Here is a 56,294-nt window from a genome sequence, read left to right as displayed (position 1 = left end):
TCGTCGGTCAGGTCCGGGCTGTCGCTGTCCTGGGAGGTGACCTTGTCGTTCGCGTCGGAAAGCTTTTCGACGGCCTCCCGGATGTGATCGACCCCGCCGTTCGCACCCGGCATGGCCATGTCGATCAGGGCGAGATCTGGAAGGGGATGCCGTTCGAGCTGCGCGCGAAGCTGGGCAACCGTCTCGGCCTCGACGAACTCGACGTTGTCACCCAGCTCACTCAGCTTGAGCTTGACGCCCTCGATGATGAGCCGATGATCGTCCGCGATCAGAACACGCATGCCACTCCTCCGCCCGCATGGTCGCGAGCATCCTTGTTCTTCGAAACATAGCCCCCCGGGCGCCTCGCGGCAAGCCAGCCATCCGGATCAGACGGGAGCATGATGGCCGGCCCAGGCGGAAACCATGACATCGTGCAGGCGTTCCGGCGAAACTGGCTTGTAGAGGACCTGCGTGGTGGTCTGATCGACGTTTCGCAGGTAGTCCCCACGGGTCTCGCCGGTAATCAGGACGCGGGCGAACGGCGGCGGGTCGCCGGGGCGCCGGCGGTAGTAGCGATCGAGCAGGTCGATCACGTCCAGGCCCGTGCCCTCGCGCAGCCGCAGGTCGGAAATCACGATGTCCGGCGGCTGCATCCACTGGTGGACTGCCTCCATGGCCTGCTGCGCATCTTCGGCCGTCATGACCTCGCAGCCCCAGCTGCCCAGCAGGAAGCTGATGCCCGCCAGGATGCTGGGCTCGTCGTCGATCACCAGGACGCGCATGCCGACGACGTCCCGTGGTGTGCCTCCGCCCGGCGCGGCCGTAACCGGGGGTTCGATCTTGCCTGGCTGCACTTCCGGCAGGGTGATAGAGAACACGCTGCCCTTGCCTGGTTGCGATCGGACCATGGCCCTCGTCCCGAGCAGGCCCGCCAGTCGCTGTACGGTGGACAGGCCCAGGCCCAGCCCGCGTCGCGTGCTCTCCGGCCGGCCGGCTTCCGGGCCGCTCTCGACGCGGTAGAACTCGTCGAAAATATGTAGGAGATGCTCAGGTCCGATGCCCAGGCCGGTGTCCCAGACGTCGACGCGGACACTGCCGTCGAGGCGTCGGCGGGCTCCCACGAGCACCCCGCCGCAGCGGGTATAACGCAGCGCATTGCTGACCAAGTTGTTGAGGATGCGCGCGACCATGGTGCGGTCGCAGCGTACCCACAGTCCGGTGGTCCGCACGACGAGGCGAAGGTCGTGCTGTTCGGCCACCATGCGGAAATTCACGCTCACCTCTTCGAAGACCTCATCCAGCGGCACATCGCGCAGCACGGCCGGCATGGCGCCGGTCTCGAGGCGGGACAGGTCGAGCAGCTCGCTGAACAGGTGGTCGAGTGCTTCGACGCACTCCTGGATGTGCGCGATGCGGTTGAGGCGCACCGGGTCGTACTCGTCCACGGCAAGGCCGGAGGAAAACAGGGTGAGGGCGTACAGTGGCTGGCGCAGGTCGTGCGACGCGGCGGCGAGGAAACGTGCCTTCGCCACGCTTGCCGCTTCGAGCGCGGCGTTCTTCCGGGCGAGCTCCTCGGTGGCCATGGCGATCTCGCGTTCCATGCCGATCTGCGCATGCAGGAGTTGGGAGGCGGCGCCGTTGAAACCCCGCTGTAGATCGCCGATCTCGGTATCGTCGGTGACGGGAACCACGACGGTCCGGTCGCCGAGGCCGAGCTGGCGAACAGCGATGGCCAGGTTACGCAACGGGGCGCTCAGCCAGCGCGCGGTGGACCAGCCGATCATCACGGCGATGAACAGGCTCAGGGCCAGCCACAGCAGGGCGTTTTGCACACTCGTTCGTTGTGCGGCGATCGCGTCCTCGACGCTGACGTCGACCGTGACCGAGCCGACGACACGATGACTGACCGGGTCCAGGACCTCGCGCGACACGGTGAGGCTGTCGTCATCGTCGATGCTTCCGTTTACACGGTCCGCGATGATCTCGCCGTCGCGGTCACTGATGCGAACCCGCGCCACCTGCGGCAGCTGGACGATCGATTGGGAAATGTGGGAAATCTCGCGCCGCTCGCCGTTACGCAGCGCCTCACCGGAAACACTGGCGGCCTGCTGCGCGATGGCATCGGCCGTCGAGCGCCCCATCTCATGCAGGGTGTCCATCTGGTGACGGGTGAGCAGGGTTACCAGCAGGACCGCGCTGATGGCCGTGGGCACGAGGGCAACACAAGTCAGGCGCTGCACCAGCGACGTGCGGCGCCACACCCGTTCCAGCCACGTCACCGATACGTCGCGCATGTGCCTCCCCTAGCGTGCCCCTCCCGGGCGACGCGAGGCTACAGCCTAGCGCAGTTCCATGAGGTCGGCGTCAGTCGCGGCGACGGCGACGGTCGCGCAGTTTCTTGACCGCCAGCGGGAGCACGCTGAGTGCGGCGAAGGCGGCCAGGGGGAGCAGGATCCTGCCGTCCAGAAGCCTCGCGAGGGTGAAGGGCGCACTGCCGCCAAACGTGTCGCCGAGGCCGGCGCCCACGGCCGTTTCCGCGACGAGGGACACCGTGCCGCCCAGCCACGTGGCACCCAGGAAGAGCCACAGCGGACAGCGTAGCCAGGCCAGGGCTACGGTCATTGCCCCGAGGGGCACGATGGGGATGAAGCGCAGGGCGAGGGTGTAACTGACGGGATGGGCAGCAAAGCCCGTGCGCATGCGTGTCGCCAGTTCCGGTGGCTGGCGCCCACCCGTGCCGAAGGCGTAGCGGCTGGCCAGGAAAAGCAGGAGCGAGCCAAGCACCAGGGCGACCGACGACAGGGCCGTGCCCTGGGCGATGCCGAACAGCAAGCCACCTGCGAGGATGATGACGATCGTTCCCGGCACGCCGGTGGCGATGGCCAGGGTGAGCAAGCCCGCGTAGGCGAGCCGCGACATCACGGGATGTTCGGCAATGGCACTACGCAGGGCGCCTTCGTCGGCGAGCAGCCGGGTCGGGTGGAAGCGATCGAGCGCGCCGCTGCCGAGCATCACCGCGCCGGCGATCAGCAGCAGGAGCAGAGGCAAGGCGGCCCGCCAGCGACTCATCCGGGCAAGACCGGTTTCAATAGCTGGCGCCCGACTCGCCATAACGGCGAAGCACGTCGCGAGCCTCGTCACGACAGATGTCGCGGCGCACGGCGATGCCGCGACGCTCGAGTTCGCCGATCCAGTCGGCCGGCAGGGGACCTTCGTCGAACGGCGTGAGCTCTTCGACGTCTTCCGAGCGTGCGCCGATAAGCAGTTCGTCCACGCCGGCCCACACCGTGGCGCCGTAGCACTGGCAGCAGGGTTGCGAGCTGGTGGCGAGAACGAATCGGCTGCCGTCTTCGTTGAGGCGGAAGCGTTGCAGGCGCTGCTGTGCCGTCATGTACGCCATCATCTCGGCATGCGCCACGGAGCAGGCATGCGGCACCACGCGATTGACCCCGACGGCGACGATGCGATCGTTGCCGTCGAACACCACGGCACCGAAGGGACCGCCCGTGGCGAGATCGATGTTTTGTCCTGACAGATCGACGGCCAGCCTGACCTTGGCCTCGTCACCGGCATAGGTGAGCGAGGTGTCCACGGCTTCGTGGACCCAAGCGGGCAGGGTGAGATGGACTTGTCCGTAAAGCATCAGGCTTGCTTCGCCCACGAGTCGCGCAACGTCACCACGCGGTTGAACACGGGGGTGCCCGGCGTGTGGTCATGCATGTCCGCGACGAAATAGCCCAGACGCTCGAACTGCAGGCGGTCTTCACGTGCGGCAGCGGCGGCGGCCGGTTCCACGTAAGCGTGGACGACGCGACGCGAATGCGGATTGATGTGGTCCTTGTAGGTCTTGCCGTCGCTGTCGTCGTCGGGGTCGGCGGCGTCGAACAGGCGATCGTACAGGCGCACCACGGCCGGCACGGCATCGGGCGCGCTCACCCAGTGGATCGTGCCCTTGACCTTGCGGTCGGCACCGGGCATGCCCGTGCGGCTTTCCAGGTCCAGCGTGCAGCGCAGTTCGCTGACCTCGCCGTTCGCGTCCTTGATGACCTCGTCGCACTTGACGATACCGACACCACGCAGGCGAACCTCACCCTCGGGTTTGAGGCGATGGAATCCCTTCGGCGGAATTTCGGCGAAGTCCTCGCGTTCGATCCACAGCTCGGGCGAGAACGGAACGCTGCGCGTGCCGAAGCTTTCGTCCTTCGGATGGTTCGGGAAGGTGAGCGACTCGTGGTGCGCGGCGTCGAGGTTGGTGATGACCAGCTTCACCGGATCGATCACCGCGAGGCGTCGCGGCGCCACACCATCGAGATCTTCGCGCACGGCACCTTCGAGCACGCTCATGTCGATCGTGCTGTTCTGCTTGCTGACGCCGACACGTTCCCAGAACAGACGAATACCCGCGGCGGTGAAGCCGCGACGGCGCACGCCGGCAATCGTCGGCATGCGCGGATCGTCCCAGCCGTCGACCAGGTTCTCGGAGACCAGGGTGATCAGCTTGCGCTTGCTCATCACGGTGTAATTGAGGTTGCCACGCGAAAACTCGATCTGTCGCGGCTTGCTCGGCGTCGTCGGCAGCCCGGCGTCGACCAGGGACTGCCAGAGCTCCGGATCGTGTGCGAGGTCGACCTTGTCCACGCACCAGTCGTACAGCGGACGATGGTCTTCGAACTCCAGCGTGCACAGCGAATGCGTGATGCCTTCCAGTGCGTCGGAAAGGGAGTGCGCGAAGTCGTACATCGGATAGATCGGCCAGGCGTCGCCGGTGTTCTGGTGATGCACTTTTCGCACGCGATAGAGCGCCGGATCGCGCAGGTTGATGTTGCCTGCCGTCATGTCGATCTTCGCGCGCAGCGTCTTGCTACCGTCAGCGAACTCGCCCGCGCGCATGCGCTGGAACAGGTCGAGGTTCTCGTCGATGGTGCGGTCGCGATAGGGGGAATTGCGGCCCGGCTCGGTCAGCGTGCCGCGGTACTCGCGCACTTCCTCGGCCGAGAGGTCGTCCACGTAGGCGACGCCCAGGCGGATCAGCTTGAGCGCCGAGCGGTAGAACACGTCGAAGTAATCGGAGGCGTGACGCAGTTCGGCCCACTCGAAGCCCAGCCACTTCACGTCGCGCTGGATGGCGTCGACGTACTCGACGTCTTCCTTCGACGGGTTGGTGTCGTCGAAACGCAGGTTGCAGGTGCCGGCGAACTCGGTGGCGAGACCGTAATTGAGGCAGATGGACTTGGCGTGGCCCAGGTGCAGATAGCCGTTGGGCTCCGGCGGGAAGCGGGTGTGGATCACCTTGTGCTTGCCGGAAGCCAGGTCCTCGCGGACGATCTGGCCGATGAAGTGCTGCTGCAGGACGGGCGTTTCGGTCGACATCGCAAAGGACTCAGAGGGTGGGGCGCGGCAAACATCCGAGTTTACCTTAGGCGCGAAACCCTTGCCGCCGGGCGGCGGCGCAGGTAGCTTCCTCTCATGCGTATCGCCTATCACGCCGAATCCCTGATCGACGCCCATCTGGTGAAGAATGCGCTCGAGCAGGCGGAAATTCCCGCCTTCATCGCCGGAGAGTTCCTGACCGGTGCGGTCGGGCAGCTTCCGGCGCGGGACTTCCTCGCCGTGATGGTTCCCGAGGCGGCCGCGGACGCGGCCGAATCGATCGTTCGCGTCATCGACAGGCAACTGGCCGAGGCGCGCGCCGCCGCGGCCTCCGACGACGATTTCGGCGCCGCCACCCTTCCGGCCTGAGCGTCGCGACACTTTTCAGGATCCATACCATGCAGGCCCATGATTTGAAGGCCCTTACCGACCTTGTCCGCGATGTTGTCGACTTTCCGCGTCCGGGCATCATGTTCAAGGACATCACCCCCCTGCTTGCCGACGCCGACGCGTTCGGCGCCTGCATCGATGCGCTGTGCGCGCCGTGGCAGGGCCTGGGTATCGGCGCGGTTTGCGGGATCGAGTCGCGCGGATTCATTTTCGGCGCCGCCATGGCCCGGGCGCTCGGCGCCGGCTTCGTCCCCTTGCGCAAGGCCGGCAAGTTGCCGCCGCCGATCGTCGGCGTCGATTACGGCCTGGAGTACGGTCACGACCGTTTGGAGATCGGTACCCAGGCGCTGTCGCCGGGCGAGCGGGTGATCCTGGTCGACGACGTCCTGGCGACCGGCGGCACCCTCGAAGCGGGGCGCCGACTGGTCGAGCGGCTGGGCGCGGAGGTCCTCGGCGCCAGCGTGGTCATCGAACTGGCCGGCCTGCAGGGACGCGCAAAGTGGTCCGGCGCCGCGCCCCTGCATGCCCTGATCGGCGGCTGAGGCTTTCCTGGCGGGTGCTGTCGCCCGGTGTGGCTAGTGGCTCGCCTCGTGGATGTCTTCGACCAGGACGATCTCGCAACCACCCGCGCCGGTGTCCTCGCGGGTAAGCGACGTATTCCAGTGCCAGCCGTCGTCGCGCTTGACGTCGACCAGGAAGCCTTCGAGGTGGATCACTTCCCCGGGGCGCACCTCGCTCAGTTCGCGCGCCACGGTGTCGTTGGCCGGGATCATGTGCATGTTGGCGCTGGAATCCTCGATCTCGTGGCGCGGGATCGGGAAGTGGTCGGTGTACCAGAAGTAGAAGCGGTTGGACTGGGAAATCCGGATCTTGTCCAGCACCGAACTATCCGACATCCGGCCCCAGCCCAGGGCAAGGTCGGTGGGCGCGATCGGTGCGAGGTCGTCCAGCTGATAGTCCTCGCGGGAGAGCACCCGGCCGGTCATGGCGAACTTCGCGCGGGGCTCCAGCGAGAAGTGGCCACGTGCGAGTTGTGGTCCCCGGCCCAGGTCCCTCTGGCTGGGCACGTCGCCCGCGAGCACGCCGGCCGCCGCGTGCACGGGTCGCTTGTGCCACCACGAGTACGCGCCCAGGCCGCAGAGCAGGAGCAGGACGACTAGCCAGACGCGCATCTATCGGAGAACCGTCAGGAGGATGGAAAGGCAACGGCTGGCGGACTTTCCGGTTGACGCGTGACGCATTCCCGGGCGTTGAACAGCTCGGCCGGCACGTCGCGAATCACCTCGGCAAGGGCCGTGAAGAACGGCGTCATCGCCGAGCTCTTGCGCCAGACCATCGCGATGCGGCGACTGGGCGCCGGGCTTTCGAATTCGATCAACCGGACGTTGCCGGACTGGGCCACGGGCGGCTTCACCGCCAGGATCGGCATCAGCGTGATGCCGACGTTGGCCGAGACCATCTGGCGCAGGGTCTCCAGGCTGGTGGCCCGGAAACCGGTCTTCTCACCGGCACCGGCCAGATGACAGACCTCGAGCGCCTGGTCGCGCAGGCAGTGTCCATCCTCCAGGAGCAGGAGGTTCTGGTCGGAGAGGTCTTCCATCTTCAGGCACTGCCGCCCGGCGAGCGGATGGTTGTCCGGAACGGCCAGGACGAAGGGCTCTTCGAACAGGAATTCGACGTGCAGCGAATCGTCGTGCATGGGTAGGGCGAGGATGCCGGCGTCGAGCGCGCCCTCACGCAACATGCCGAGGATCTGCTCGGTTTTTTCCTCGCGCAGCAGCAGCTCCAGCCGCGGAAAGCGCTGGCGCAGGTGAGGGATGACATGCGGTAGCAGGTACGGGCCGAGGGTCGGGAAAATGCCCAGGCGAATCGTTCCGGACTCCGGGTCCCGCGTGCGCTGGGCGATCGACTTGATCTCGTCGACCTGCGAAAGCACGCCACGTGCCCGCCGGGCGATTTCGCGGCCGGTCTCGGTGAGCAGGACCTTTCGTGGCGTGCGCTCGACCAGGGCCACACCCAGTTCGTCCTCGAGTTTGCGGATCTGCGTGGAGAGGGTGGGCTGGCTGACGAAGCTGGCTTCGGCGGCGCGACCGAAATGGCGGTGCTCGGCCAGGGCAACGAGGTAGGACAAGTCACGCAGGTTCATGGCGACGGGCTCGACTCGGTTTCGATAGGGCCAGCCTATCACATTGATGTCTACAATCGATTTGAGATATATGTCCCGGCCCGCTAACCTTACGTTTCAGTCGCGGCAACCTGAGCGCGCGCAGAGTTCAAACCACCCTCAACGGAGAGTCAAACGTGCTGAGCATTGGCGATAAGTTCCCCCAGTTCAACCTCAAGGCTGTCGACGGCGGCCCGCTCGCGAACAAGATCGAAGACGCCTTCACGGTAGTCTCCGACAAGTCGTACGAAGGCAAGTGGAAGCTGGTGTTCTTCTACCCGAAGGACTTCACCTTCGTCTGCCCGACCGAGATCAAGGGTTTCAGCGACCTCAACGAGAAGTTCGCCGACCGTGACTGCCAGGTCCTGGCTGTCTCGACCGACTCCGAGTTCGTCCACCGCGCCTGGCGCATGGACCACGCCGACCTGAAGGACCTCACCTTCCCGATGGTTGCCGACATCAAGAAGGAGCTGACCACGGCTCTCGGCATCCTGACCGACGAAGGTGTTGCCCAGCGCGCGACCTTCCTGGTCGATCCGAACGGCGAGATCCAGTTCGCCTACGTGACCGCCGGTTCCGTCGGCCGCAACCCGGACGAAGTGCTCCGCGTCCTCGACGCGCTGCAGACCGACGAGCTGTGCGCCTGCAACTGGAAGTCCGGCGACGAGACCCTCAAGGTCGCCTAAGGCTTCACTGGTCGTAAGTCCCGCGCCGCAAAGCTCCCTCCCCCGCGTGGCGCGGGCTACCCGAGAGGCGGTGAAGTTCGCTTCACCGCCTCTTTTCTAAGACCACCCGCCTCACCGACACGTCCCCCGTGTCCCGCGTGAACCGGCGCCGTGCGCGCCGAGCCATTCCGCGCCTCATTCCTCATCCAAGACAAGGTGCATCCCATGAGCGTCGCCGATCTTCGCAGCAAGCTTCCCGAATACGCCAAGGACCTCAAGCTCAACCTCGACTCCGTGTTGAGCGAAGCGGGCGCCCCGGGCCTGAACCTCGCCCAGATCTCGATGGTCGCCCTCGGCGCTGCCTTCTCCGCGCGCTACAAGCCGCTGACCGAAGCCATCGCCGCGTTCGCCGCCGAGCACGCCACGCCGGAGCAGCTGACCGCCGCCAAGGGTTCGGCCGCGATCATGGGCATGAACAACATCTACTACCGCTTCCAGCACCTGGTCAGCCACCCGGAATACGCCACCATCCCGGCCAAGCTGCGCATGAACGTGATCGGCGCCTACAAGGGTGATGCGAAGAACGACTTCGAGCTGGTCTCGCTGGCGGTCTCGGCCGTCAACGGCTGCGGCATGTGCATCGACTCGCACGACAAGGTACTGCGCGACGGTGGCATTTCGGTCCAGGCCATCCAGAGCGCCGTCCGCATCGCGTCGGTGATTCACGGCATCGCCGTGGTCCTCGAGCAGGCCGATGCCGCCGGTTGATTCAAGGGAATGTGGGAGCCACTTCAGCGGCGAAAAGCCAACGGAGCGGTGAAACGGGATGCCCCATCGCCGGCATAGCCGGCTCCCACGGAAAACCACACCCTGAAAGGCCGCGTTTAACGCGGCCTTTCTTCGTTATGGGAGACGCTCCCCGAACATCCACCCCGGGAGGGTTCCACCATGAGCTACGTCGACGGTTTCGTTCTACCCGTGCCACTGGATCGCATGAACGAGTACAAGAAGATGGCCCGCAAAGCCGGCAAGATCTGGATGGAATACGGGGCCCTTTCCTATAACGAATGCGTGGCCGACGACGTCAAGCCGGGCAAATCCACCTCGTTTCCGCAGTCGGTGAAACTGAAAGCGGGGGAGACCGTGGTGTTCTCCTGGGTGGTCTACGAGAACAAGCGCTCACGCGACCAGATCATGAAGAAAATCATGGAAGATCCGCGATTTGCCATCTATATGGATCCCAAGAACATGCCTTTCGACGGCAAGCGGATGTTCTTTGGCGGGTTCAAGCCGATCGTCGAACTCTAGGGCGCCGGCGGCCGGAATGACGCAACGCAGCGAGGACAGGGGTGCCTTCTGGCACTGTGTCGAAGGTCATCCCTGTTCTCAGGATGCGCGATTACCCACAGGGGAGTCCCACCCACCATGCGTCGTTTCGTCCGCCCTCTCGTTCTCACCGCGCTTGCCGCCTGCTGTGGCGCTGCGTTCGCCGCCGGCACGGACGCCGCCGCGCCCCTCGGCCACCTGCCCACCTGGGCCCAGCCCGAAAACTACAAGCTGGCCTTCAAGGTCGATCCGAAGCAGGAAAACTATTCGGGTTCGACGATCATCAAGATCAAGCTGAGCCAGGCTTCTGACTTCATCTGGCTGCACGGCAAGGACCTCACGGTTTCCAAGGTCACCGTCACCGACGCTGCCGGCAAGAAGCACGTCGGCAAGTACACCGTGGCTGCCGAGAAGGAAGGCGTCGCTCGCATCGACCTCGGTGCCAAGCTCGAGCCGCAGGAGATCATCCTCGCGATCGACTTCACTGCGCCGCTGAACAAGCAGCTGCAGGGCCTGTACAAGGTCTCGCACGAAGGCGTGCCGTACGCGATGACGCAGATGGAGCCGGTATCCGCGCGCTACGCGTTCCCAGGCTTCGACGAGCCGTCGTTCAAGGTGCCGTTCGACCTGAGCCTGACCATTCCGGCCGACGACCAGGGCGTAGCGAACACCGCCCAGGTGAAGGAAGAAAAAGCGGGCACCGGCTGGAAGACGCTCACCTTTTCCACGACCAAGCCGCTGCCGACCTACCTGGTCGCGTTTGCCGTCGGTCCCTGGGACGTCGTGAAGGGTCCGGACATCTCGCCGACCGAATTCCGTTCGACCGCGACGCCACTGCGCGGCATCGCCGCCAAGGGCGAGGGCCATCGCATGCAGCACGTGCTGGGCGAGACCAACGCGATCATCCACACGCTCGAGGACTACTACGGGTTCGGTTATCCGTACGACAAGCTCGACCTGCTCGCCGCGCCTGATTTCAGCGCCGGCGCCATGGAGAACGCGGGTCTGGTCACCTTCCGCGACTGGCTCCTCCTGATCGATCCGGACTCCGCGGCGCAGTACGTTCGCGGCTCGTTCAACGTCAACGCGCACGAGCTGGCCCACCAGTGGACCGGCGACACCGTGACCATGGCCTGGTGGGACGACCTCTGGCTCAACGAGGCCTTCGCCACCTGGATGCAGCAGAAGGTCACCACCAAGGTTCACCCGGAATATCGCGCCGACCTCGATCGCGTACGCGGCGCCCAGGGTGCGATGAACAACGATAGCCTCGTCAGTGCGCGCAAGATCCGCCAGCCGATCACCGGGAACGGCGACATCGAAACCGCGTTCGACGGTATCACCTACCAGAAGGGCGCCGCCGTCCTCGGCATGTTCGAGGGCTACGTTACCGATCCGGTGTTCCAGAAGGGCATGCGTGCCTATATCCAGAAGCACAAGTTCGCCAACGCGACGGCTGACGACCTGATCGATTCGATCGCGGAGGCTGCTGGCCAGGGCGACGCGTTCAAGAAGGCGTTCCGTAGCTTCCTCGACCAGTCGGGCGTGCCCTACGTCACCACCGAGGTCAAGGTGGAAGGCGGCAAGACCGTCCTGCACCTGACCCAGAGCCGCTACCTGCCTTTGGGCAGCACGGGCGACGCCAGCCGCGTGTGGGGCGTGCCGATGTGCGTGCGCTACGGCACGGCCGGTGGCGCGAACAAGGTCAAGTGCGAACTGCTCGACCAGGCCACGGGCACGATGGTGCTGGACGACGCCGCCAAGGGCACCTGGGTACTGCCGAATGCGAACGGCCGCGGTTACTACCGCTTTGCGCAAAGCAAGACCGACCTCGCCGCGTTGAGCAAGGTGGTCGGCACGCTGAGCGACGCCGAGCAACTGGCCTATGCGGATGCCGTGCGTGCGGCCTTCCTGCATGGTGACCTGGATGCCGGCAACGTGCTGGCGGCGCTCAAGCCGATCACGGCCTCGAAGACCCGCGAAGTCTTCACCGCCCCGATCACCACCTTCAACTGGATCCTCCACAACGAAGCCACCACCGATGCCCAGCGCGATCACCTGCGCAAGTGGGCCGTCGACGCCTACCTGCCGAAGCTCAAGGCACTGGGCTACCGCAAGAAGGCCGGTGAAGCCGACAACGACACGATCACCCGCACGACGCTCGCCGGCTTCCTCGGTGACGACGACATCGCCGCGCCGGAAGTTCGTGCTGAGCTGCTGAAGCAGGGCGACGCCGCGTTGCAGGTGAAGGACGGTCGTCTCAGCCTCGATGCCGCCGATCCGGATCTGCTCGGTGACGCCCTCGGCGTGGCCGTGCAGGAGCGCGGTGCACCGGCCGTCGACGCACTGATCGCCGAGATCCCGAAGACCTCCGATCCGGCCAAGCGCAATGCAATGCTGTCGGCTCTCGCGAGCGCGAAGGACGTGGCGCAGGCGAACAAGGTCCGTGACTTCTCGCTGAGCAAGGACGTGAAGGTTGGCGAGATGGCCTCGTTGCTGCGTGGCAGCCGCGATTCCGAAGCCTCGCGTAACGAACTGTGGAAGTGGTACGTCACCAACTACGACAAGATCATCGCGCGCACCGGCAGCTTTGCCGGCGGCAAGGTGGTCACCATGGCGGCAGCCGGTAGCTGCTCGAAGGCGGAAGCCGATCGCATGAGCGAGTTCTTCAAGCCGAAGCTCGCGCAGGTGAGCGGTGCCGAACGCGATCTCGCCCAGACCAGCGAGTCGACCCTGCTCTGTGCGGCCCTCAAGGCCAAGCAGGATCCGAAGGCAATCACGCGCTGAGTTTCTTCGTCAGGTAGAAAAACGAAGAGGCCGGGCGAGTGATCGCCCGGCCTCTTCATTTGATCAGCGAATCTGCAGCGTGGCGCGCTTCGCACCACCGGACCCGTTCGGCAAGACCACGACCTTGAAATTACCGCCGTCACGGCCGCTGGCATCCCACGTGCTGCGATGACCGATGATCGTCGCGCCTCGAAATGATCTGCGCTAGCCCTCTGCATAATCGATGGGCGGAGGACGAGTTCGGCAATGGCCTTCACCGCGACCACGTGTGATCGCCACCCATATCGCCGTAGGCGTAGGCGATCGCCACTACCTCGCGAGAGCTACTCGCTTGATCTCACGCTCGAGCCTTTCGCACCGAACCGTTCTCTGCTCTCTTGATTGCTATCAATCAGGAAGGGTCGACATGCAAGTCACTTTGCCCGCTAGCATCACCAATCCGCGCAACGCTTCCGTGGTAACGAGAAAAGAGGCCGCCGCGCCTGTCTCCGTGGTTCAGCCCACCGTCGGACCGACAAAAGGCCTCGATCTTTCTCACATCACGCCCCGGTCACTTCACGCGTACATCGACGAGCGAGTCATGAGCGGAGAGATAGACGATACCGAAATGCTCTATTGCTCGTCGCTCTTTTGTTCCATCCCAGACGAGTGGTACAGCGAATGCCCTGATATGCCCGTGGATGTCACCTCGCGTGTGAAGAGCTTTGCGGACTTTACCCGCGCTCACGGCTTGACGTCAGACACGACGTTCTACGAGGGCATGTTGGCATGGATGAAGATGTCGGAGGAAAAGTCGGTCCACATCTCGGTCGTTGCTTGATGCGCCAGCTCTGTCGCGCCGTCGTAGGTCGACGACGAAGGAACGCGTAGCTGCCCACCGCTTTCATGCTCAACTGACTTTCGTCGCTCCGTTTTCTCTGGCCTCTTGAAGCACACTCATCAAGAGGTGCCTCGCATGAATATCATCAGTCCGGTCTTGGGGCCGGGTGCATACGCAGTAAAAGCGACGACCATGCAGGCGCCGGTCGATGCTCGAACCGGTGCCCGCGCAGCGAAAGCAGTTGTGTCGAGTACCATCGATTTCTCCCGCGTTACGCCGAGGCAGCTTCAGGCCTATGTCAGCGGCATGGTCCGGAGTAACAGGATGACGGCGACGGATGGCTCTGCCATCAGTAGCTCGATTCCGCATGAGTGGTACGCAAAGCGACCCGATGTCCCCGTGGATTTCACGGCGAACATGAAAAGTAAGCTGGACGCCGCTCGCGGCCAGAGCTCGAAGCCACTGGCGGCGTTCTATGCAGGCTTGATGGAGCGCATGAAAATGATGGAGGCCCAGAGTGTCCCCATCTCGGTCGTCGCCTGATGCGCTAACCTTGGTGCATGCCGCCACGTTCCCCTCTGCCAACCCGCGCCTCTCCCGCCACCGCCCGCGATGTGGCGGAGGCGGCGGGCGTTTCGATTTCGGCGGTCTCGCGTACCTTTACGCCCGGCGCCAGCGTGTCGGCAAAGACGCGTGAGCGGGTGACCTCGACGGCCGAGCGGCTCGGTTACAAACCGAACCGCCTTGCGCGCAGCCTCATGACGGGGCGTACCGAGCTGATCGGCCTCGTCTCGAATCACTTTGCCAATCCGACCTTCATGGAGGTCTTCGACCTCTTCACCCGCGAGCTGCAGGCGCGTGGGTTGCGGCCTCTGCTGGCCAACCTGGGAGAGGACGAGGACGGCAGGGCGGCTCTCGACATGCTGCAGCAGTACAACGTCGACGCCGTACTCATCGCCACCTCGGCACCGCCGGCCGGCTTTGCCGCCTCGTGTCGGGCGGCAGGCCTGCCCGTGCTGCACGTGTTCGGCCGGGCGGGGCGCTCGTCGCCCGTGCCCGTGGCGACGGTGGATAACGTCGAGGGCGGCCGTCTGGTGGCCGATGCGATGCGATCGCGGGGGCTGCGTCGCCTCGCCTTTCTCGGTGGCTCGGCGCAGGACGCGTCGACGATCGATCGCTGCAAGGGGTTCGCTGAGGCAGCGGGCTCGTCGTTGAAGCAGACGCTGCACGCAGGCAACTACACGCACGAGCACGGACGAGCAGCGATGCATGCCTTGCTCGACCGCGAGGACCGCCTCGACGGGGTTTTCTGCGGTGATGACGTGTTGGCGCTAGGGGCGATCGATGCGTGTCGGGAGCGAGGCGTCGATGTGCCGGGGCAGATCAGCATCGTTGGCTTTGACGATATGCCACTTGCCGCATGGGCCTCTTATTCGCTGACGACGGTCAGGCAGCCGATCCGCGACATGGTCCTGCACGCGATCGAGCGGATCGTGGCGTGGATGGAAGATCCGGCGGCGGTGCCGCGGAGCAAGTTGTTTCCCTGCGAGCTGGTGATTCGGGCGAGCATCCGCGACGCGTAAGGTTCCGTCCCGGCTAGTCGATCGTCACCCAACGGCGCTCGCGATTCGACAGCAGGGCGGCTTCGATGATGCGATCGACCTCGTAGCCGTCGCGGAAGGTTGGCCATACCGATTCACCCGTCGATATGGCCTGCAGGAAGTCACGCGCTTCGATGATGATCTGGTCGTTGTAGCCGGTGCCGTGGCCGACGCCCTGGTTGAACGCGAGGTAGTCCGGGTGCGCGGGGCCCATCAGCAGCTTCTGAAAGCCCCTGCGTGACGGTTCGCGGGCCGCGTCGTAGAGCCAGAGGGCGTTCTGGTCTTCCTGGTCGAAAGCGATGGCGCCGCGCGTGCCGGTGATCCGGTAGGTGTAGCCCATCTTCCGCCCGGCGGCCATGCGGCTGAAACTGATGCTGCCGGTAGCGCCATTGGCGAAGCGCAGCAGCATCTGGCCCTGGTCGTCGTTCTCGACGGCTTCCTGGCCATCCGGACCATCGCGCCGCGCGTGCACGATCTGGGTGTCGGCGACCAGGCTGGCGATGGGCCCGACCAGACGCAGACAGGCATTGACGATATGCGGCGCGACGTCGCCCAGGGCTCCGGCTTCCGTGCCGGTGGCGATGCGTGTGCGCCAGGAGGCGGGCAGGGCGGGATCGTGAAGGTAGTCTTCCACGTGCTCTGCGGTGACCTGGATCACGTCGCCGATCTCGCCCGAGGCGATGATCTGCCGGGCCAACTGGCTCGCTGGCGTGCGGATGTAGTTGAAGCCGATCATGTTGGGCAACCGCGCACGTTCGACCGCTTCGGTCATGCGCAACGATTCGTCGGCGCTCGCGCCAAGCGGCTTCTCGCAGAAGACGGGTTTCCCGGCGGCGATACAGGCCATGACCATGTCGAGGTGGGTGCGTGGTGGTGTGGCGATGACGATGGCATCGACATGGGGATCGGCGACCAGCTCACGCCAGTCACCGGTCGAGCGATGCCAGCCCCAACGCCGCGCGTGCTCCGCCGCGCCTTCGGCCGTCGATGTGGCGATCATCTCGCAGACCGGGCGCAGGACGGTCTCGAAGATGGCGGCGACGCCCTGGAAACCCACGGTGTGCGCCTTGCCCATGTAGCCGGCGCCGATCAGGCCGATCCTTAGTTCGCTCATCGCTTGGCTCTTGCTGGCGGGTGTTACGTCGACTCTAGGGATGTTGCAGTGCGGTTTGCAAGCGCTTGCAAAACGGCATAGCGTAGTCCTCGAACCGGCCTTCGCCCGCCCTCACCACGCCGCTATCGCGGCAGGAGCCAGCCATGCATGCCTCCGCGCACTCGTTTCCCCGCTCGCCCACCCGCATTCGTGTCTTTACCGAAGAGACGCTGGATACCGAAACCATCGTGAGCGAGCTACTCGATGGGGTCGGTGCGGTCACGCTACGCGGCTTGTTCACGCCTGCGGAGATTGCCGAGGCGCGCGACATCGTGATGCGTGAATCCGACGCGGATGAGCGCGGCCGCAAGGTCACGCACTTCCAGGGCAATGCGGAGAAGGCGGGCCGTATCAATCTCCAGCGCCGGGTCTGGAATCTGCTCGGTAAGGGCGAGATCTTCTCGCGGATGGCGGCTCATCCCGCGATCATGAAAGTGATGCGTGCCTTCATCGGCAGCGAATTCATCATGGGCTCGATCGCGGCGAACCGGATTCTTCCGGGCGGGCCCGGGCAGGAGCCGCATATCGACTATCCGTATTGGGACTTCCACTCGCCCGAGACGCATCCGGCACGCATCAACGCCACCTTCCCGCTGAACGCGCAGGCCACGATCATGCTGGATCCCTTCACCGAGGAAACGGGTGCGACCGCCTTCGTACCTGGTACCCAACGCGAGTTGCACTACCCGGACGAGAGCGACCGGTTCTTCGAACGCTGCGAGCGCATGCTCGGCGAGCCAGGCGATACCGTGATCTTCTTCGGTGCCGTCTGGCATTGCGCCATGCCCAATCGCAGCAGCATCGATCGCTCGGCGATCATCACCCAATACCTGCCGAAGTTCGTCAAGCCGATGGAAGACATGCCGGCGGCGCTGCCTGCGGAGTTCGTCAAGAACGCGAGCCCGGATATTCGCCAGCTGCTGGGGTTGAACTACCCGTACCCGGAAGTGCTGGATGCGGCGCGTGGTGGTAATGCGGAAGGGCGCGATGCGATGAAGGCGCGGTAGCCAACCCGTCCGCTGCAACCGGCCGATCAGTTGCTGTTTGTGGGAGCCGATTCATCGGCGATGGGTGCTAGCCGCAATTTGGCCCGCTGCCGCGGGATCGCCGATGAATCGGCTCCTACAACGAGCGGTGTGGCCTGAGGTGGCGTGGACTGCTGCTGGATGAAGGTCACGACGTCGTCCAGCACGGAGGCCTTGTGTTTGCCGGTGCCAAGACCGAACAGCACGCCCATGTGACCGGTGTCGGGATAGAGCTTTACCTCGACGTACTCGCCCTGCGCTTTATAGCGTCGCTGCAGTGAAAGCGCATTGGATGGTTTCACGGTGCCGTCGGACTCGCCTTGTAACAACAGGGCGGGCGGTTCATCGCCATCGACGAAGTTGACCGGTTGCGACTGCGCCTGTTGCTTTGCGGTGTGGCCGAACATGTCGATGAAGTCGTCGTTGGTCAGCGGAAGAAAGTCGTACGGGCCCGCCAGCCCGATGAAGCCGGAGAGGTCGTGAGGCTTCATGCCGACGGCGCCGAGCCAGCGGCCGTCGGTAGCAAGCAACGCCGCGATGTGTCCGCCTGCCGAATGGCCCATCACGAACAGGTGCGCGGCATCGCCGCCGAACTCGCCGGCGTGATCGTGTGCCCAGCGGACCGCGTTCGCGCTGTCCTGCATGAAGCCATCGAGTCGCACCTTCGGCCATTGCCGATAGTCGGAGACGACGGTAACGATGCCTCGGGCGGCCAGGGCCTCGCCCACCCAGCGGTACCACTGCCGCTTCCCGCTTTTCCAGCTTCCGCCATAGAGGAACACCACGACGGGTGCCTTGTGCGCCTGGGGTGGCGAGTAGACATCCAGCGAAAGGCTGTGGGACGCGTCGAACACGATGTCCTGATGCGCGAAGACGCCGGCCGCAGGCTGACGTGCGTTGACGACAGTGAAGAGGGCGGACTGGCAGCCGCTGAGAAGGAGGCTGCCGAGGGCAGCGAGAAAGAGGCGTGTCATGCCGGTAACTTACGGATCCGACGTGAAGGCGGATGCACCGACGGCTGCGCTCAGTGTGAAGGGCTGCCCGAATAGCGGTGGATGAAGGCCATGGTGTCGGCGAGGACAGGCGCCCTGGCTTTCAACGGCCCAAAGGCCAGCAGAAGCTTTTCGTGCCCGAGGTTCGGATAGAGCTTCAGTTCGACAGGCTCCCCCTGCTGGCGATAACGGCCTTCCAGGGCGATGGCCTCCGACGGGTAGACGATCGTGTCTTTCTCTCCCTGCAGCAACAGGGCGGGCGGCTCGTCGCCATCGACGAAGTTGACCGGCTGGGAGCGCGCCTCGTCCTCCGGCGTGCGCCCGAACATGTCGTAGAACTCAGGCTCGTCGAAGGGGATGAAATCATAGGTGCCGGCCACACCGATGAAGCCGGCCAGATCCCGTGGCGTCATGCCCACGGTGGCGAGCCATTGCTTGTCCATGGCCAGCATGGCGGCGATCTGGCCTCCCGACGAATGGCCCATCACGAAAAGCTGCGAGGGATCGCCACCGAACTCGCTGGCGTGGTCGCGCGCCCAGCGGACGGCCTCGGCGCCATCGTGCAGGAAGCCGTCGAGTCGGGTTCGCGGCCAAAGGCGGACATCCGCGATGACGGTCACGACGCCTTGGGCGGCCAGCGCTTCGCCCATCCATCGGAACCATTGCCGTTTGCCGCTCATCCAGCTGCCGCCGTAGAAGTAAACGACGACGGGAGCGTGCTCCGCGTGCGGCGGCGCATAGACGTCCAGCGCCAGTGCGTACGTGGTGTTGTAGGTGATGTCCCTATGGTCGACCACGTCGCCGGCTGGCTGGCGCAGGTTCACGCTGCCGAAGAACGCGGCCTGGCAACCAGCGAGCAACAGCAGGGAGAGAAGGAGGGTGGTGCGACCGATCATTCGCCTAGTCTAAGACGAGGGCTCGATGCCATCGACGATAGAATGCGCGCATGACCGACATTCGCACGATCCTGCGCCAGGCGACGGAAGCCCTCGGCGACCGCCTCGAGGCCGAGTTGTTGCTGGCCCACGCGCTCGGGGTGAATCGCGCCTGGTTCTTTGCCCACGCCGACGACCCGGCGCAAGCCTCCGGGATGGACCGCTTCGAGGCACTCGTGCGCCGTCGGGCCCTGGGTGAGCCGATCGCTTACATCACGGGCACGCGGGACTTCTGGTCGCTCACCTTGGAAGTGACGCCTGCGACTCTGATTCCGAGACCGGAAACCGAGTTGTTGGTGGAGTTGGCACTGGAGCGACTGCCGCCCGGTGGCCGGGTCGTCGACCTCGGCACGGGTAGCGGCGCGATCGCACTGGCTATCGCCAGGGAGCGTCCGGATGCCGTGGTCGTCGCCGTGGACGCGAGCGCGGAGGCGTTGGCGGTCGCGCGTCGTAACGCACAGCGCCTCGACCTGGAGCGCGTTACGTTCGCGCATGGCGACTGGCTCGCTCCGTTGGTTGGCGAGTCGTTCGACCTCATCGTCAGCAATCCGCCGTATATCGAAGCGGACGATCGTCACTTACACGAAGGAGACCTGCGCTTCGAACCGATGACGGCGCTCGCCTCGGGCGCGGACGGCCTCGTCGACATCCGGCGCATCGCGGCCACGTCGCTAAGTCAACTCGTGCCAGGTGGCTGGCTGTTGATGGAGCACGGGTGGAACCAGGGCGACGCGGCGCGCGGCGTGCTGGAGCACGCCGGTTTCATGAAGACGTTTACCGCCCAGGATCTGGAACAGCGCGATCGCGTCAGCGGCGGCTGCAGGGCGACCTGAGCGTCGCGCGAGCGCGGGGACTTACCCCGCGCTGGCTACCGCACTGGCGATGAACTGCGGGAACCGCGTCACGATCGCGCTGCGGATCTGCGGCAGGTCGAGGCCGGCCATCGTCAGCACTTCCTCGCGACTGCCGTGCTCCAGATAGGCGTCCGGCAGGCCGAGATGGAAGATCGGGATCGTCACGCCGTTGGCAGCGAGCAATTCAGCCACGCCCGCACCGGCACCGCCGGCGATGGCGTTGTCCTCGATGGTGACGAAGGCCTTGTGCGTGCGCGCCATCTCGAGGATCAGTTCCTCGTCCAGCGGTTTCACGAAGCGCATGTTGACCAGGGTGGCGTCCACTTCGGCGGCGATCACCGCGGCAGGCGCGAGCATGGTGCCGAAGGAAAGGATGGCCAGGCCGTGATGGCCGCGACGACGCACTTCGGCCTTGCCGATCGGGAACGTTTCCAATGCCTCGACCATTTTCGCGCCCGGGCCGGTACCTCGGGGGTAACGAATGGCGGCGGGACCGTGGTACTGGTAACCCGTGCTCAGCATGGTCCGGCATTCGTGCTCGTCGGCCGGTGCCATGATCACCATGTTCGGCAGGCAACGCATGAAGGACAAGTCGAAGCTGCCCGAATGCGTGGCGCCATCCGGCCCGACGACGCCAGCGCGGTCGATGGCAAACGTCACGTCGAGATTCTGCAGGGCGACGTCGTGGATCGCCTGGTCGTAGGCGCGCTGGAGGAAGGTCGAGTAGATCGCCACCACCGGCTTCGCGCCTTCTACCGCCATGCCGGCGGCCAGCGTCACCGCGTGCTGCTCGGCGATGGCGACGTCGAAATAACGCTGCGGGTATTCCTTCGAGAAGCGGACCAGGCCCGAGCCTTCGCGCATCGCCGGCGTAATGCCGAGCAGGCGCTCGTCGGTTGCCGCCATGTCGCAAAGCCAGTCGCTGAAAATGTCGGTATAGGTCGGCTTGGCCGGCGCGCCCTTCTTGACCACGCCGGCGACGGGGTCGAACGGACCCACGGCGTGGTATTCGATCGGACCCTTCTCGGCCGGCTCGTAGCCCTTGCCCTTGGTGGTCATGACATGGATGAGCTGCGGGCCCGGAAGATCTTTGACCGTCTCCAGTGCCTGGACCAGCTGGGCCATGTTGTGACCGTCGATCGGCCCGGTGTAATGGAAGCCGAGCTCCTCGAACAGCGTCGACGGCACGAACATGCCCTTGGCATGTTCTTCCCAGCGCTTGAAGAAGCGGCCGAAGAACGACTCGCGCGGCATCGCTTTCTTGGCGCGCTCGCGCCACGCGTTGAGCGTGCGGCTGGACATCGCGCGAGCCATCATCTTGGTCATCGCGCCGACGTTTTCGCTGATCGACATGCCGTTGTCGTTGAGGATCACCAGCATGTTCGGCTCGACGTCGCCGCCGTGGTTCAGGGCCTCGAAGGCCATGCCGGCGGTGATCGCGCCATCGCCGATGACAGCGATGACCTTGCGGTTGTCACCCCGGCGCTGCAGGGCGATGGCCATGCCCAGCGCGGCCGAGATCGAGGTCGAGGAATGGCCGACACCGAAGGTGTCGTACTCGCTCTCTTCGCGGCGCGGAAAAGGGGCGAGGCCATCCTTCTTCTTGATCGTGGTGATCCGGTCGCGCCGGCCGGTGAGGATCTTGTGCGGATAGCACTGGTGTCCGACATCCCAGACCAGGCGGTCGCGGGGGGTGTCGAAGACGTGATGCAGGGCGACCGTCAGCTCGACCACGCCCAGGCCCGCGCCGAAATGCCCGCCCGAGGAGGCGACGGCCTCGATCAGGTAGCGGCGCAATTCGTCGGCGATGGCCGGCAATTGGTCGTCCGGAAAGCGTCGGAGGTCCTCCGGCGATTCGATCTGCGCCAGATAAGGGTAGCGGGAGAGGTCGTTCATCCCCCTATTGTTCGCCTACGGACGGGCCGGGGCAAGGGACGGGGTGTGAATCTTTGCGGGCAATCGGGGCCCGGATTCAGGCCGGCCGGCGGTCTCGCGGCAGGTGGCCCACCAGGAATTCCATCTGATCGGCCAGGATATTGCGGTTGGACAGGATCAGGTGCTCGACCCAGCTGGGGCGATAGGGCACGGCCAGGAGCGGCATGTTGGCCTGCTGCGGGGTGCGGTTGCTCTTGCGCAGGTTGCAGGCCAGGCAGGCGCTCACCACGTTCTCCCACTCGTCCGCGCCCTTCTTGGACAGGGGCAGGACGTGATCGCGCGTGAGCTCGTGACGGGTGTAATGGTGGCCGCAATACAGGCAGATATGCCGGTCGCGTGCGAAGAGGGCGGTATTGGTGAGGGCGGGTGCCGGGTCGATGGCGTGTTCGCGACAATGACCGGTGCTGGCGACGATGGGGTGAAGCTCGAGACTGCTCTGGAGTCCACTGGCACGGCTGAGGCCGCCGTGGACGGTCAGACAGGGGTCGCCGAGCGTCCAGGCGACCACGCCACGAACGTACAGGCAGACGGCGTCCTGCCAGCTGATCCAGTCCAGGATGCGGCCCGCCGCGTCAAGGGAGAGCACGCGCGTGGTGTTCAGCGCGGTCACCCTGGGCAGGTCATCCTGAAGCACTTCCATCGTCATCGTGTCTCGTCCTTCACGTAAGCGAAAGAGCGTTCCAGCCAGTCGAACTCCGTGCGGATCGGTGCATCGATCCGACCCCACAAGGGGCGTTGACCCGAGCATAGCCCATTATTGCTACAGAAAAGCACCAGCCCGGCCCGCTTCTTGCGGGGCTGTCCGGGCCGCGCGGCGCTGATATAGTGGGCGTTCGACAGACGCCCGACGGGTTTGGAAGGGGGGCCGGGGTGGCTTCCCAGGTCCGACGGGTACGAGAGGGTTTCACTGTGGCAGAAGTGCTTTTCTACGAGCGTCCGGTTCCGCTGAACCGCACCGCGCACCGCGACCTCCGCATCAAGGCGGTCAACAACATCCGTTTCGCTGCCGGCGCGCACTCCGTGCCGCTGACGGGCGTGGAATTCGCGCCCGCGGCGCGTGACTACCCGATCCTGTTCGCCGGCAACTCGATCGAGGAAGCGGGCCCGATGGCCCTCCTCGGCCTTCGCCAGGGCGAGAACCTCCTGGTCGGCGAGAACGGCTTCTGGGAGACGGGCATGTACATCCCGGCCTTCATCCGCCGCTACCCGTTCGTCCTGGCCGAGAAGCCGGTCGGTGCCGAGGGTGACGACTTCACCGTGTTCCTCGACGAAGCCTACGAAGGCTTCAACGACAGCGAAGGCGAGCGCCTCTTCAATGAAGACGGCACCGACGCGCCGGCCCTGACCAACGCCGTGAAGTTCCTCGGCGAGTTCCAGGACCACGTCGCCCGCACGCAGTGGTTCATGGGCAAGCTGCGCGAGCACAACCTGCTCGAAGAGCGCACCGTCACCCTGCAGAAGGAAGGCAAGGGCATCAACCTCAACGGCCTGTTCGTGATCAACGAAGAGAAGCTGCGCACGCTCGATGAGAAGGTTGCCCACGAGTTCCTGCGCGAGGGCGCGTTCGGCTGGATCTACGCCCACCTGGTGTCGCTGGCCAACATCGACCGCATGGCCGCGCGTCTGGATGCGCGTGAAGCCAAGGACGTACCGGCCACGGTCTGATCGACTGCCGGTTCGTACAAACGAAAAGGCCACCTCAGGGTGGCCTTTTTCATGCGACATGTCATGTGGAATGTGGGAGCCCCTTCAGCGGCGATGCCCTCGCTCAGCGCACCGGTTTCGCCAGCCGCATCAGGTCGGTATCGAAGCCGTGGGAAACGTAGAGGTCCCGGGCTTTCTCGTTCCCCGGGAGGACGGCCAGGGTAACGAACTGGCAGTGATGCTCCTTTGCCCAGCTGTCGGCATACGCGAGCATGAACTTCCCGACGCCAACACCCTCGTATTTCTGGGCGACCGCGATATTGGCGATGTGGCAGTTGTCCCGATGGGTGAAGAAGTCCTTGGTCTTCTGCAGTTGCAGGAAGCCGACCGCATCGCCGTCCTCGTTTTCAACGACGAAGATGTAGCTGTTAGGCGGCTGGTCGTCGAGGTGATGGACCAGGTCGGCCTCGATGCCTTTGAGGCAATCGGTACGCGTACGGCCGTTGGGCAGCGGGAAGCTGATGAAACGGGGGACCAGATCCAGGATGAACTCATCGTCGTCGCTTTCGGCGAGACGGATCAGGAACGGGGAGTCGCTCATCGTATCGGGCACCGTCGCGGCTGAAGGATTCCGGAAAGAGTCTGTTTTCTACACCTTCACGCTGGCCGACGGAAGCCCCGTCGGCCAAGAGGGAAATGTGGGAGCCGCTTCAGCGGCGAAAAGCCGACGGAGCGGAGAAGCTGCTCCGCCCCATCGCCGAATCGCCGATAAATCGGCTCCCCCAGGGACAAGGGGCCCGAAGGCCCCGCCCGGTTACAGCACTTCCGGCAACGTCGCCACGCCGGCTTCGATCGCTGCCTTATGCACGTGGATACGCGGCAGGATGCGGGTGAAGTAGAAGGTCGCGGTGTCGCGCTTGGCCTGCTTGTCGTTCGCCGACAGGGATGAGTCGCCAGCCGCCAGCACGCTGCGGGCCCAGACGTAGGCCAGGCTCACATAGCCGGAGAAATAGAGGTAGTCCACGGCGGCGGCGCCGAGCTCTTCAGGATTCGCCTGCGCACGCTGCGCGACGGCCTGGGTCACGTCGCCCCAGGTCTTGGTCGCGACAGCGAGCGGGCCGATGAAGGCCTTCACGGTGTCGTTGTCCGCGTGGGTTTGGCAGAAGGTCGAGATCTCGTTGAGGAAATGCTTCAGGCCGGCGCCCTGCAGCTGCATGATCTTGCGGCCGAGCAGGTCGAGCGCCTGGATGCCGGTGGTGCCTTCGTACAGCGTGATGATGCGGGCATCGCGGACGAACTGCTCCATGCCGTGCTCGGCGATGTAACCGTGGCCGCCGAAGATCTGCAGGGCTTCCTTGGTGCACTCCTGCGCCGCTTCGGTAAGCAGGCCCTTGACGATCGGGATGAGGAACGAGAGCAGTTCGCCGGCGTTCTTGCGCACCTGCGGGTCGGTATCGCGCGACTCGATATCGCCCTGCAACGCGGCGTAGGCGGCCAACACGCGACCCCCTTCGACGAAGGCGCGCTGGGTCAGCAGCATGCGTCGCACATCGGGGTGCACGGTGAGCGGATCGGCCGGTTTCTCCGGGAACGCCGGGCCCGACAAGGCACGCATCTGCAGGCGCTCGCGGGCGTAGTTGAGGCTGTTCTGCAGGGCACGCTCGGAGACGGCGAGACCCTGGATGCCGACGCCGAGGCGTGCCGCATTCATCATGGTGAACATCGCCATGAGGCCCTTGTGCGCGGGTCCGATCAGCCAGCCTTCGGCACCGTCGAAATTCATCACGCAGGTGGCCGAGCCCTTGATGCCCATCTTGTGCTCGATCGCACCCGCGGCGACGGCGTTGCGCTCGCCGAGCGAGCCGTCCTTGTTCACCTTGAATTTGGGCACGATGAGCATCGAGATACCGCGGCTGCCCGCCGGGGCGTCCGGCAGCCGGGCCAGCACGAGGTGGACGATGTTCTCGGAGAAATCGTGCTCGCCGGCGCTGATGAAGATCTTGGTGCCGCTGACGCGGTAGCTGCCGTCGGCGTTGGGCTCGGCGCGGGTCTTCAGCAGGCCGAGATCCGAACCGGCCTGGGGCTCGGTCAGGCACATGGTGCCCGTCCAGCGGCCGTCCACCAAGGGCTTCAGGAAGGTTTCCTGCTGCCACTCGGTACCGTGATGTTCGAGCGCGTCCGTGGCACCGTGCGACAGCAGCGGGTAGATGCCCCAGGCCAGGTTGGCCGAGTCGATCATTTCCTTGGTCATCGCGCCGAGCACGGCGGGCAGGCCCTGGCCACCGAACTTCTCGTGTGCCGTCAGGCCGGCCCAGCCGCCCTCGGCGTACTGGCGATACGCCTCCTTGAAGCCCTTCGGAGTCGTGACCGTCGCGGTGGCCTTGTCATAGACGCAGCCTTCCTGGTCGCCCGAGGCGTTCAGCGGCGCCAGGACCTGTTCGTTGAAGCGCGCGGCCTCGTCGAGCACGGCGTCGAGCAGGTCGCGCGAATGCGCCTCACCGCCTTCGAGCCGGGTGAGCACGGCTTCGGCGCCGAGCACGTCGTAGAGCGCAAAGCGCATATCGTTGAGGGGGGCTTTGTAGATCGTCATCGTGAATCCTGGCGAGGCGCGGCAAGCGCGGCTGTGGAGTAATCAGGGGGAGCGGTAGGTGTCGGGGATGCCGGGGACGGGCGAAAGCCAGTTCTTGCCGTGCACGTCGAAGGTGCGCGACTTGTCCTCTTTCTCCGGCGTGGCCGAAATGCTGCCGTCGATGGCATAAGGCAGCGACCCGCTGCTGCCCTTGGCTGCCAGCTCGGCCAGTGCTTTGGACATCTCGGCCGTAGGCAGGATGTCGATAACGGTGACGTCGGCCGCGAAGGAGGGGATGTCCTGGTCGATTTTCGCGTCGAGCAGCACCCCGCCGAGGTTGCCGACGCGAAGCGTGCCCTGGAAGCGATCGAAGGACATGCCGCCGTAGCTGTTGTTGCGCAGGCGCAGCGTCACATGCCAGGTGCCACCCGGCTTGGCGGCGACCTGCTGCAGGGTCACGGCGGGCGGATACACGCTCTTCTTCTCGGGGCCGCAGGCCGCCAGGAGAGCCGTCGCGGCCAGCAGCGACACGCGAAAAACGGTGGTGCGAAGGGTCGAGGTCATTCCCTGGAATTCCGGCGGTTGGCGTCGAACAGTCGTTCGATGGTAGCGCCGGCCGGGCCATACGCGCGAGACGTGCGTTTGAAACGCGGTTCCCAAGCGTCGGTCGAGCAGGCATCATCCGCATTGACCTTTCTACGTGCCTTCCCATGACCCGACGTATCGCCGCCCGACGCTCTCCCATCCACGGAAACGGCGTTTTCGCCACCGGCGCCATCAAGGCCGGCGACGAGATCGTCGAATACAAGGGCGATCGCATCACCCACGCCCAGGCCGACAAGAAATACGGCGATGGTGGCGAGACCGGCCACACCTTCCTGTTCACCCTCAACGAGCGCTTCATCGTCGACGGCAACAGCAACGGCAATACGGCGCGCTGGATCAACCACGGTTGCAACCCGAACTGCCAGGCGGTGATCGAGGAAGCCGTGGAAGGCAAGCCGTCCAAAAAGGACCGCGTGCTGATCGAGGCCATCCGCGACATTGCCCCCGGCGAAGAGCTGACCTACGACTACGGCATCACCCTGGACATGCCGCACACGGCGCGTCTGAAGAAGGTGTGGGCCTGCCTGTGCGGCGCGCCGAACTGCATCGGTACGATGCTCAAGCCCAAGCGCTGATGCAAGCATCATGTGCAATGGGCTCAAATGAGTAACGTTATTTCTGCCGAATTAACGGACTGATGCTGGAAAAAAAGCGTTTCGTAGGATCGTGTTTTTAACGCGTGGCTAACGCGTTGGCGCATTTACTGACAACTCGCAAGCTGTGCTAAATCACGTGCTACATGGAGGTAGTGTCATGAACCTGGATTCAGTGATAGGGAAAGCCTACAGCGAGTTCAAGGAGGCGCTGGAGGCGGATGCGAAGTCCTCTGGAGGAGTCGTTGACGTGGTTCAATTGCCTCCACTGGATGAAGGGCGCTCAAGGCCAGGGGTGTTCGAGCCTCCATTTCCCGAATATGAGTCGTTCGGTACGATAGACGTCGATGATCCAGCCGTCCACATGCCGACAGAGTATCAGGCTGGGCCTGGGGGATCTGAGCCCGCTTATCCTCGCAAGCTACTCGTTGTACATGTTCGCGGCGGCAAGATAATGGCTGCGAGATACGTCTCAAGCGTGATGGACGCCTAGGACGGCAGCCTGATAACGGTTGGATGAGGCATATAGGAGCCGATGAATCGGCTCCTATAAAAGCGTGCCGCTTCAGTCTTCCTCGGCCCGCGGCTTCCACTGCTCCGCCAGCTTCCGCTGTACCCCGGCCGGTACGGCGTCGTAATGGCTGAATGCCATCGCGTAGCGACCCTGTCCACCGGTCATGGCTTTCAACTGCGTCGGATAATCGGTCAGCTCCGCCAGAGGCACACGTGCCTTGATCAGGGTCTCGCCGCCTCGTAGCGAATCGGTGCCCATGATGTGCGCGCGCTTGGACGCCAGGCCTCCCGTGACGTCACCCACGTAGCGTTCCGGGATAGACACCTCCAGGTCGACCACGGGTTCGAGCACCTGGGGGTGGGCGCGCGACACCGCATCGAGGAAGGCCTTGCGGCCGGCGCTGATGAAGGCGACCTCTTTCGAGTCGACCGGATGGTGCTTGCCGTCGTAGACCACGACGCGGACATCCTGGATCGGGTAGCCCGCGATGGCGCCGCCGTCCAGCGCCTGGCGCACCCCTTTTTCGATCGCCGGCATGAACTGTCCGGGGATCACGCCACCCTTGGTCTCATCGTCGAAGACGAATCCCCTGCCGCGTTCCAGCGGTTCCACGCGCAGAAAGACCTCGCCGAACTGGCCGGCACCCCCGGTCTGCTTCTTGTGCCGATGATGGCCTTCGGCGTTCGCGCCGATCGTTTCGCGGTAGGCGATGCGGGGCGGATGCGTGATCACGTCGACGTCGTAACGCGCCTTCATCCGTTCCAGCATGAGTTTCAGGTGCAGGTCGGACAGTCCGCGGATGACGGTCTCGTTGAGTTCCTTGTGGTGCTCGACGCGAAAGCACGGGTCTTCCTCGGCGAGCTTGCACAGGGCCTGCGACAGCTTCTGTTCCTGCCCCTTGTGTGCCGGCTCCACGGCAAGGCCGAACATGGGTGCCGGGAAGGCGGATGGCTCGAGGTGGATGCGCGATTCGTCGGCGGCGTCGTGCAGCACGGCGTCGAAATGGATGTCGTCGATCTTCGCCACGGCAGCGATGTCGCCGGGCAAGGCCTCGTCCACTTCGACATGCTCGCGGCCCTGCAATCGAAACAGATGCGCCACCTTGAAGGGCTTGCGTCCATCGTCGACGAATAGCTGGGCGTCCTTGCGCACGGTGCCCTGCCAGACGCGAAACACGCCGAGCTTGCCGACGAAGGGATCGTTGACGATCTTGAATACATCGGCGACGACGTGACGCGATGCATCGGCGGCGACGTCGAAGGGCGCTCCGGCGTGGTCGCGGAACGGCGGCGGGTTGGTTTCGGTGGGGCAGGGCAGGATGCGCTCGACCAGTTCGAGGAGTTCGTCGACACCGATGCCGTCGCGCGCGCTGGTGAAGACGATCGGCACGAGATGTCCATCGCGCAGGCAGTGCTCGAGCGCACCGCGAATTTCGGCCGCGGACAGCGCGGACTCACCGGCTTCGAGGTAATGCTCCATCACCTCGTCGTCGATCTCGACGACCTGGTCGATGATGCGTTGGTGCGCTTCTCCCGGCGACGAGAAGTCCGTGTCGCCGGCGGTCTGGAAAAAGGCATCGCGTACCGAGTGCCCTTTCGATGCCGGCAGGTTCAGCGGCAGGCATTCGTTGCCGAATTCCTCGCGTAACGCGTCGACCAGGCCAGGCAGGTCGAGGCCTTCGGCATCGATCCGGTTGACCACGAGGATGCGAGCCATACCCCGCTCCCTGGCGTGCGCCATCATCGTGCGTGTGCCGTGCTCGATCCCGTTCGCCCCGTTGACCACGATGGCCACGGTATCGGCGGCGGCGAGGGCGGCCAGGGCGGGCCCGCGGAAGTCGGCGTATCCCGGCGTGTCGAGCAGATGGATGCGATAGCCATGTCGCTCGATCGAGGCGATCGACGCGTCGATCGAATGCCCCCGTGATTTCTCCATGGGGTCGGTGTCGGAGACGGTACTGCCACGCTCGATGCTGCCAGGGGTCGTCAGTGCGCCGCCGGTGTGAAGCATGGCTTCGAACAGGGTGGTCTTGCCGGCGCCGGCGTGACCGGCAAGGGCGAGGCTGCGGATGCGTTCCGTGGATGGCGACACGATGCGACCCTCCTTCTCAAGGTCGTCCGGGCAATCCGGACGCTCATGGCGGTGGTGGTTCAGGCGCGCCAACGCCGACCCAAGGTTTCTCCGAACCCGTGCCGGACGCAAGGGGAATCTTTGCCGGCCTCCGCGGTCTCTAGGCAGGGCTTACGCTGTGCTCAGCCGCGCGCCACTATCCTGTCCCACTTCCGAAGGCCCCATGGGGACTCCCGCTCGCGTGCAATATCCCGGTAAGGCGCCACCGCCGTTCGTCGAACCCCACCGGCTCGAGCCGGAGGCGTCGTCGCGCTCGCGTGGCTTGGCTCCCCTGGATGTGGCCAGCCTGATCGCCCTGCATGCGATCGGCCGCCGTCCGCCGCCGCGGGACCGGGTGCGCTTCACGCTGGCCCTGGCAGCGGCCCTGATCCTGCACATCGTGCTGATCTTCCTCGTGCGCTACGAGATGCAGCCCCGGGTGCAGGTCGGCCTCGCCCCGCCCGACGACCACGCCGATGTGCTCGAGGTGCGCTTCATCGAACCGACACGTCCGCCCCCTCCCGTCGCCAACGTGCCGCCCCCGCCGCCGGTGTCCGACCCACCGCCCAAGGTGCGCTCGCCGGAAGCGACACGCCCCGAGCCACCGCCGAAGAAGAAACCCGAGGATGAAACGCCGGTCGAGGCCGCCGCGCCGACGCCCGCGCCAGCGAGCCAGGCGCCAGCGGCCAATCTGTTCGGCCGGGATGGCAGCGTGGCGATGCCAACGTCCGGTGCCGGATCGAAGCCCGACTTCGTCGCGCGCAAGCCTACCGACGACACCGGCATCATGTCGCACAAGACCACGGTGACGTACACGCAGACGCGTTTCGAAAAAGACTGGGCGCCGCGCGATGAAAACGCCCTCAGTAAAGGCGTCCGCCAGGTCATCGAAAAGACCACGGTGAAGCAGACCGTCGACCTGGGCCACGGCACGCGCGTGAACTGCGCGACGGTCCTGTTCGTCCTGCCGGCCGGTTGCAGTGGTGAAGATCCCTCGAAGGCCTCGAAGAAGGATGGTGACGTGCGCCTGAGCATGGCGCCGGCGAACCCCTTGGCAAAGGATCTTCCCGACCAGCCGACGCCGCCCACCGAGGCGCAGTGCATTGCTGCGTTCCGTGCCGACAAGCCCCTTCCGCAAGGATGTGCATCGGATATTCCACTGAAGGCGATGGACCAGGAGAACGCCGAGCGCGATCGACGCGCCGGCAAGTAACGTCCCGGGGCACACGCAGCGATTGTCTGCGGCGCCCGCAGCATGGACACTAACCGTCCATGCAGACCCCTCGCCCGCCGGACAGCGATCCCTCGATCGCCGCGAATTCGCTGCCCGTCTCGCCTCGCGAGGCGGCCATGCGTGCGCTCGTCTATCGACGCCTCCTCCGTGAGAAGCCACGTGCGAGTGGCCGGCGTATCGCCGGCTGGGTCGGCACCCTGCTCATCCACCTGGTCTTCCTGTTCGGGATGATCCTCGGCCCGGCGTACAACGTGCTGCCACCGCCACCGGGGCCGGACACACCGGATGCCCTGCAGGTGCGCCTGCTCGACAAGCCGCCTCCGCCGGTGCCGCCCGTGCGCGGTACGCCGTCGACGGCGCCGGTGGCCAAGGTGAAGCACACGACCACGTGGGACACCAAGGCCAGCCGCGCGGCCCGCGGGTCGCATGCGGCCGCCGTCGCGGCAACGAAGACGCCGTCCCGTCCGGCCGTCGCGGCACCCGCGGTCCCGGCGCCCAAGGTCAAGCCGGCGCCGAAACCCGTCGCGCCGCCACCGAGCGTGGCGGCCGTGGCCGAGCGTCCCATGGTCCAGCCCAAGGCCCCGCCACCGCAGCGCGATCTCGAGAAAGTGCCGCTGCCGACCCCGGCACCACCCGATCTTGCCGTCGACACGCCGAAGCCGCAGGTGGTGCCGCCGACCTTCCAGCCCGAACCGGTGCGCCGGCCCCAGGAAGAGGGTTCGGAAACCATGCCGCCGCCCGCGTCGCTGGATATCCCGCCGACGCCGGCATCGCAGATGACCGTCACGCCGACGCCGCCGACGATTACCGCAGAGCGCACGACGCCGGTGCCGACCCAGGCGATGACCCTGGCGACCGTGCCGCGTCCGGAGGTCGAGGAGAGCTCGGCACCGCCGACACCGCAGGACGTGCCGTTGCCGCAGGTCGCGCCCGAGCCCGCGGCGCCGACGCCGGATTTGACCGTCGATACGCGTCCCGTGCCGCCGAAAGTCTCGGCACAAACGGTGCAGGCCGTGCAGGCGCCTGCCGTCGAGGCCGAGGCGGAGCTCGAGGCCGTCCCGCTACCCGATGCCGTGGCGAAGCCGTCCGTGTCGGCCCCGGTCGCTACTGTCGATCGGCCGTCCGTGCAGGCGCCCGCGGTGTCGCCGGGGGAGATGCAGCGTCCGGTCGCCGGTGCCGACACGGCGCCCTCGGCACCGGGTCAGGCGCCCGGTGATACGGCGACGGGTGAGGCCGCTGCCGCTCAGGCCGCCGCGACCGAGGGCAAACAGGGCCAGAACCAGGCGGCCGATGCCGTCCAGGGGCAGCCTGCTGGCAAGGCATCGCCGGGCGACGCCAACGTCGCCGGCTCGAACACGCCAGGCGCCGCGCAGGAATCCGGCAAACCGGGCGCTGCCAAGGGTGTCGATGAAGGCGACCGGCTGACCGGCGCGAATGGCACGTCGAATCGCAGCGACGGTGTCGCTGGCGGGCAGGGCGACAAGACCGGCCAGGTTGGCGCGTACACGGAACTGAAGCCGCGCGGCAACGTGACCGTGCAGAACGGCCCGCATTTCCACGTGGACTACAAGCCGACGCGCTTCGACGGCGCGTGGACGCCGAAGGGCGAGTCGAGCGTGGACACGGCACTCCGCCATGGCGTCGAAGCCAGCACAGCGCATTTCGCCGTGCCATTACCGCGTGGCATTCGCCTCAACTGCACGGCGGGGCCCGGCACGGCCGGCGCGAAGAACGCGAGCGCCGCGATGAACGCCATCTCGATCTTCAGCCTGGGCTGCAGCGGTGGTGATGGTCCACCCGCGCCGGCAAACACCGACGCCACCGTGAAGAATCAGACCATGGCCCCCGCCAAACCGTTGGCCGAGAACCTGCCGCCGGCGAATGCCGCGACGGTGGCGGCGGCGCCGGTCGCGCTGGACAACACCGCTTACTGCACCGCCGCGCGCATTGCGGGCGGTCCGCTGCCGCCGGGCTGCGAAGCCTCGATCAAGATCAACGTGCCCGCGCCGAAGGCAGCGAGCGGTTCGTGGGTGCCAGCCAGCGATCAGTTCAAGTAGGCAGACGCTGGATTTCGGTGCCGGCGATCATGTCGTGGATGGCCCGGCGACGCCGATCGAACCACGCAGGCAGCAACAAAACGAGCCAGCCGATCACCGGCGCCCAGAGCGCGGCCTTCAGTGAGGTGAGCGGATAGACGAGTACCAGGGCAAGGGGCAGCGCCGCGATCGCGAGGCGGACCAGGGCTCGCATCCAGGTCACGGGCGCGCCTTCCGCATCGGTGACGCGGATGCGCCACGGCCGCATGCCAAGCGTCTGCCCGCCACGCACCCAGGACAGCAGGAAATAGGCACCGACCACGACGCCCTGCAGCGGCTGGTACCACCACGTGAGCATGTGGCCGTGTTCGTCGAACAGCCGACCACCGGTCGCCATCTGCGCGAGCAACCCGACGACCATGACGATGGCGACCACCGCGAGTGCGTCGTAGACGATGGCGGCGAAGCGTCGCCAGGCAGGCGCGGACGAGGTCGGGGTCATGCGATTCCGGGGCGGTGGCGACGCCGCATTGTAGACGGGGCGCAGCAAACAGGCGGTCCTTGCCTTTCGCTACGCGATTCCGGTGAGCATCAGGTCGGCTATGTCGTCGCTGGCTACCAGTCGAGCATTCAGCGGCTTTGAGGCAATCACCTCGCGTGCGACCATCGACGCATGCGTGCCCCACCTGAAAAAGCTTCCGCCCCCGAACTTGCCGCCGATGACGCGCGCCTGATCGAGCGCTTCGTCGAGCGTATCTGGGCCGAGGACGGCCTGGCCGATCGCACGCTCGAGGCTTACCGCCAGGACCTTCAGGGTCTGGCGCGCTGGCTCGGCACACGGGGGAGCTCGTTGGTGACGGCGGGTCGCGAAGACCTTTCCGCCTATCACGGCAGCCAGCCCGTCGCGGTGCGCAGCATGGCGCGACGCCAGTCGGCGTTCCGCCGCTTTTTCGCACAACTGGCTCGGGACGACGGCGCGCGCGAGGATCCGACCCTGCTCATGCAGCGGCCGCGCATGCCACGCAGCTTGCCCAAGGCGCTGGCCGAGCGCGAGATCGAGGCCTTGATCGTCGCGCCCGATCTGGCCGGCCCGCTGGGCCAGCGCGATCGCGCGATGCTCGAATTGATGTACTCGTCGGGTCTGCGGGTATCGGAACTCGTCGAGCTGCCGCTCGCCGGCCTGAATACGCGACAAGGCGTGCTGCGGGTCACCGGCAAGGGCGGCAAGGATCGGCTCGTACCGGTCGGCGAGGAGGCCCTCAGTCACGTGGAAACGTACCTGCGCGAGGCCCGGCCGCAGCTGGCCAAGGGACACGGCCAGCCGGCAGCGCTCTTCCTTTCCCGGCGGGGTGACGGTATGACGCGGCAGATGTTCTGGACCCTGGTCAAGCGCTACGCCATGCAGGTGGGCATCCCGGCCAGCCGCGTATCACCGCACGTGCTCCGGCATTCGTTCGCCACGCACCTGCTCAATCACGGGGCGGATCTGCGTGCCCTGCAGATGCTGCTGGGGCACAGCTCGCTCAGTACCACGCAGATCTACACCCTCGTGGCCAAGGAAGGGCTGAAGCGGCTTCACGCCCAGCATCACCCTCGCGGTTGAGTGCCCATGGCACAATCGGGGGAACCGATGGCGCGGCGCGTGTTCCAACACCTGCCCCGCTTTTCCCCCGGTAGCAGATTGGAGTCCGCTATGTTCAAGAAGATTCTCCCGGCCATCCTGGCTGGCGCGTTCGCCATGACGGCCAGCGCCGCCGACGACCAGGCCGCCGTGCGCGCCGCCGTCGAAGGAATCGGCCCCGGCATCGAGGTGCAGAGCATCGCGCCCGCGCCGATTCCCGGTTATTACCAGGTGGTCGCGTCGGGCCGCATGGTCTACGTGAGCGCCGATGGCCACTACATGCTCAACGGCAACCTGGTCGACCTGCAGAAGAAGACCGACCTCAGCGCCGCTGCCTGGTCCGGCATGCGCAAGGCCGAGCTGGCGAAGGTGCCCGAGTCCCAGCGGCTGATCTATTCGCCGGCCAATCCGAAACACACGATCACCGTCTTCACCGACGTGGACTGCGGGTTCTGCCGCCAGCTGCACTCGCAGATCAAGGAACTCAACAAGCAGGGTATCGCTGTCGAGTACGTGTTCTGGCCCCGCGAGGGCGTCAAGACCACGGCGGGCAACGACACCCCGTCGTACACCAAGGCCGTCTCGGTCTGGTGCGCCGCGGATCGCAAGAGCGCCTTCGACTCGGCCATGACGGGCGCCGCGGTGAAAACCGCCAGCTGCGCCAACCCGGTCAAGGACGAATTCGAGCTGGGCGAGCGTCTTGGCGTGAACGGCACCCCCACCATCGTCAATGAAAGCGGTGACGTGATCGGGGGCTACCTCACGCCCGAGCAGATGGTGAAGGCCCTGAACGCCCCGGCTGGGACGGCCCGGAACGGCTGAAGGCAAGAGCATCGCCGCTGAAGCGGCTCCCACAAAGGGCGTAGCCTGCCTCGGTCCTGTGGGAGCCGCTTCAGCGGCGATGCGTCACCCCGATGCTGCCGCGCAACATCATGTAGAATGGGGGTTTTCCTGCAGCGCCTTTTCCCCCGCATGATCGCACTCGACGGGCAGAGCGCCCTCTCACCGTTTCGCCTCGAACGACTGAACGCGCACCTCGATGCCCTGCATCACGGCACGCGTGTTCAGGCCGCCTGGTTCACCTATTTCGTCGACGTCGCCGTCGCACCGGAAGGCGAGGCGCGCGCGCGCCTGCTGTCGGTGCTGGAAGCGAAGCCGGGCAACCCGGACGAGGCCACCTTCTGGGTCGTGCCACGCCTGGGAACGATCTCGCCCTGGTCCAGCAAGGCCACCGACATTCTCCATGGCGCGGGTTTCGACGTGCGCCGGGTCGAGCGCGGTACCGCGTGGCGGGTGACCGGCATGCCGGACTCCAGCGACCCCAGCTACGCTGCCCTCATGGGGGCGTTCTGCGATCCCATGGTGCAGTCACCGCTGGCTTCGCTGGCCGATGCCTCGGGTCTGTTCCTCGCCGGCGAGCCGGGCCCGCTGGGGCATGTGGAACTCGGCGCCGATCCGCGCGCCGCGCTTTCCGCAGCCAACCAGCAGCTGGGTCTCGCGCTGGCCGACGACGAAATCGACTATCTCACCGATCGCTACGCCGAGATGGGCCGTGCGCCGACCGACGCCGAACTGATGATGTTCGCCCAGGCCAACTCGGAGCACTGCCGGCACAAGGTGTTCAACGCCACCTGGACGCTCGACGGCCAGACGCAGGAAAACTCCCTGTTCGGCATGATCAAGAACACCCACCAGAAGTCGCCTGCGCACACGCTGTCCGCGTATCACGACAACGCCGCGGTGATCGAGGGTTACGAGGGCAATCGCCTGTTCGTCGACCCCAGCGATGGGGTGTTCCGCACGGTGGCGGAATCCGCCCCGTTCGCGATCAAGGTCGAGACGCACAACCACCCGACGGCGATCGCACCGTGGCCAGGTGCCGCGACCGGTGCCGGCGGCGAAATCCGCGACGAAGGCGCAACGGGTCGTGGCGGCAAGCCGAAGGCCGGCCTTACCGGCTTTTCGGTGTCGCACCTGCGCATCCCGGGCCTGCCGCGGCCCTGGGAAAAAGATCGCCCGCTGCCGCCGCGCATGGCGTCGGCGTTTGAAATCATGCGCGATGGCCCGCTCGGTGCCGCCGCGTTCAATAACGAATTCGGCCGTCCCGCGTTGGGCGGTTACTTCCGCACGTTCGAGCAGGAAACCGGCGACAAGGGCGTCCGCCGCGGTTACGACAAGCCGATCATGATCGCCGGCGGTCTCGCCGCGATCCGTCCCGACCACGTCCAGAAGCGCAAGGTCCGTCCAGGCGACAAGGTCATCGTGCTCGGTGGTCCGGCCATGCTGATCGGCCTGGGCGGCGGTGCCGCTTCGTCGGTCTCGTCGGGCACCTCCAGTGCGGAACTCGATTTCGCCTCGGTGCAGCGCGACAACGCCGAGATGGAGCGTCGTTGCCAGCAGGTGATCGACAGCTGTTGGGCGCGTGGCGACGAGAACCCCATCGTCAGCATCCACGACGTCGGCGCCGGTGGTGTCTCCAACGCCATTCCCGAGATCCTCAACGACGCCGGCGTGGGCGGCATCATCGATCTCTCCGCGCTGCCGTGCGATGACCCCACGCTGTCGCCGATGCAGGTGTGGAGCAACGAGTCGCAGGAACGCTACGTGCTGGCGATCGGTGCGGAAGACCTCCCGCTGTTCGAGTCCTTCTGCGCACGCGAACGCTGCCCGTATGCCGTGGTTGGCGACGCCACCGCCGAGCCGCGCCTGATCGTCAAGGATCCGCGCCGCGACATCACGGTGATCGACCTGGGCATGGACGTACTGTTCGGCAAGCCGCCGCGCATGCACCGCGATGCCGTACGCGTGAAGCCGCGCGTCGACCTCGTGGCCGACCTGACCGGTATCGGCATGGACGAGGCGCTGATGCGCGTCCTGCGCCTGCCGGCCGTCGGTAGCAAGAACTTCCTCATCACCATCGGTGACCGCACGGTCGGTGGCCTTAACGCGCGCGACCCGATGGTCGGGCCGTGGCAGGTGCCGGTAGCCGACGTCGCCGTGACCATGACCGACTTCGACGGCTACACCGGCGAAGCCATGGCGATGGCCGAACGGGCACCGATCGCCCTGCTCAACAGCGCCGATGCGGCACGCATGGCGGTGGGTGAAGCCATCACCAACATGGCGGCCGCTTCGCTGAAGCTCGACGAAATCCGCCTGTCCGCCAACTGGATGGCTGCCGTGAACCACGCTGGCGAAGACGCCGCGCTGTTCGACGCGGTCAAGGCCGTCGGCATGGAGCTTTGCCCGACGCTGGATATCTCGATTCCGGTCGGCAAGGACTCGCTGTCCATGCAGACCGTGTGGACGGACGACACCGGCAAGGCACAGAAGACCGTTTCGCCGGTGTCCCTGGTGATTACCGGTTTCGCCCGCGTCGATGATGTCCGCCGTACGCTGACACCGCAGATCAAACTCGACCGCGGCGATAGCGAACTGTGGTTGATCGACCTCGGTGCCGGTCGCGATCGCCTCGGCGGTTCGGCGCTCACCCAGGTGTTCAACCGCGCTGGCGGCGTGCCGCCGGACCTGGACGATCCGAAGCGTCTCCGTGCGATGTTCGAACTCATCCAGGAAGCGAACGAGCTGGGCCTGCTGTTGGCCTATCACGATCGCTCCGACGGCGGTGCGATCGTCGCCCTGCTGGAAATGGCTTTTGCCGGCCGCTGCGGTCTCGAGCTGCGCCTGGACGGCTGGGCCGATGCCACCTTGCGTGCCCTGTTCAACGAAGAGCTCGGCGCGGTCGTGCAGATCGCCGCGGCCAACCGTGAGGCCTTCGAGCAGTTGCTGGTGAAATACAACCTTGCCGGCATGACGCATCACGTGGGTCGTCCGAAGGAAAAGCTCGGCATCAAGCTCCACCTCAACGGCGAGACGGCGTTCAAGTGGAACTTCACCGAGCTGTTCCGGGCCTGGAACGAAACCAGCTACGCCATGCAGGGCCTGCGCGATAACCCGCAAAGCGCCGAGCAGGAAAGCCACTGGCGCCTCGACGACGCCGATCCGGGCATCTCGCCGAAGCTCACCTTCGATCCGGCGGAAGACATCGCGGCACCGTACATCAACACCGGCGTGCGTCCGCGCGTGGCGATCCTGCGCGAGCAGGGCGTCAACGGCCAGGTCGAGATGGCGGCGGCGTTCAGTCGCGCCGGGTTCGACGCGGTGGACGTGCACATGTCCGATCTCGCCAGTGGCCGTCACCACCTGAAGGACTTCCGCGGCTTCGCCGCCTGCGGCGGCTTCTCCTACGGTGACGTGCTCGGCGCGGGTCGCGGCTGGGCCACCTCGATCCTTTACAACGACGCGCTGCGCGAGCAGTTCGCACGCTTCTTCGAGGACGGCACCAAGTTCGCCCTCGGCGTCTGCAACGGCTGCCAGATGATGTCGCAGCTGAAGGACATCATCCCGGACGCGAAGCACTGGCCGCAGTTCCTGCGTAACCAGTCGGAGCAGTACGAAGCGCGACTGGCCACGCTCGAGATCCTGGATTCGTCCAGCGTGTTCTTCCGCGGCATGACCGGTTCGCGCATCCCCGTCGCCGTGGCGCACGGCGAGGGCAGGGTGTACTTCCCGAACGTGTGCAGCCCGTCGAAGAGCCACGGCTCGGCACGGTTCGTCGACAATCGCGGCAAGCCGACGGAGAGCTACCCGCTCAATCCGAACGGGTCGCCGGGCGGCCTGGCGGCGTTCACCGCCGCCGACGGCCGCGTCACCATCATGATGCCGCACCCGGAGCGCGTGTTCCGGACGGCGCAGCTGAGTTGGCACCCGGAGAACTGGGGCGAGGATTCGCCGTGGATGCGCATGTTCCGCAATGCGCGTGTGTGGGTAGGCTGAACGGAGTAACGGTTCGGTGACGACTAACGCGGGTCTTACCAGCATCGTCATCGTGCTCGCCGACAGCGGGCCGTTTACGCGCGAGTGCGTGGATCACGCGCTCGCCAGCGACGTGCCCGTCGAGGTCGTCATCGTCGACAACGGGTCGACCGATGGCATCCCCGAAGCGCTCGACCGTGCCTATGCCGACGACGACCGCGTTCGCGTGGTCTACAACCGGGCCAACCTCGGCTTCGGGCCTGCCGTGAATCGCGGCGCGGCCCAGGCCCATGGCGATCGCCTCCTGATCCTCAATCCCGATTGCCTGGTCGAACCGGACACCATCGCGCGCATGGCCGCGCACATGGACGTCCATACGGGCATCGTCGGTGCCGTGGTCTGCGACAGCGCCGGGCATCCCGACCCCGCGTCGCGCCGGCGCGACCCGCTGCTGCGCCGCTCACTGAGCACGATGCTCGGTCGGCGGGGCGACCAGGGGATCGATATCCGGGGCCCGATGCCGAACGGCGCCGAGGAGGTCGAGATCGTGTCGGGTGCCATCGTGCTGATGCCGCGTGCGGTATTCGATCGGCTCGGTGGCTTCGACGAGACCTTCTTCCTCCATTGCGAGGACATGGATCTCTGCCGTCGCGCCCGCGATGGCGGCTATCACGTACTTCTTGCGGGCGATGTCCGCGTGCTGCACGGCAAGGGCGGTTCGAGCCGTCATCGGCCCATCTTCGTCAGCCGGCACAAGCATCGCAGCATGTACCTGTGGTTCCGCCGCCACGATCCCGCGGCGCGGAACCCGCTGGTCCGGGCGATCGTCTGGCTGGGCATCTGGTCGCACTTTCTCCTGAAGATCCCGGGCCAGCTCGCCCGGCGCCGTCGCCGGTGACCGGCAGGTCGTCGCGCGAGAGCGGGCCCGCCACGCTCGGCCTGCTCGCCGTCACCGCCATCTGGGGTTCGACCTTCGTCCTCATCAAGGATGTTGTCGGTCGCATGTCGGTCACCGATTTTCTCGCCGTGCGCTTCGCGATCGCCGCGGCCGTGATGCTGGTCCTGTTCGCCCGGCCGGTGTGGCGCCTGGGCAGGGCACAGCTCAGGCGTGGCCTAGCACTGGGCGTCCTCTACGGGCTGGCGCAGTGGCTGCAGACCGAAGGCCTCGCGCGCACGTCGCCGAGCGTCAGCGGCTTCGTCACGGGCATGTACGTCGTGATCACCCCGATCCTCGCCCTGCTGATCTTTCGCCAGCGCATGCCGGCCAGTACCTGGGTCGCGGTCGGCCTGGCGATGGTCGGGCTGGGCGTGCTGGCGCTCAACGGGTTCGAGGTCGATCTCGGTGTCCTGCTGACCCTCGCGTCCGCCGCGCTCTATGCATTGCACATCGTCGGCCTCGGTCATTGGTCGAAGGCGGGCGATGCCTTCGGTATGTCCGCGGTGCAGATGGTCGGCATCGCGGCCGTCTGCCTGCTGGCCACGTTACCGCACCACGGTCCGGCACTGCCGCCGGATACCAAGGCCTGGATCGCCGTTCTGTACATGGCCCTGATCGCCGGGGCGTTCGCGATGCTCGTGCAGACCTGGGCGCAGGCCCATATGCCAGCCACGCGCGCGGCGATCGTCATGACGACCGAGCCGGTCTTTGCCGCCGGTTTCGCCGTACTGCTCGGCGTGGACGTACTGACGACACGCATGGTCGGCGGCGGGGCGCTCGTCCTCGCCGCGATGTACATGGTCGAACTGGCACCGCGCTTCCGCCGCAAGAAATCGGCGGAAGCCTTGCATCACGAAGTGTAAGGCAGGCGCCTTACTTCGCGCCTTTGTCCGTCGAGAACTTGTAGGTCATGACGTTGCGATAGGTCTTGCCCGGCTCGAGTCGTGCCGAACCGAAGTCCGGATGGTTCGGTGTATCCGGAAAAAGCTGCGGCTCCAGCGCGAAGGCGTCGCCCTGGCGATAGACACCGCCCGACTTGCCCGACGTCGTGCCATCGAGGAAGTTGCCCGAATAGAACTGCAGGCCGGGCTGCGCCGACCAGAGCGACAAGACGCGACCCGACTTCGGATCGCTCACCCGGGCGACTTCACGTGGTGCGGCGACTTCCTTGCGGGAAATCACCCAGTTGTGGTCGTAGCCGCGGCCGAACACGATCTGCTCTTCCTTTGCATCGCGGACGTCCTTGCCGATGGGCTTGGCTTTGCGGAAATCGAAATCCGTACCCGCCACGTTGCGGATCTCGCCGGTGGGAATCGCGGTGGCGTCGGTGGGCAGATAGGCGTCGCCGGCGATCATCAGCTTCTGGTCCATCACGCTGCCGGAGCCTTCGCCTGCCAGATTCCAGTACGTGTGGTTGGTGATGTTGACGATCGTCGGTGCATCCGTGGTAGCGGAGTACGCGATGGTCAGTTCGTTCTTGTCGTTGAGCGAGTAGGTCGCCGTGGCCGTGAGCTTGCCAGGATAGCCCTGGTCCCCGTCGGGACTCACATACGTCAGGGTAACACTGGGTGTCGCGCCGGACTCGACCTTGTCGACGTTCCAGATCACCTTGTCGAAGCCGACCTTGCCGCCGTGCAGCGAGTTGGGTCCGTTGTTGACGGGCACGTTGTACTGCTTGCCGTCGAGGGTGAACTTGCCCTTGGCGATGCGGTTGGCATATCGGCCCACCGTGTCGCCGAAGTACTGCGGCATGGCGAAGGTGCCTTTCAGGTCCGGGTAGCCGAGCACGATATCGCCGGGCTTGCCGTTTCTGTCCGGTACGTCTAGTGCGTACAGCGCTGCGCCGAGGGAGAGGATTTTTGCGGTGGCGCCGTGGCCATTGGTCAGCGTGACCAGAGTCACGTCCTTGCCGTCGGGCGTACCGCCAAACGAGGCTTTTGACGCTTCACCGGCCGTCGCGGCCGTCGCACTGGCCAGCAGGATCGCTGTGGCCAAACCCGTTCCGAACTTTCTCATCACTCACTCCGGTTGCCATCAACCCGCTGACAAGATCATATTTGTCAGACAAATGACAAGTTGCGGTGCGTCATCGTCCCGGCGGCCAAGTCGGCTAGGATGGGCCTCTCGTTTCGTCCCGTATTGGAACGTCCATGGCTTTGAAGACAGGGGGAGCGCGCAATCTGCATGCGCGCGTCATCGAAGAAATCGGCGAATCGATCGTCAGTGGCGTGCTTCGCCCCGGCGAATCGCTGCCGGGTGAGTCGCAGCTGGCCGAACAGATGTCGGTCAGCCGGACCGTCCTGCGCGAGGCCCTGAAGGTGCTCGCGGCCAAGGGACTGATCGAGACCCGGCAAAAGACCGGGATGCGCGTGCGCGATCCCGCGCACTGGAATCACCTCGATGCCGATGTGTTGTCCTGGCGCTGCGCTGCCATGCCGACGGAAGACTTCGTCGAGAAGCTGGTCGAGATGCGCGAGATCATCGAGCCGGCCGCGGTGATGGCGGCGGCTCGCCGTCGTTCACCGGATCAGCTGGTGGCGATCGGCGCCGCACTCGACGCGATGGAAGATGCCCCCGACCTCGATGCCTGGGCCGCTGCGGACCTGGGCTTCCACGATGCCGTCCTGGCTGCGACCAACAATGAGCTACTCAGCTCGCTGTTCTCCGTGGTCGAGACGGCGCTGGCTACGTACTTCGTGATGTCCGCGCGCACGGCGAAGAACTTCAAGTATTCGTTGCCGCATCATCGTGCGGTGTATGAGGCGATTCGCCGCCGCCGGCCCAACGAGGCCGCCGTCGCCATGCGCACGATGATCGCCGACTCGCGGGCGAACATGCGCAAGGGAACGGGCAAGCGCCGCGCCTGACCGTTCGCGTGTCCCGGCTCTGTGTGGGAGCCGGCTACGCCGGCGATGGTGTCGACGTGACCTGGCTATCGCCGCTGAAGCGGCTCCCACATCGTGCTATCGCAGCTCAACAACAGCGCCCGCCCGTCCCCCGATACCTCGCTTCCTGCCGCTCCCGGAAGAACTCGCCGTAGCTCGGGATCTTCCGCTCGGGATGATGCTCGCGAAGGTGCTTCACGTAGACGTCGTAATCCGGCACGCCGCAGCAGAGGCGGGCGGTTTGCACCGCCCACTTCCACAGCGCGCGCGGACCCGGCCTGGCTGTCGTACTCATGACGGGTTCCTCACGACGCGACGCTCGACAGCGCGACGTACGGTTCTTCGTGCGCGGTCGGATGGTTGGCGCGCCAGGCGCGGGCGATGGCGCGTAGCGAGAAGAACAGCATGGTCAGCACCAGCAGCATGAACAGGCCGGTGAGGACCATGTCGACCCGGTTGTTGGTGACGATGCGCTGCATTTCCTCGGCCGTCTTCGCCGGTGCGAGCAGTTTGCCCGAAGCCATGGCGTCGGCGTATTTCTGTGCGGCAGCGGTGAAGCTGATCTTGTCGTCGAACAGCTTTTGCCCTGCCGCCGTGAGCGTGCAGATGACCAGCCACGCGGCGGGCAGGCCGGGCACAAGGACGTAACGCTCGCGCTTGAGTTTGACCGTCACCAGCGTGGCGAGCATCAGCGCGATCGCCGCAAGCATCTGGTTGGCGATACCGAACAGTGGCCACAAGGTGTTGATGCCACCCAGTGGATCCACGGCGCCCTGGTAGAGGAAGTAACCCCACAGGCCGACACAGATCACCGTGGCGATGATGTTGCTCACCCAGGACTTGGTTTCCTTGAGCGGCGCGTAAGCCATGCCCGCCAGCTCCTGGATCATGAAGCGGCCGACGCGTGTGCCGGCGTCCACCGTGGTCAGGATGAACAGGGCTTCGAACAGGATCGCGTAGTGGTACCACATGGCCATCATGCCTTCGCCGGGCAGGATGCCGTGAAGCAACTGGGCCATGCCGACCGCGAGGGTCGGGGCGCCGCCGGCGCGACCGAGGATGGTGCCTTCGCCAATGTTCTTGGCCGTCTCGGTCAGTTCCTGTGGCGTGACCAGGAAGCCCCAGGTGCTGATGGTCTGCGCGGCCTGCTCGACGGTCGTGCCGACGAGCGCGCCGGGAGAGTTCATCGCGAAATACACCCCCGGATGCAGGGACGACGCGGCGATCAGCGCCATGATGGCGACGAAGGCCTCCATCAGCATGCCGCCGTAACCGACCATGCGTGCCTCGCCCTCGTTGGCGAGCAGCTTGGGTGTGGTGCCGGAGGCGATGATCGAATGCCAGCCGGAGACGGCACCGCAGGCGATGGTGATGAACAGGAAGGGGAACAGGTTGCCGGCGAAGACCGGGCCGGTGCCGTCGATGAACTTGGTCACCGCCGGCATCTGCAGGGTCGGCGCGGCCAGGAAGATGGCCAGGGCGAGCAGGGCGATGGTGCCGATCTTGAGGAAGGTGGACAGGTAGTCGCGCGGGGCGAGCAACAGCCACACCGGCAGGACCGAGGCGAAGAAGCCGTAGCCGATCAGCAACCACGCCAGGGCCTTCGCGTCGAAGTCGAACAGGACGGCCATGGCCGGCGTGTCGTTGACGGTCTTGCCGTACCAGATCGAGGCCAGGAGCAGCACCAGGCCGATGATCGAGACCTCGAGGATGCGGCCGGGCCGGATATAACGCAGGTACACCCCCATCAGGAGCGCGATGGGAATGGTCGCGGCGACCGTGAAGGTTCCCCAGGGGCTGTGGGTGAGGGCCTTGACCACGACCAGGGCCAGCACCGCCAGCACGATCATCATCAGCACCAGCACGCCGACCATGGCGATGACGCCGGGTACTTCGCCCAGCTCCTCACGCAGCATGTGGCCCAGGGAGCGGCCGTCGCGGCGAAGCGAGAGCCCGAGGATCATGAAATCCTGCACGGCGCCGGCGAAGACGACGCCGACGAGGATCCACAGGGTGCCGGGCAGGTAGCCCATCTGTGCCGCGAGGACGGGGCCGACCAGGGGGCCGGCGCCGGCGATGGCGGCGAAGTGATGGCCGAAGACGACCCAGCGATCGGTGGGTACATAGTCGAGACCGTCATTGCGCAGGACGGCTGGCGTGGCACGCGACGGGTCCAGCTGGAGAACGCCCGTGGCGATCATCCGGCTGTAGAAGCGGTAGCCGATGAGGAAGACCGCGATGGACGCGGTGACCAGCCAGATCGCATTGATCGGTTCGTCCCGTCGCAGGGCGACGACACCCAGGCACCAGGCGCCGACGATGGCGATGGCGGCCCACAGGATCTTCCCTGCGGGGCTCGGTTTCGGAATGGCACTGTGCATGGTCTTGGACTCCCCTCGCGGATGGCACAAGGGTCGTCCCCCCGGTCACGGGGGTCAATGCGTGACGAGGGCTCGTCGTATTAGCCATTGGTCGAATGGCCGGCCGGCATCGTATGCTCGGGTCATCCCCACTCCCCTGGCGATGACCATGATTCACGAGATCCTCAAGATGGGCGACGAGCGCCTGTTGCGCATCGCGCCCCCGGTTCCCGATGCCATGATCGGCAGCACCGAACTGGATGCCCTCATCGCCGACATGTTCGACACGATGCACCACGCCGGTGGCGTGGGCCTGGCGGCGCCGCAGATCGGCGTGGACCTGCAACTGGTGATCTTCGGGTTCGACAGCAGCGAGCGCTATCCGGATGCACCGCCGGTGCCGGAGACGATCCTGCTCAATCCGGTGATCACACCGCTGTCGCAGGACATGGAAGAGGGCTGGGAGGGGTGTCTTTCCGTCCCCGGGCTACGCGGGGCGGTGAATCGTTACTCGTTGATCCGCTACCAGGGCATCGGGCCCAAGGGCGAGGTCATCGATCGTACGGCGGAAGGCTTTCACGCCCGGGTGGTCCAGCACGAGTGCGACCATCTGATCGGCCGCCTTTACCCTTCGCGGATTACCGATTTCGGCAAGTTCGGATACACCGAGGTGCTCTTTCCCGGCATGGACATCGGCGACGATTGAGGTGATTCGTGGCGCCGGCGCTTATTCGGCCTCGGCGAGCGCCTCGACGATCACCAGGAGTGCCTTCCGGCGTTCCTTGGGCAGGCGGCTCACCAGCCCGACCAGGCGCAACTGCTCCCGCGAGTCGGCGCGATACAGGGCAGGGCTTTCCCGTACGCCCGTGGCGCCGTTCGGAGCGCCGCGGCCGGTGGCCAGCCATTCGAAGTTCACGCCGAACCGGGTCGCCATGTCGATCTGGCGCTCCAGTTCCGGCAGGCCGAGATCGCTGAGCCACTTTCGGGCGGTTTCCCGGCTGACATCGAAGAGATCGGCCAGCTGCGTGATTCGCCCGCGGCCTTTCTTCACGCCAGCCATGTCCAGCGCGACATGCAAACGTTGGGAAAAACCTCGGTTGATAGGTGGCATGACAGCTCCGGCTGAGCGCTTTGGCGCTTCAAGACCCCGTATTGTTGGATAGCCCGGAGTAGCAGCGTAAGCCTTTTGCAGTTGCCAAGTCGTACAATTTACGACTGTTTTCCGTTTCGCTGCTTATTGGCGGTGCGAGTTGACCGATTTTCTCATTTCATCCGCCGCCCGATGTGCTACGTCCGCGAAGTCCGAGCCGGCGCTAGCGTAAAGGATGGCGCGCGAAGAAGAAATCATCAGGCCGGTACCCTCTGCGGTCCTTCCCTGGGCCATGACAGCTTCGATATCGCCACCCTGGGCGCCGATGCCGGGGACCAGCAAGGGCATGTCGCCAACCACGGCGCGAACCCGGCCAAGCTCTTCCGGCCAGGTTGCACCCGTGACCAGCGCACAGTTGCCGTTTCCGTTCCAATCCCGGGCGATCGTCTCCGCGACCCGGATGTAGAGCGGCTGTCCGCCGCAATCGAGTGCCTGGAAATCGGCGCCGCCCGGGTTGGACGTGCGGCAGAGCAGGATCACGCCCTTGTCGGCGCGCTCCAGGAAGGGATCGATGGAATCCCGGCCGAGGTAGGGGTTGAGGGTGACGGCGTCGGCGTCGTAGCGCTCGAAGGCCTCGGCGGCGTAATGCCGGGCGGTGGAGCCGATGTCCCCGCGTTTGGCGTCCAGGATCACCGGGATGCCGGGGTGCCGCTCGTGGATATGGGCAATCAATCGTTCCAGCACGCCTTCCGCACGCTGCGCGGCGAAGTGGGCGATCTGGGGTTTGTAGGCGCAGACCAGTCCGGCGGTCGCGTCAACGATGTCACGGCAGAAGGTGAAAATGCCCTCGTTACCGGAGAGACCGGCGGGAAGGCGACCGGGTTCCGGGTCGAGCCCGACACAAACCAGGGAGTCGTTGCGACGCCAGGCGTCCTTCAGGGTGGTCATGAAGTTCATGGTCGGCTTCGCTATGTTTGTCGGTGTAAAGAAATGTAGGAGCCGATTCATCGGCGAAAAGCCAACGGAGCGGTGAAGCCGGAAGGCCTTTCGCCGATGAATCGGCTCCTACAGGTTCGCGGGTCTTGTCAGACCAGCTTTTTGTACTTGACGCGCTTCGGGCCGGCATCGTCGCCAAAACGGCGCTTCTTGTCGGCTTCGTACTCGTTGTAGTTGCCCGGGAAGAACTCGACGTGGGAATCGCCTTCGAACGCGATGATGTGCGTGGCGATACGATCGAGGAACCAGCGGTCATGGGAGATGACCACGGCGCAGCCGGGGAATTCGAGCAGCGCGTCTTCGAGGGCGCGCAGCGTTTCGACGTCCAGATCGTTGGACGGCTCATCGAGCAGCAGCACGTTGCCACCCTGGAGCAGGGTCTTGGCCATGTGCAGGCGGCCACGTTCACCACCGGACAGGCTGCCGACGATCTTCTGCTGGTCGGTACCCTTGAAGTTGAAGCGGCCGATGTAGGCGCGCGACTGGATCTCGAAGTTGCCGATCTGCAGGATGTCAGAACCGCCCGACACTTCCTGCCAGACGTTGTTCTTCGGGTCGAGCGCGTCACGCGACTGGTCCACGTAGGCCAGCTTGACCGTGTGGCCGTGCTTGACCTCACCGGTATCGGGCTTCTCCAAATTCATGATCATCTTCATGAGCGTGGATTTGCCGGCGCCGTTCGGGCCGATGATGCCGACGATGGCACCCGGCGGGATCTTGAACGACAGGTCTTCGATCAGGACGCGATCACCGAACGACTTGGTGACGTTCTTGAACTCGATCACTTCCTGGCCAAGACGCTCGCCCGGCGGAATGAAGATTTCATTGGTTTCGTTGCGGCGCTGGTACTCGACCGAGTTCAGCTCCTCGAAACGGTTGATACGGGCCTTGCCCTTGGACTGACGACCCTTGGCGGCCGTGCGGATCCACTCCAGTTCCTTGGCCAGCGCCTTCTGGCGCGACTTTTCCTGGTTGGCTTCCTGCTGCAGGCGTTCGCCCTTCTGCTCCAGCCACTCGGTGTAGTTGCCCTTCCAGGGGATGCCCCGGCCGCGATCGAGCTCGAGGATCCACTCGGCCGCGTTGTCGAGAAAGTAGCGATCATGCGTGACCGCCACGACGGTGCCGGGGTAGTCGTGCAGGAAGGTTTCCAGCCAGTCCACCGACTCGGCGTCCAGATGGTTGGTCGGCTCGTCGAGCAGGAGCATGTCCGGCTTGGAAAGCAGCAGGCGGCACAGGGCGACGCGGCGCTTCTCACCACCGGACAGGGGTCCGACCAAGGCTTCCCACGGCGGCAGGCGAAGGGCGTCGGCGGCCACTTCAAGCTGGCGCTCGAGGGCGTGCGCGTCGTTCGCGGCGAGGATGCCCTCGAGGGCTTCCTGCTCCTTTGCCAACTTGTCGAAATCGGCACCTTCCTCGGCGTACGCGGCGTAGACCTCTTCCAGGCGCTTCTGTGCGTCGAGGACTTCGGCGACGCCTTCTTCGACCACTTCGCGGACGGTCTTGGTCGGATCGAGATCCGGTTCCTGGGCCAGGTAGCCGATCTTCGTGCCCGGATTGGCGCGTGCCTCACCCTGGAAGTCGGTGTCGACGCCGGCCATGATCCGCAGCACCGTCGACTTGCCCGAGCCGTTGATGCCCAGCAGGCCGATCTTGGCGCCGGGGAAGAAGGACAGGGAGATGTCCTTGATGATCTGGCGCTTCGGGGGGACGATCTTGCTCACCCCGTTCATGGTGTAGATGTACTGCATGGATGCTCCGTAGGCCAAGGCCGCGCCCCCGGGGCCGATGCACGCCGGGTGGGCAAACCCCGATTATAGCGACTTCGGGTGTCAGGGCGCTGTCGCCGACGACACGGCGGGGGCTCGCGTGGGCGCGCGCGGACTTGGCCCGGCGGAGCGCCGCGGTACCCGGTCGGGCAGTCGCCCCGCAGACGCTTTCAGGCGAGCCTCCGAGACTGGACGGCCTTGCCCACAGAGTCCGCCCACCATGGTTCTCCAGCCACGTTTCACTTGCCTGTCCTTCGCTCTCGCCCTGGGGCCCGCCGCCGCGATAGCTGCCCCCGGCATGGTCGCCCGGTTCGACGCCGCGGTCGCCCAACTTGTCTCGGCGGAGGAGGGCACGATCGATGCATTGGGCCGGACGAAGCGGTCCGGAGCGGATTTTTCGGTTCAGCGCCGCCTGAATGTCGATGTCTCCTTTCCCGGCGATATCCGGGGATCGATGTACAGCGGGGTCTTCCATGGTGAGGCGGCCGTCTTCACCCGAGCGGGCGACTCCCTGGATGCGACCGTCATGCGCAATGGCGATACCGAGGTGATGTCCTTCGACGCGACTTCGGAGGATCTGGCTTTGGTGAACCAGGCGCCCGTGAGCGAGGCTCCCGAGGGGGCACGGGCCCGTCGTTCTCTCGCACCGGGCCACTTCGAGGATCCGGCCGCCTACACCCTGCATTTTCATTTCCTGAAGCACGACGACCTGCTCGACCGTGATGTCAGGGAGCTGCATGCGCGCTTCGTGGCGTGGTGGCTGGCCGACATGGCGGTCAATGTGCTGTCGGTGGAGTCGATGCGGGTCAGCTATTGGGAGAAAGCGCCCTGGGTGACCTCCATGGCCTACGGTGGTGCCGACTCGCTGAAGCAGTTTGAACAGACATTGAAAGTCATGGATCCCCGGTACGGGCTCGGGGTTGACCAGTCCTATAAGCACAAGTACGTGCTGCTCACCGCCGGACGGCCCATGCCGGGGACGACGGGCGTCGCTTACGAAGGCGGCAACGAGGCCATTGCGTCGATCGCGGGTCGTTCGAGGATTGTCGCCCACGAAATCGGCCACATGCTGGGCGCCACCCACGCCGCCGGAGAAACGCGCGGCTGGTGGGGGTGTGAAACCAACATGCTTTCCATTTCGAGCCGGGCACGCGCCGACTGCCTGGAATATTCCTCGGCCAATCGGCGTGCCATTCGTTCATACATGAGGCACGGGCCGGACACGTACGCGCCGCGCCGCATGATGGACGCACCGTCGCCCGAGTAATCCGGGTTCCGGCTGGCCCTCTCAGGAGAGGGCCAGTTCGGTGGGACGGCCCCTCAGGGAGGAATATATCCCTTGAGATCGACGTAGTTCTGGATACGGGTGACGTTCGTCGCCGAGTACTGATAACAATTGGCCAGAAGTGCCGCGTTGTCGAAGTGCATGTTGGTCGTACACGGCCACCAGCCCCATCGCCACTCCGCGTCGGCATGTCGGGCCCCGAAAAGATGCCCGAGTTCATGCGCGATCACGCTGTAAGGGCCGGTCAATCCTGCGATAGCCACGCCTCCCGCGGGGATGGCCTGACCCAGCTTTCCTTTAGCGGGCCGGAGGCGCGTGACAAGGACATACTTGTTCTTCCATGTCCGGCGGATGCCGCGGCTGGTCACGTACCGTTCGGCAGCGGCGCGCCACGTGGTCATTGACGAGGATGTGCCGTAGGAGAAGTCACTGATGCCGGGAATCGGCTGCATGTAGGTGATGTTGATCGGTATGTTGGAGGGCAGGATGTTCGACTCCATGTCGCGTAACCACCATGCGACATAACCGGCATGGATGCTCCTCGCCTCGCTCGAGCGCAAATCGTCGTGCAGGAATATCCGTATCTAGAGTGGTGCGAGGGGATCTGCCAGCGGCATAGGCTCCATGGGCGTATCGATGCCTTCTACATCGTCTTCGAAGTCGTCGTCGGAGCCGTGTTCAAGTGAGCGACGACGCCTTCGCGGATCTCCGTCGACATTCGCGTGGGTAACGGCGGCGAGCCCGTGCGTATGCGAGATGACCGCCATACCCGCTGTCACCGTGGTGACGTGTACGCCATCCTCCCTGACGACGCTGATATCCAGACCCTTGTCCGATCGAGTCACGACTGCCGGCAAACCGTCGAACCTTGCGTCGTAGACCATCGACGGCCCTTCGTCAGGGAAGGTCACTGAACTGTGCAGTCGCGAGGTCACGACGAGGGTAGACAGGCGAGCCTCATCCATCCCACTGTCGAAGGCGGGAACACTCAGGGCGGTGGGCAGTGGTCCGATGGCCAACGCATCGAACCGATCGATGATGGCGGGCCCGGTCGGCGCGACCCAGGTCGGTGATAGCACAAGCATGGCCCTTGTGGCATCGCAAAGCCGCACTGTCATCGGTCCTCCGACCAGCGACTGTTCTCGATGTGGCCACCGGCCGTGGTGACGTATTCCCGAATCTGGTATGCGTTCTCTGCTGAATACTCGTAGCAGTTCGAGCGCACGGTCAGGCTGGGAGCGTACATGTTGGTTTCACACCACCATCCACCATAACGGACCTCGGCCCTGGCGTGGGTCGCGCCCAGGAGGTGGCCGAGTTGATGGGCGATCTCCGGGTACCTGCCGCTGACCGACGCGATGCCTTCGGTGCCCTTCTGCCAGGAGCGACCGTGACGCTCCGGCTCGGGAAGACCCTTAACAATAAGCATGAACTTGTGCTTGTAGGTGCGCGGGATGTCCTGCTCCAGCGCGTAGTGCTCGACGACATCCGACCAGTCGTGCAGTGATCCGACGTATTCGTACTTCACATCGGTGACGCCCGGAATCCGCTGACTGTAGAGCAGGTCGACCTTCTTGCCGGGAAGGATGTTGCGCTGCAGGTCGGCCAGCCACCACGCCACGTAACCTGCGTGGATGCGCTGCGAGGTGGACCCGACATCGTCGTGAAGCATGAGATGGAAGGTGAGCCGGCTTGGGTTGAGATCCTCCGGAGTAATCGCGGCGGCGCGTGACGGCACGGCGTGTGCGCTGCCCGCGCCAGGCGAGCCCTGGCCGGCGGTCGTCTCCGCGGGCAGGTGTTCGTATTCGATAGCCTCACTTCCGGCGGTGAAGCCCGTGATGCCGACTCCGGTCGCCGACAACGACGTAATGTCGAGATGATTGCCTGACCGGGTGACGACCACCGACGACCCATGCCATGTGGCGTCATACATCTGGCCGTGACTGCCGTCGGCGAACACGATGTCGCCACCGAAGGCGTCGAGTACGACCAGATCGTCGTCGGCGGCTCGAGCGGTGTTCACTACGTTGCCGTCGAGGGAGACGCGTGCCGGCAGTCCGGCGGCGATAGCCAGGTCGAATCGCGCGATGGAGTCGCCTGGTGGCACCGCGGTAGGAGCGGTGGTTTCACCGGTGTCGATGAGCAATTGACCGTCGCCGCGTGAAATCGTGACCTGCTTGCCCCGCCACTGGCCGATATAGGTAACCATGTGGCTACCGTCGGGCAACACGACCTCGTTTTCCAGCCGTGTATCGACACTGATCCGGGCACGGGTGACCAGGCCAGCCTCGTCCGTGGCGTGAATCCGCAGGCCGCGCAGCGGCAGGCCGTCGGCAACGCGTTGGTCGAACAGGCCGAGCGAGGTGGAGGCATCCCATGTCGCCGCGTGGGTTGCCGTCGTCGAAAGCGCCAGCAGGATGAGCGTGGATAGCGTTGTGCGAGTGGTCATAAGAGCGTCTCGGTCGGGTTGGGGAAGAGCGTCCACGCAACTTAACGTGGACGCTCTTCCTTATTTCCGACACCTACGAACGACGCGACCGATTCGCGATCAAGACCGGCGTTGCCTTACCCACTATGCATTCAGTTGGCGTCACGCGCGACAGCTTGCTGCACGTACTCCCTGATCTGAACATCGTTTTGCCCCGAGTGGATCTGGCAGCTGAAGAGGCCGGGCACATAGGCGCTCATGTTGGTCACGCACGGAAAGCGGGTTTCGGCGTGTTCATGGAGCGCGTTCAGGGTGTGGCCGAATTCGTGCGCAACGCCATGTCGCGGCCCGGTGCCGGACGCCATCGCGACCGTGTCCCGTGCCAGTGCGAGGCCGTAAGCACCTTTCCAGTTATCCGGTCGGTCGCCCACGAAGAGCATGACCTTGGTCAATGCGGACGACACGATACCCTGCGTGTAGAGGTATCGGTCCGCGGCGTTCCTGAAGGCGTACAGGGACTCGTCGGCGCGTCCTTGCCGATAGTCGAAATCGGTGACGCCGGGAAGGCGGTCCTTGATGACGACTTTGATCGGGATGCCGGGCTTGACGCTTCGCTCCATGTCGCGGACCCACCATGCGATGTACCAGTTGTGGAACTTTGCATAGTTCGATTCGCCTGCATCGTCGTGCAGGAAAATCCAGAACCGGAGTTCCGCGACAGAGTTCTTGGCCAGCGTTGCGGGGGTGCGTGCGGATGGCGTGGACGACGGAACGATCGCATCGTCCGGTACGGGTGTCGGCGCTGGTGCCGGCGCGGATCGATACTGAGCGATCGTCGTCCTGGCCTCGACCGACTGGCCGAGGACCGAGATACGCAGGGTTTCGCCAAGGCGGGTGAAGACGGCTTCATGGCTGCCGGCCGTTCCGGTGTAGGTCATGGCGTGGCTGCCATCGGGGTAGACGACATCGGTATCGAGCCGTTCCTTGATCACGACCTGATCCACGCCGGGGCCGCGTTCGTCGTCGGTCTCGCGGGGAAGCGCGAAGGACTTGGGCAACCCGGCGGCGACGTGTGCGTCGAACAGGCTTGCGGCAGGTGTTTGCGCGAGGATCGGAGCCTGCCAGGCGGTGGCCGTCAGGCTGGCGGCGAGGACGAGGGTGAGCTTACGGGTCACGAATGGCATCAGTGTGTTCCTTTCGGCGAGGCTGGGCCTTCCTGGCCCAGGAAATTAGGCTACGCATCCCCACGGGGAGGGGCTGTAGTCCGGAAACCGGGTTTTGAGTCGGCGAAACGTCCGACACGTCCCCATACGGCCCGGTCAAGCGGGTCGCGGGCCCGGTGAGACTGTGGGCAGTGGCTGCAAACGCCCGCGAGCGCTACACTTTCCGTCTTGTTTCCCACCTGCCCCCATGAGGTCGAGATGTTCCCGAAGGATGCAACGATCGCCGGCTATGACGACGAACTGGCCAAGGCCATCGCCAACGAGGCCCGTCGCCAGGAAGATCACGTCGAACTGATCGCCTCCGAGAACTACGCCAGCCCGCGGGTGATGGAAGCCCAGGGTTCGGTGCTGACCAACAAGTACGCCGAGGGGTATCCGGGCAAGCGTTACTACGGTGGCTGCGAATACGTCGACGTGGCCGAGAAGCTCGCCATCGATCGCCTGAAGCAGTTGTTCGGTGCCGATTACGCCAACGTGCAGCCGCATTCCGGCTCCCAGGCCAACCAGGCCGTGTATTTCGCCCTCCTGCAGCCGGGCGACACCATCCTCGGCATGAGCCTCGCCCACGGTGGTCACCTGACCCACGGCGCCAAGGTCAACCTGTCGGGCAAGCTCTTCAACGCCGTGCAGTACGGCATCGACCCGGTGTCGGGCCTCGTCGACTACAACGAAGTCGAGCGCCTCGCCGTCGAGCACAAGCCGAAGATGATCGTCGCCGGCTTTTCCGCCTACTCGCAGATCCTCGACTGGGGTCGGTTCCGCGCCATCGCGGACAAGGTCGGTGCCTACCTGTTCGTCGACATGGCCCATATCGCTGGCCTGGTCGCCGCGGGCGAGTATCCGAACCCGATCGAGCACGCACACGTCGTCACCTCGACCACGCACAAGACGCTGCGCGGTCCGCGCGGCGGCATCATCGTCGCCAAGGGCCTGGGTGAGGAGCTGGAAAAGAAGCTCCAGTCCATCGTCTTCCCTGGTATTCAGGGCGGTCCGCTGATGCACGTGATCGCGGCCAAGGCCGTCGCCTTCAAGGAGGCGCTGGAGCCCTCGTTCAAGACCTACCAGGCGCAGGTCGTGAAGAACGCCAAGGCCATGGCGAAGACCTTCATCGAGCGAGGCTACAAGATCGTCTCCGGCGGCACCGAGAACCATCTCATGCTGATCGACCTGATCGGTCGCGACGCCACGGGCAAGGACGCGGAAGCGGCGCTGGGCAAGGCGCATATCACCGTGAACAAGAACGCGGTGCCAAACGATCCCCGGTCGCCCTTCGTCACGTCGGGCCTGCGCGTCGGTACGCCGGCCATCACCACCCGCGGGTACGACGAAGCCGCCACGGTGGAACTCACCCAGTGGATATGCGACGTGCTCGACGCCCCGGGTGACGATTCGGTCATCGCCAGCGTGCGTGAGAAGGTCACGGCACAGTGCGCACGATTCCCGGTTTACGGCTGATCGATGCATTGTCCGTTCTGCCAGCATGAAGACACGCGTGTCATCGACTCCCGTCTTACGGAGGACGGTGGCACGGTGCGGCGTCGCCGCGAGTGTCCGCAGTGCAGCGAGCGTTTCAACACGTTCGAA

53 protein-coding genes (2 of these 53 running past the window's edge) are annotated in these 56,294 nt (G+C 65.3%); 26 read left to right on the top strand and 27 right to left on the bottom strand.

Annotated features, from left to right (window positions below):
• From BJI69_RS03235 to BJI69_RS03215, 5 genes are all read right to left on the bottom strand, one after another.
• On the bottom strand, positions 1-281 hold the start of the coding sequence (locus BJI69_RS03235) for a LuxR C-terminal-related transcriptional regulator (RefSeq protein WP_046968974.1). It extends 484 nt beyond the left edge of the window; the window shows 281 of its 765 coding nt (coding positions 1-281); its start codon is at positions 279-281; its stop codon lies off the left edge, out of view.
• Between the two features lie 87 nt (positions 282-368).
• The gene (locus BJI69_RS03230) at positions 369-2,276 is read right to left on the bottom strand and encodes an ATP-binding response regulator (RefSeq protein WP_046968975.1); all 1,908 of its coding nucleotides are present in this window, start codon (positions 2,274-2,276) and stop codon (positions 369-371) included.
• Between the two features lie 70 nt (positions 2,277-2,346).
• On the bottom strand, positions 2,347-3,051 hold the full coding sequence (locus BJI69_RS03225; RefSeq protein ID WP_046968976.1) for a TVP38/TMEM64 family protein: 705 nt from the start codon (positions 3,049-3,051) through the stop codon (positions 2,347-2,349).
• Positions 3,052-3,067: 16 nt separating this feature from the next.
• The gene (locus BJI69_RS03220; protein ID WP_046968977.1) at positions 3,068-3,625 is read right to left on the bottom strand and encodes a nucleoside deaminase; all 558 of its coding nucleotides are present in this window, start codon (positions 3,623-3,625) and stop codon (positions 3,068-3,070) included.
• Positions 3,625-5,352 carry a glutamine--tRNA ligase/YqeY domain fusion protein gene (locus tag BJI69_RS03215; RefSeq protein WP_046968978.1) on the bottom strand — a complete coding sequence of 576 codons (1,728 nt, stop codon included), beginning with the start codon at positions 5,350-5,352 and terminating at the stop codon, positions 3,625-3,627. Before BJI69_RS03215 ends, BJI69_RS03220 begins: the two co-directional genes overlap by 1 nt.
• Positions 5,353-5,448: 96 nt before the next feature.
• On the opposite strand from BJI69_RS03215, the gene BJI69_RS03210 reads away from it, so the two are divergent.
• Both BJI69_RS03210 and BJI69_RS03205 read left to right on the top strand, forming a co-directional pair.
• Positions 5,449-5,721 (top strand): putative signal transducing protein, encoded by a 273-nt coding sequence (locus tag BJI69_RS03210; protein WP_046968979.1) that lies wholly within the window; start codon positions 5,449-5,451, stop codon positions 5,719-5,721.
• A gap of 29 nt (positions 5,722-5,750) precedes the next feature.
• Positions 5,751-6,284, top strand: coding sequence for an adenine phosphoribosyltransferase (locus tag BJI69_RS03205; protein WP_181016739.1), 534 nt, complete (start codon positions 5,751-5,753; stop codon positions 6,282-6,284).
• Positions 6,285-6,317: 33 nt separating this feature from the next.
• Here the strand turns inward: BJI69_RS03205 and BJI69_RS03200 are convergent, their stop codons facing one another.
• Together BJI69_RS03200 and oxyR are read right to left on the bottom strand one after the other, a co-directional pair.
• On the bottom strand, positions 6,318-6,914 hold the full coding sequence (locus BJI69_RS03200; protein WP_046968980.1) for a hypothetical protein: 597 nt from the start codon (positions 6,912-6,914) through the stop codon (positions 6,318-6,320).
• Positions 6,915-6,928: 14 nt separating this feature from the next.
• Positions 6,929-7,888, bottom strand: coding sequence for a DNA-binding transcriptional regulator OxyR (gene oxyR, locus BJI69_RS03195; RefSeq protein ID WP_046968981.1), 960 nt, complete (start codon positions 7,886-7,888; stop codon positions 6,929-6,931).
• Positions 7,889-8,043: 155 nt separating this feature from the next.
• Between oxyR and BJI69_RS03190 the strand changes: the two genes are divergently transcribed.
• The 7 genes from BJI69_RS03190 (at position 8,044) to BJI69_RS03160 (ending at position 15,087) form a co-directional block, all read left to right on the top strand.
• Complete coding sequence (locus BJI69_RS03190) at positions 8,044-8,592, top strand: peroxiredoxin (RefSeq protein WP_046968982.1); 549 nt, start codon at positions 8,044-8,046, stop codon at positions 8,590-8,592.
• 204 nt (positions 8,593-8,796) lie between these two features.
• Positions 8,797-9,339, top strand: a complete 543-nt coding sequence (locus tag BJI69_RS03185) for a carboxymuconolactone decarboxylase family protein (protein WP_046968983.1) — start codon at positions 8,797-8,799, stop codon at positions 9,337-9,339.
• A gap of 180 nt (positions 9,340-9,519) precedes the next feature.
• Positions 9,520-9,879, top strand: coding sequence for a DUF1428 domain-containing protein (locus BJI69_RS03180; protein WP_046968984.1), 360 nt, complete (start codon positions 9,520-9,522; stop codon positions 9,877-9,879).
• Between the two features lie 117 nt (positions 9,880-9,996).
• Positions 9,997-12,684: a M1 family metallopeptidase gene (locus BJI69_RS03175; RefSeq protein WP_046968985.1), complete on the top strand. Its 2,688-nt coding sequence runs from the start codon at positions 9,997-9,999 to the stop codon at positions 12,682-12,684.
• A 406-nt stretch (positions 12,685-13,090) separates the two neighbouring features.
• Complete coding sequence (locus BJI69_RS03170) at positions 13,091-13,504, top strand: hypothetical protein (protein WP_046968986.1); 414 nt, start codon at positions 13,091-13,093, stop codon at positions 13,502-13,504.
• Positions 13,505-13,639: 135 nt separating this feature from the next.
• Positions 13,640-14,047: a hypothetical protein gene (locus BJI69_RS03165; protein ID WP_046968987.1), complete on the top strand. Its 408-nt coding sequence runs from the start codon at positions 13,640-13,642 to the stop codon at positions 14,045-14,047.
• 17 nt (positions 14,048-14,064) lie between these two features.
• On the top strand, positions 14,065-15,087 hold the full coding sequence (locus BJI69_RS03160) for a LacI family DNA-binding transcriptional regulator (RefSeq protein ID WP_046968988.1): 1,023 nt from the start codon (positions 14,065-14,067) through the stop codon (positions 15,085-15,087).
• 13 nt (positions 15,088-15,100) lie between these two features.
• Here the strand turns inward: BJI69_RS03160 and BJI69_RS03155 are convergent, their stop codons facing one another.
• Positions 15,101-16,219, bottom strand: coding sequence for a Gfo/Idh/MocA family protein (locus tag BJI69_RS03155; protein ID WP_046968989.1), 1,119 nt, complete (start codon positions 16,217-16,219; stop codon positions 15,101-15,103).
• A 143-nt stretch (positions 16,220-16,362) separates the two neighbouring features.
• On the opposite strand from BJI69_RS03155, the gene BJI69_RS03150 reads away from it, so the two are divergent.
• On the top strand, positions 16,363-17,265 hold the full coding sequence (locus BJI69_RS03150; protein WP_078022990.1) for a phytanoyl-CoA dioxygenase family protein: 903 nt from the start codon (positions 16,363-16,365) through the stop codon (positions 17,263-17,265).
• A 26-nt stretch (positions 17,266-17,291) separates the two neighbouring features.
• Here the strand turns inward: BJI69_RS03150 and BJI69_RS03145 are convergent, their stop codons facing one another.
• Positions 17,292-18,257 carry an alpha/beta hydrolase gene (locus tag BJI69_RS03145; protein WP_071924866.1) on the bottom strand — a complete coding sequence of 322 codons (966 nt, stop codon included), beginning with the start codon at positions 18,255-18,257 and terminating at the stop codon, positions 17,292-17,294.
• 50 nt (positions 18,258-18,307) lie between these two features.
• Positions 18,308-19,171 (bottom strand): alpha/beta hydrolase, encoded by an 864-nt coding sequence (locus tag BJI69_RS03140; protein WP_046968990.1) that lies wholly within the window; start codon positions 19,169-19,171, stop codon positions 18,308-18,310.
• Positions 19,172-19,221: 50 nt separating this feature from the next.
• On the opposite strand from BJI69_RS03140, the gene prmC reads away from it, so the two are divergent.
• Positions 19,222-20,043, top strand: coding sequence for a peptide chain release factor N(5)-glutamine methyltransferase (gene prmC / locus BJI69_RS03135; RefSeq protein WP_046968991.1), 822 nt, complete (start codon positions 19,222-19,224; stop codon positions 20,041-20,043).
• Between the two features lie 21 nt (positions 20,044-20,064).
• On the opposite strand, the gene dxs is transcribed toward prmC, so the two are convergent.
• Both dxs and BJI69_RS03125 read right to left on the bottom strand, forming a co-directional pair.
• Positions 20,065-21,960, bottom strand: coding sequence for a 1-deoxy-D-xylulose-5-phosphate synthase (dxs, locus tag BJI69_RS03130; RefSeq protein ID WP_046968992.1), 1,896 nt, complete (start codon positions 21,958-21,960; stop codon positions 20,065-20,067).
• 76 nt (positions 21,961-22,036) lie between these two features.
• Positions 22,037-22,645: an HNH endonuclease gene (locus tag BJI69_RS03125; RefSeq protein ID WP_046968993.1), complete on the bottom strand. Its 609-nt coding sequence runs from the start codon at positions 22,643-22,645 to the stop codon at positions 22,037-22,039.
• Between the two features lie 263 nt (positions 22,646-22,908).
• Between BJI69_RS03125 and BJI69_RS03120 the strand changes: the two genes are divergently transcribed.
• Complete coding sequence (locus tag BJI69_RS03120) at positions 22,909-23,664, top strand: SapC family protein (protein ID WP_046968994.1); 756 nt, start codon at positions 22,909-22,911, stop codon at positions 23,662-23,664.
• 103 nt (positions 23,665-23,767) lie between these two features.
• Here the strand turns inward: BJI69_RS03120 and BJI69_RS03115 are convergent, their stop codons facing one another.
• The 3 genes from BJI69_RS03115 to BJI69_RS03105 all read right to left on the bottom strand — a co-directional run bounded on the left by BJI69_RS03115 (position 23,768) and on the right by BJI69_RS03105 (position 26,776).
• Entirely contained in the window at positions 23,768-24,244 is a 477-nt protein-coding gene (locus BJI69_RS03115; protein WP_046968995.1) for a GNAT family N-acetyltransferase, read from the bottom strand.
• 213 nt (positions 24,245-24,457) lie between these two features.
• Positions 24,458-26,233, bottom strand: a complete 1,776-nt coding sequence (locus tag BJI69_RS03110) for an acyl-CoA dehydrogenase C-terminal domain-containing protein (RefSeq protein WP_046979926.1) — start codon at positions 26,231-26,233, stop codon at positions 24,458-24,460.
• A 42-nt stretch (positions 26,234-26,275) separates the two neighbouring features.
• Positions 26,276-26,776, bottom strand: coding sequence for a hypothetical protein (locus BJI69_RS03105; protein WP_046979925.1), 501 nt, complete (start codon positions 26,774-26,776; stop codon positions 26,276-26,278).
• 146 nt (positions 26,777-26,922) lie between these two features.
• On the opposite strand from BJI69_RS03105, the gene BJI69_RS03100 reads away from it, so the two are divergent.
• Together BJI69_RS03100 and BJI69_RS03095 are read left to right on the top strand one after the other, a co-directional pair.
• Positions 26,923-27,393, top strand: a complete 471-nt coding sequence (locus BJI69_RS03100) for an SET domain-containing protein (RefSeq protein WP_046979924.1) — start codon at positions 26,923-26,925, stop codon at positions 27,391-27,393.
• A 178-nt stretch (positions 27,394-27,571) separates the two neighbouring features.
• A complete protein-coding gene (locus tag BJI69_RS03095; protein WP_046979923.1) occupies positions 27,572-27,904 on the top strand; it encodes a hypothetical protein in 333 nt (110 codons plus the stop codon).
• 72 nt (positions 27,905-27,976) lie between these two features.
• Here the strand turns inward: BJI69_RS03095 and fusA are convergent, their stop codons facing one another.
• On the bottom strand, positions 27,977-30,016 hold the full coding sequence (gene fusA, locus BJI69_RS03090) for an elongation factor G (protein ID WP_071925069.1): 2,040 nt from the start codon (positions 30,014-30,016) through the stop codon (positions 27,977-27,979).
• Positions 30,017-30,218: 202 nt separating this feature from the next.
• On the opposite strand from fusA, the gene BJI69_RS22200 reads away from it, so the two are divergent.
• Together BJI69_RS22200 and BJI69_RS03080 are read left to right on the top strand one after the other, a co-directional pair.
• A complete protein-coding gene (locus BJI69_RS22200) occupies positions 30,219-31,247 on the top strand; it encodes a hypothetical protein (protein ID WP_125902965.1) in 1,029 nt (342 codons plus the stop codon).
• 59 nt (positions 31,248-31,306) lie between these two features.
• Positions 31,307-33,325: a hypothetical protein gene (locus tag BJI69_RS03080; protein ID WP_046969486.1), complete on the top strand. Its 2,019-nt coding sequence runs from the start codon at positions 31,307-31,309 to the stop codon at positions 33,323-33,325.
• On the opposite strand, the gene BJI69_RS03075 is transcribed toward BJI69_RS03080, so the two are convergent.
• Positions 33,318-33,806, bottom strand: coding sequence for an RDD family protein (locus tag BJI69_RS03075; protein ID WP_046969485.1), 489 nt, complete (start codon positions 33,804-33,806; stop codon positions 33,318-33,320). The genes BJI69_RS03080 and BJI69_RS03075 overlap by 8 nt on opposite strands.
• Before the next feature lie 171 nt (positions 33,807-33,977).
• On the opposite strand from BJI69_RS03075, the gene xerD reads away from it, so the two are divergent.
• The 5 genes from xerD (at position 33,978) to BJI69_RS03050 (ending at position 41,540) form a co-directional block, all read left to right on the top strand.
• Positions 33,978-34,907 carry a site-specific tyrosine recombinase XerD gene (gene xerD, locus BJI69_RS03070; protein ID WP_046969484.1) on the top strand — a complete coding sequence of 310 codons (930 nt, stop codon included), beginning with the start codon at positions 33,978-33,980 and terminating at the stop codon, positions 34,905-34,907.
• Positions 34,908-34,997: 90 nt separating this feature from the next.
• Positions 34,998-35,747 carry a DsbC family protein gene (locus tag BJI69_RS03065; RefSeq protein WP_046969483.1) on the top strand — a complete coding sequence of 250 codons (750 nt, stop codon included), beginning with the start codon at positions 34,998-35,000 and terminating at the stop codon, positions 35,745-35,747.
• A gap of 150 nt (positions 35,748-35,897) precedes the next feature.
• Positions 35,898-39,761 carry a phosphoribosylformylglycinamidine synthase gene (gene purL / locus BJI69_RS03060; RefSeq protein WP_046978656.1) on the top strand — a complete coding sequence of 1,288 codons (3,864 nt, stop codon included), beginning with the start codon at positions 35,898-35,900 and terminating at the stop codon, positions 39,759-39,761.
• 16 nt (positions 39,762-39,777) lie between these two features.
• Positions 39,778-40,638: a glycosyltransferase family 2 protein gene (locus tag BJI69_RS03055; protein ID WP_046969482.1), complete on the top strand. Its 861-nt coding sequence runs from the start codon at positions 39,778-39,780 to the stop codon at positions 40,636-40,638.
• Positions 40,635-41,540 carry a DMT family transporter gene (locus tag BJI69_RS03050; RefSeq protein ID WP_046969481.1) on the top strand — a complete coding sequence of 302 codons (906 nt, stop codon included), beginning with the start codon at positions 40,635-40,637 and terminating at the stop codon, positions 41,538-41,540. The genes BJI69_RS03055 and BJI69_RS03050 overlap by 4 nt, the downstream gene beginning before the upstream one ends.
• 10 nt (positions 41,541-41,550) lie before the next feature.
• Here the strand turns inward: BJI69_RS03050 and BJI69_RS03045 are convergent, their stop codons facing one another.
• Complete coding sequence (locus tag BJI69_RS03045; RefSeq protein WP_181016738.1) at positions 41,551-42,693, bottom strand: aldose epimerase family protein; 1,143 nt, start codon at positions 42,691-42,693, stop codon at positions 41,551-41,553.
• A 134-nt stretch (positions 42,694-42,827) separates the two neighbouring features.
• On the opposite strand from BJI69_RS03045, the gene BJI69_RS03040 reads away from it, so the two are divergent.
• Positions 42,828-43,544, top strand: coding sequence for a FadR/GntR family transcriptional regulator (locus BJI69_RS03040; RefSeq protein ID WP_046969479.1), 717 nt, complete (start codon positions 42,828-42,830; stop codon positions 43,542-43,544).
• A 106-nt stretch (positions 43,545-43,650) separates the two neighbouring features.
• Here BJI69_RS03040 and BJI69_RS03035 read toward each other — a convergent pair whose 3' ends face one another.
• Entirely contained in the window at positions 43,651-43,857 is a 207-nt protein-coding gene (locus tag BJI69_RS03035; RefSeq protein ID WP_046969478.1) for a YbdD/YjiX family protein, read from the bottom strand.
• Positions 43,858-43,867: 10 nt separating this feature from the next.
• Positions 43,868-45,943, bottom strand: a complete 2,076-nt coding sequence (locus BJI69_RS03030; protein WP_046969477.1) for a carbon starvation CstA family protein — start codon at positions 45,941-45,943, stop codon at positions 43,868-43,870.
• A 148-nt stretch (positions 45,944-46,091) separates the two neighbouring features.
• On the opposite strand from BJI69_RS03030, the gene def reads away from it, so the two are divergent.
• Positions 46,092-46,628 carry a peptide deformylase gene (def, locus tag BJI69_RS03025; protein WP_046969497.1) on the top strand — a complete coding sequence of 179 codons (537 nt, stop codon included), beginning with the start codon at positions 46,092-46,094 and terminating at the stop codon, positions 46,626-46,628.
• Positions 46,629-46,649: 21 nt separating this feature from the next.
• On the opposite strand, the gene BJI69_RS03020 is transcribed toward def, so the two are convergent.
• The 3 genes from BJI69_RS03020 to ettA form a co-directional block, all read right to left on the bottom strand.
• A complete protein-coding gene (locus tag BJI69_RS03020; RefSeq protein WP_046969476.1) occupies positions 46,650-47,033 on the bottom strand; it encodes a hypothetical protein in 384 nt (127 codons plus the stop codon).
• 123 nt (positions 47,034-47,156) lie between these two features.
• On the bottom strand, positions 47,157-47,969 hold the full coding sequence (gene pyrF, locus BJI69_RS03015; RefSeq protein ID WP_046969475.1) for an orotidine-5'-phosphate decarboxylase: 813 nt from the start codon (positions 47,967-47,969) through the stop codon (positions 47,157-47,159).
• A 128-nt stretch (positions 47,970-48,097) separates the two neighbouring features.
• Positions 48,098-49,756: an energy-dependent translational throttle protein EttA gene (gene ettA, locus BJI69_RS03010; protein WP_046969474.1), complete on the bottom strand. Its 1,659-nt coding sequence runs from the start codon at positions 49,754-49,756 to the stop codon at positions 48,098-48,100.
• A gap of 316 nt (positions 49,757-50,072) precedes the next feature.
• Here ettA and BJI69_RS03005 point away from each other — a divergent pair, with 316 nt between their 5' ends.
• Positions 50,073-51,041 (top strand): zinc metalloprotease, encoded by a 969-nt coding sequence (locus BJI69_RS03005; RefSeq protein ID WP_052767385.1) that lies wholly within the window; start codon positions 50,073-50,075, stop codon positions 51,039-51,041.
• Positions 51,042-51,094: 53 nt separating this feature from the next.
• Here BJI69_RS03005 and BJI69_RS03000 read toward each other — a convergent pair whose 3' ends face one another.
• The 4 genes from BJI69_RS03000 to BJI69_RS02985 form a co-directional block, all read right to left on the bottom strand.
• Positions 51,095-51,559 carry a reprolysin-like metallopeptidase gene (locus BJI69_RS03000; protein WP_052767384.1) on the bottom strand — a complete coding sequence of 155 codons (465 nt, stop codon included), beginning with the start codon at positions 51,557-51,559 and terminating at the stop codon, positions 51,095-51,097.
• 84 nt (positions 51,560-51,643) lie between these two features.
• Complete coding sequence (locus tag BJI69_RS02995; RefSeq protein ID WP_046969473.1) at positions 51,644-52,144, bottom strand: hypothetical protein; 501 nt, start codon at positions 52,142-52,144, stop codon at positions 51,644-51,646.
• A gap of 29 nt (positions 52,145-52,173) precedes the next feature.
• Complete coding sequence (locus BJI69_RS02990) at positions 52,174-53,508, bottom strand: hypothetical protein (RefSeq protein ID WP_052767383.1); 1,335 nt, start codon at positions 53,506-53,508, stop codon at positions 52,174-52,176.
• A gap of 131 nt (positions 53,509-53,639) precedes the next feature.
• Positions 53,640-54,671, bottom strand: coding sequence for a hypothetical protein (locus BJI69_RS02985; RefSeq protein ID WP_046969472.1), 1,032 nt, complete (start codon positions 54,669-54,671; stop codon positions 53,640-53,642).
• Positions 54,672-54,908: 237 nt separating this feature from the next.
• Between BJI69_RS02985 and glyA the strand changes: the two genes are divergently transcribed.
• Both glyA and nrdR read left to right on the top strand, forming a co-directional pair.
• Positions 54,909-56,165: a serine hydroxymethyltransferase gene (gene glyA, locus BJI69_RS02980; protein ID WP_046969471.1), complete on the top strand. Its 1,257-nt coding sequence runs from the start codon at positions 54,909-54,911 to the stop codon at positions 56,163-56,165.
• A 3-nt stretch (positions 56,166-56,168) separates the two neighbouring features.
• Positions 56,169-56,294, top strand: the beginning of a protein-coding gene (gene nrdR / locus BJI69_RS02975) for a transcriptional regulator NrdR (RefSeq protein ID WP_046969470.1). Its footprint extends 390 nt past the window's final position; 126 of the gene's 516 nt are visible here — the first part of the coding sequence; its start codon is at positions 56,169-56,171; its stop codon lies off the right edge, out of view.

Origin of the sequence: Luteibacter rhizovicinus DSM 16549, assembly GCF_001887595.1 — a bacterium.
GTDB classification, from domain to species: domain Bacteria; phylum Pseudomonadota; class Gammaproteobacteria; order Xanthomonadales; family Rhodanobacteraceae; genus Luteibacter; species Luteibacter rhizovicinus.
The sequence above is the reverse complement of the archived record's forward strand: the minus strand, read 5'-3'. Positions and strand labels throughout refer to the sequence as shown.

Bases quoted from the DNA above. Each gene is read 5' to 3' on its own strand.
- glyA (WP_046969471.1), top strand. From the start codon at position 54,909: ATGTTCCCGAAGGATGCAACGATCGCCGGCTATGACGACGAACTGGCC.
- BJI69_RS03225 (WP_046968976.1), bottom strand. From the start codon at position 3,051: ATGAGTCGCTGGCGGGCCGCCTTGCCTCTGCTCCTGCTGCTGATCGCC.
- BJI69_RS03045 (WP_181016738.1), bottom strand. From the start codon at position 42,693: ATGAGAAAGTTCGGAACGGGTTTGGCCACAGCGATCCTGCTGGCCAGT.
- BJI69_RS03035 (WP_046969478.1), bottom strand. From the start codon at position 43,857: ATGAGTACGACAGCCAGGCCGGGTCCGCGCGCGCTGTGGAAGTGGGCG.
- BJI69_RS03095 (WP_046979923.1), top strand. From the start codon at position 27,572: ATGAACCTGGATTCAGTGATAGGGAAAGCCTACAGCGAGTTCAAGGAG.
- BJI69_RS03005 (WP_052767385.1), top strand. From the start codon at position 50,073: ATGGTCGCCCGGTTCGACGCCGCGGTCGCCCAACTTGTCTCGGCGGAG.
- BJI69_RS03165 (WP_046968987.1), top strand. From the start codon at position 13,640: ATGAATATCATCAGTCCGGTCTTGGGGCCGGGTGCATACGCAGTAAAA.
- BJI69_RS03110 (WP_046979926.1), bottom strand. From the start codon at position 26,233: ATGACGATCTACAAAGCCCCCCTCAACGATATGCGCTTTGCGCTCTAC.
- BJI69_RS02995 (WP_046969473.1), bottom strand. From the start codon at position 52,144: ATGCTTGTGCTATCACCGACCTGGGTCGCGCCGACCGGGCCCGCCATC.
- BJI69_RS03220 (WP_046968977.1), bottom strand. From the start codon at position 3,625: ATGCTTTACGGACAAGTCCATCTCACCCTGCCCGCTTGGGTCCACGAA.
- BJI69_RS03230 (WP_046968975.1), bottom strand. From the start codon at position 2,276: ATGCGCGACGTATCGGTGACGTGGCTGGAACGGGTGTGGCGCCGCACG.
- BJI69_RS03040 (WP_046969479.1), top strand. From the start codon at position 42,828: ATGGCTTTGAAGACAGGGGGAGCGCGCAATCTGCATGCGCGCGTCATC.
- BJI69_RS03180 (WP_046968984.1), top strand. From the start codon at position 9,520: ATGAGCTACGTCGACGGTTTCGTTCTACCCGTGCCACTGGATCGCATG.
- oxyR (WP_046968981.1), bottom strand. From the start codon at position 7,888: ATGAACCTGCGTGACTTGTCCTACCTCGTTGCCCTGGCCGAGCACCGC.
- BJI69_RS03115 (WP_046968995.1), bottom strand. From the start codon at position 24,244: ATGAGCGACTCCCCGTTCCTGATCCGTCTCGCCGAAAGCGACGACGAT.
- BJI69_RS03200 (WP_046968980.1), bottom strand. From the start codon at position 6,914: ATGCGCGTCTGGCTAGTCGTCCTGCTCCTGCTCTGCGGCCTGGGCGCG.
- BJI69_RS03140 (WP_046968990.1), bottom strand. From the start codon at position 19,171: ATGATCGGTCGCACCACCCTCCTTCTCTCCCTGCTGTTGCTCGCTGGT.
- BJI69_RS03170 (WP_046968986.1), top strand. From the start codon at position 13,091: ATGCAAGTCACTTTGCCCGCTAGCATCACCAATCCGCGCAACGCTTCC.
- BJI69_RS03100 (WP_046979924.1), top strand. From the start codon at position 26,923: ATGACCCGACGTATCGCCGCCCGACGCTCTCCCATCCACGGAAACGGC.
- BJI69_RS03205 (WP_181016739.1), top strand. From the start codon at position 5,751: ATGCAGGCCCATGATTTGAAGGCCCTTACCGACCTTGTCCGCGATGTT.
- def (WP_046969497.1), top strand. From the start codon at position 46,092: ATGATTCACGAGATCCTCAAGATGGGCGACGAGCGCCTGTTGCGCATC.
- BJI69_RS03155 (WP_046968989.1), bottom strand. From the start codon at position 16,219: ATGAGCGAACTAAGGATCGGCCTGATCGGCGCCGGCTACATGGGCAAG.
- BJI69_RS03000 (WP_052767384.1), bottom strand. From the start codon at position 51,559: ATGGAGTCGAACATCCTGCCCTCCAACATACCGATCAACATCACCTAC.
- BJI69_RS03105 (WP_046979925.1), bottom strand. From the start codon at position 26,776: ATGACCTCGACCCTTCGCACCACCGTTTTTCGCGTGTCGCTGCTGGCC.
- purL (WP_046978656.1), top strand. From the start codon at position 35,898: ATGATCGCACTCGACGGGCAGAGCGCCCTCTCACCGTTTCGCCTCGAA.
- pyrF (WP_046969475.1), bottom strand. From the start codon at position 47,969: ATGAACTTCATGACCACCCTGAAGGACGCCTGGCGTCGCAACGACTCC.
- BJI69_RS02990 (WP_052767383.1), bottom strand. From the start codon at position 53,508: ATGACCACTCGCACAACGCTATCCACGCTCATCCTGCTGGCGCTTTCG.
- BJI69_RS03160 (WP_046968988.1), top strand. From the start codon at position 14,065: ATGCCGCCACGTTCCCCTCTGCCAACCCGCGCCTCTCCCGCCACCGCC.
- BJI69_RS03075 (WP_046969485.1), bottom strand. From the start codon at position 33,806: ATGACCCCGACCTCGTCCGCGCCTGCCTGGCGACGCTTCGCCGCCATC.
- dxs (WP_046968992.1), bottom strand. From the start codon at position 21,960: ATGAACGACCTCTCCCGCTACCCTTATCTGGCGCAGATCGAATCGCCG.
- BJI69_RS03125 (WP_046968993.1), bottom strand. From the start codon at position 22,645: ATGACGATGGAAGTGCTTCAGGATGACCTGCCCAGGGTGACCGCGCTG.
- prmC (WP_046968991.1), top strand. From the start codon at position 19,222: ATGACCGACATTCGCACGATCCTGCGCCAGGCGACGGAAGCCCTCGGC.
- BJI69_RS03020 (WP_046969476.1), bottom strand. From the start codon at position 47,033: ATGCCACCTATCAACCGAGGTTTTTCCCAACGTTTGCATGTCGCGCTG.
- BJI69_RS03145 (WP_071924866.1), bottom strand. From the start codon at position 18,257: ATGACACGCCTCTTTCTCGCTGCCCTCGGCAGCCTCCTTCTCAGCGGC.
- BJI69_RS03185 (WP_046968983.1), top strand. From the start codon at position 8,797: ATGAGCGTCGCCGATCTTCGCAGCAAGCTTCCCGAATACGCCAAGGAC.
- xerD (WP_046969484.1), top strand. From the start codon at position 33,978: ATGCGTGCCCCACCTGAAAAAGCTTCCGCCCCCGAACTTGCCGCCGAT.
- BJI69_RS03150 (WP_078022990.1), top strand. From the start codon at position 16,363: ATGCATGCCTCCGCGCACTCGTTTCCCCGCTCGCCCACCCGCATTCGT.
- BJI69_RS03065 (WP_046969483.1), top strand. From the start codon at position 34,998: ATGTTCAAGAAGATTCTCCCGGCCATCCTGGCTGGCGCGTTCGCCATG.
- BJI69_RS03175 (WP_046968985.1), top strand. From the start codon at position 9,997: ATGCGTCGTTTCGTCCGCCCTCTCGTTCTCACCGCGCTTGCCGCCTGC.
- ettA (WP_046969474.1), bottom strand. From the start codon at position 49,756: ATGCAGTACATCTACACCATGAACGGGGTGAGCAAGATCGTCCCCCCG.
- BJI69_RS03030 (WP_046969477.1), bottom strand. From the start codon at position 45,943: ATGCACAGTGCCATTCCGAAACCGAGCCCCGCAGGGAAGATCCTGTGG.
- BJI69_RS03080 (WP_046969486.1), top strand. From the start codon at position 31,307: ATGCAGACCCCTCGCCCGCCGGACAGCGATCCCTCGATCGCCGCGAAT.
- BJI69_RS03210 (WP_046968979.1), top strand. From the start codon at position 5,449: ATGCGTATCGCCTATCACGCCGAATCCCTGATCGACGCCCATCTGGTG.
- BJI69_RS22200 (WP_125902965.1), top strand. From the start codon at position 30,219: ATGGGGACTCCCGCTCGCGTGCAATATCCCGGTAAGGCGCCACCGCCG.
- BJI69_RS03215 (WP_046968978.1), bottom strand. From the start codon at position 5,352: ATGTCGACCGAAACGCCCGTCCTGCAGCAGCACTTCATCGGCCAGATC.
- BJI69_RS02985 (WP_046969472.1), bottom strand. From the start codon at position 54,671: ATGCCATTCGTGACCCGTAAGCTCACCCTCGTCCTCGCCGCCAGCCTG.